This is a genomic window from Kaistia geumhonensis (assembly GCF_030815145.1).
Lineage (GTDB): Bacteria > Pseudomonadota > Alphaproteobacteria > Rhizobiales > Kaistiaceae > Kaistia > Kaistia geumhonensis.
In genome coordinates this window covers 1072042-1128234 of record NZ_JAUSWJ010000001.1, presented here as the reverse complement: position 1 = coordinate 1128234, position 56193 = coordinate 1072042, and the positions used below count along the sequence as shown (strand labels likewise).

General features: G+C 67.4%; 53 protein-coding genes and 1 tRNA gene (2 of these 54 cut by a window edge). 30 read left to right on the top strand and 24 right to left on the bottom strand.

The features are described 5' to 3' along the window. A protein-coding gene (uvrA, locus tag QO015_RS05320) for an excinuclease ABC subunit UvrA (RefSeq protein WP_266281017.1) crosses the window boundary here: on the bottom strand, positions 1 to 1735 show its 5' portion. Its footprint begins 1193 nt before the window's first position; 1735 of the gene's 2928 nt are visible here — the first part of the coding sequence; the start codon lies at positions 1733 to 1735; its stop codon lies beyond the left edge, outside the window. Between the two features lie 319 nt (positions 1736 to 2054). Between uvrA and QO015_RS05315 the strand changes: the two genes are divergently transcribed. The 5 genes from QO015_RS05315 to QO015_RS05295 are packed head-to-tail and all read left to right on the top strand — an operon-like array spanning position 2055 to position 6338. Continuing rightward, the gene (locus QO015_RS05315) at positions 2055 to 2561 is read left to right on the top strand and encodes a single-stranded DNA-binding protein (RefSeq protein ID WP_266281018.1); all 507 of its coding nucleotides are present in this window, start codon (positions 2055 to 2057) and stop codon (positions 2559 to 2561) included. 26 nt (positions 2562 to 2587) lie between these two features. Next, a complete protein-coding gene (locus QO015_RS05310) occupies positions 2588 to 3124 on the top strand; it encodes a mismatch-specific DNA-glycosylase (RefSeq protein WP_266281019.1) in 537 nt (178 codons plus the stop codon). A 36-nt stretch (positions 3125 to 3160) separates the two neighbouring features. Then, positions 3161 to 5143: a tetratricopeptide repeat protein gene (locus QO015_RS05305; RefSeq protein ID WP_266281020.1), complete on the top strand. Its 1983-nt coding sequence runs from the start codon at positions 3161 to 3163 to the stop codon at positions 5141 to 5143. Continuing rightward, positions 5140 to 5901: an MOSC domain-containing protein gene (locus QO015_RS05300; RefSeq protein WP_266281021.1), complete on the top strand. Its 762-nt coding sequence runs from the start codon at positions 5140 to 5142 to the stop codon at positions 5899 to 5901. Before QO015_RS05305 ends, QO015_RS05300 begins: the two co-directional genes overlap by 4 nt. A 14-nt stretch (positions 5902 to 5915) precedes the next feature. Next, entirely contained in the window at positions 5916 to 6338 is a 423-nt protein-coding gene (locus QO015_RS05295; protein WP_266281022.1) for a DUF2306 domain-containing protein, read from the top strand. Here the strand turns inward: QO015_RS05295 and QO015_RS05290 are convergent. The 3 genes from QO015_RS05290 to QO015_RS05280 all read right to left on the bottom strand — a co-directional run bounded on the left by QO015_RS05290 (position 6335) and on the right by QO015_RS05280 (position 9967). Beyond that, on the bottom strand, positions 6335 to 6991 hold the full coding sequence (locus QO015_RS05290) for a MarC family protein (protein ID WP_266281023.1): 657 nt from the start codon (positions 6989 to 6991) through the stop codon (positions 6335 to 6337). The genes QO015_RS05295 and QO015_RS05290 overlap by 4 nt on opposite strands. A gap of 65 nt (positions 6992 to 7056) precedes the next feature. Further along, complete coding sequence (locus tag QO015_RS05285; RefSeq protein WP_266281024.1) at positions 7057 to 8568, bottom strand: hypothetical protein; 1512 nt, start codon at positions 8566 to 8568, stop codon at positions 7057 to 7059. Then, on the bottom strand, positions 8543 to 9967 hold the full coding sequence (locus QO015_RS05280; protein ID WP_266281025.1) for an MBOAT family O-acyltransferase: 1425 nt from the start codon (positions 9965 to 9967) through the stop codon (positions 8543 to 8545). Before QO015_RS05280 ends, QO015_RS05285 begins: the two co-directional genes overlap by 26 nt. A gap of 361 nt (positions 9968 to 10328) precedes the next feature. Between QO015_RS05280 and gyrA the strand changes: the two genes are divergently transcribed. Then, the gene (gene gyrA, locus QO015_RS05275) at positions 10329 to 13004 is read left to right on the top strand and encodes a DNA gyrase subunit A (RefSeq protein WP_370877450.1); all 2676 of its coding nucleotides are present in this window, start codon (positions 10329 to 10331) and stop codon (positions 13002 to 13004) included. 114 nt (positions 13005 to 13118) lie between these two features. On the opposite strand, the gene QO015_RS05270 is transcribed toward gyrA, so the two are convergent. Continuing rightward, on the bottom strand, positions 13119 to 13346 hold the full coding sequence (locus QO015_RS05270) for a hypothetical protein (protein ID WP_266281026.1): 228 nt from the start codon (positions 13344 to 13346) through the stop codon (positions 13119 to 13121). 208 nt (positions 13347 to 13554) lie between these two features. Here QO015_RS05270 and coaD point away from each other — a divergent pair, with 208 nt between their 5' ends. From coaD to QO015_RS05240, 6 genes are all read left to right on the top strand, one after another. Further along, positions 13555 to 14046 carry a pantetheine-phosphate adenylyltransferase gene (gene coaD, locus QO015_RS05265; RefSeq protein WP_266282451.1) on the top strand — a complete coding sequence of 164 codons (492 nt, stop codon included), beginning with the start codon at positions 13555 to 13557 and terminating at the stop codon, positions 14044 to 14046. A gap of 70 nt (positions 14047 to 14116) precedes the next feature. Further along, the gene (locus QO015_RS05260; protein WP_266282452.1) at positions 14117 to 14641 is read left to right on the top strand and encodes a peptidylprolyl isomerase; all 525 of its coding nucleotides are present in this window, start codon (positions 14117 to 14119) and stop codon (positions 14639 to 14641) included. 103 nt (positions 14642 to 14744) lie between these two features. After that, the gene (locus QO015_RS05255) at positions 14745 to 15218 is read left to right on the top strand and encodes a peptidylprolyl isomerase (RefSeq protein WP_370877397.1); all 474 of its coding nucleotides are present in this window, start codon (positions 14745 to 14747) and stop codon (positions 15216 to 15218) included. Between the two features lie 135 nt (positions 15219 to 15353). After that, a complete protein-coding gene (gene queA, locus QO015_RS05250; RefSeq protein ID WP_266281027.1) occupies positions 15354 to 16436 on the top strand; it encodes a tRNA preQ1(34) S-adenosylmethionine ribosyltransferase-isomerase QueA in 1083 nt (360 codons plus the stop codon). Further along, complete coding sequence (gene tgt, locus QO015_RS05245) at positions 16433 to 17563, top strand: tRNA guanosine(34) transglycosylase Tgt (protein ID WP_266281028.1); 1131 nt, start codon at positions 16433 to 16435, stop codon at positions 17561 to 17563. The genes queA and tgt overlap by 4 nt, the downstream gene beginning before the upstream one ends. Positions 17564 to 17685: 122 nt before the next feature. Further along, positions 17686 to 20295: a cation-translocating P-type ATPase gene (locus QO015_RS05240; protein ID WP_266281029.1), complete on the top strand. Its 2610-nt coding sequence runs from the start codon at positions 17686 to 17688 to the stop codon at positions 20293 to 20295. On the opposite strand, the gene QO015_RS05235 is transcribed toward QO015_RS05240, so the two are convergent. Continuing rightward, the gene (locus tag QO015_RS05235) at positions 20292 to 20729 is read right to left on the bottom strand and encodes a DUF4864 domain-containing protein (RefSeq protein ID WP_266281030.1); all 438 of its coding nucleotides are present in this window, start codon (positions 20727 to 20729) and stop codon (positions 20292 to 20294) included. The two genes, QO015_RS05240 and QO015_RS05235, sit on opposite strands and share 4 nt — an antisense overlap. A 153-nt stretch (positions 20730 to 20882) precedes the next feature. On the opposite strand from QO015_RS05235, the gene QO015_RS05230 reads away from it, so the two are divergent. Further along, positions 20883 to 21119 (top strand): Lrp/AsnC ligand binding domain-containing protein, encoded by a 237-nt coding sequence (locus QO015_RS05230; protein ID WP_266281031.1) that lies wholly within the window; start codon positions 20883 to 20885, stop codon positions 21117 to 21119. A gap of 41 nt (positions 21120 to 21160) precedes the next feature. Here the strand turns inward: QO015_RS05230 and cobD are convergent, their stop codons facing one another. Then, positions 21161 to 22177 (bottom strand): threonine-phosphate decarboxylase CobD, encoded by a 1017-nt coding sequence (gene cobD / locus QO015_RS05225; protein WP_266281032.1) that lies wholly within the window; start codon positions 22175 to 22177, stop codon positions 21161 to 21163. A gap of 6 nt (positions 22178 to 22183) precedes the next feature. After that, positions 22184 to 22257 (bottom strand) — tRNA-Cys (locus tag QO015_RS05220). A gap of 193 nt (positions 22258 to 22450) precedes the next feature. Here QO015_RS05220 and QO015_RS05215 point away from each other — a divergent pair. From QO015_RS05215 to QO015_RS05200, 4 genes are all read left to right on the top strand, one after another. Further along, a complete protein-coding gene (locus QO015_RS05215) occupies positions 22451 to 23122 on the top strand; it encodes a protein-L-isoaspartate O-methyltransferase family protein (RefSeq protein ID WP_370877449.1) in 672 nt (223 codons plus the stop codon). Positions 23123 to 23329: 207 nt separating this feature from the next. Beyond that, positions 23330 to 24694 carry a TolC family outer membrane protein gene (locus QO015_RS05210; protein WP_266281034.1) on the top strand — a complete coding sequence of 455 codons (1365 nt, stop codon included), beginning with the start codon at positions 23330 to 23332 and terminating at the stop codon, positions 24692 to 24694. A 198-nt stretch (positions 24695 to 24892) separates the two neighbouring features. After that, a complete protein-coding gene (locus tag QO015_RS05205) occupies positions 24893 to 25612 on the top strand; it encodes a PopZ family protein (protein WP_266281035.1) in 720 nt (239 codons plus the stop codon). A 106-nt stretch (positions 25613 to 25718) separates the two neighbouring features. Beyond that, on the top strand, positions 25719 to 28550 hold the full coding sequence (locus QO015_RS05200; protein ID WP_266281036.1) for a valine--tRNA ligase: 2832 nt from the start codon (positions 25719 to 25721) through the stop codon (positions 28548 to 28550). A 200-nt stretch (positions 28551 to 28750) separates the two neighbouring features. Here QO015_RS05200 and QO015_RS05195 read toward each other — a convergent pair whose 3' ends face one another. The 4 genes from QO015_RS05195 to QO015_RS05180 all read right to left on the bottom strand — a co-directional run bounded on the left by QO015_RS05195 (position 28751) and on the right by QO015_RS05180 (position 34276). Beyond that, positions 28751 to 29560 (bottom strand): ATP-binding cassette domain-containing protein, encoded by an 810-nt coding sequence (locus QO015_RS05195; RefSeq protein WP_266281037.1) that lies wholly within the window; start codon positions 29558 to 29560, stop codon positions 28751 to 28753. Between the two features lie 14 nt (positions 29561 to 29574). Then, the gene (locus QO015_RS05190; protein ID WP_266281038.1) at positions 29575 to 31860 is read right to left on the bottom strand and encodes an ABC transporter permease; all 2286 of its coding nucleotides are present in this window, start codon (positions 31858 to 31860) and stop codon (positions 29575 to 29577) included. 177 nt (positions 31861 to 32037) lie between these two features. Next, a complete protein-coding gene (locus QO015_RS05185; RefSeq protein ID WP_266281039.1) occupies positions 32038 to 33120 on the bottom strand; it encodes a substrate-binding domain-containing protein in 1083 nt (360 codons plus the stop codon). A 232-nt stretch (positions 33121 to 33352) separates the two neighbouring features. Continuing rightward, a complete protein-coding gene (locus QO015_RS05180) occupies positions 33353 to 34276 on the bottom strand; it encodes a dihydrodipicolinate synthase family protein (RefSeq protein WP_266281040.1) in 924 nt (307 codons plus the stop codon). A 124-nt stretch (positions 34277 to 34400) separates the two neighbouring features. Here QO015_RS05180 and QO015_RS05175 point away from each other — a divergent pair, with 124 nt between their 5' ends. Further along, on the top strand, positions 34401 to 35282 hold the full coding sequence (locus tag QO015_RS05175; protein ID WP_266281041.1) for an SMP-30/gluconolactonase/LRE family protein: 882 nt from the start codon (positions 34401 to 34403) through the stop codon (positions 35280 to 35282). A 74-nt stretch (positions 35283 to 35356) separates the two neighbouring features. On the opposite strand, the gene QO015_RS05170 is transcribed toward QO015_RS05175, so the two are convergent. After that, complete coding sequence (locus QO015_RS05170) at positions 35357 to 36205, bottom strand: fumarylacetoacetate hydrolase family protein (protein ID WP_266281042.1); 849 nt, start codon at positions 36203 to 36205, stop codon at positions 35357 to 35359. 203 nt (positions 36206 to 36408) lie between these two features. Between QO015_RS05170 and QO015_RS05165 the strand changes: the two genes are divergently transcribed. The 3 genes from QO015_RS05165 (at position 36409) to QO015_RS05155 (ending at position 39026) form a co-directional block, all read left to right on the top strand. Beyond that, positions 36409 to 37014: a LysE family translocator gene (locus QO015_RS05165; RefSeq protein ID WP_266281043.1), complete on the top strand. Its 606-nt coding sequence runs from the start codon at positions 36409 to 36411 to the stop codon at positions 37012 to 37014. 99 nt (positions 37015 to 37113) lie between these two features. Continuing rightward, complete coding sequence (locus QO015_RS05160; RefSeq protein ID WP_266281044.1) at positions 37114 to 37923, top strand: UDP-2,3-diacylglucosamine diphosphatase; 810 nt, start codon at positions 37114 to 37116, stop codon at positions 37921 to 37923. Beyond that, entirely contained in the window at positions 37920 to 39026 is a 1107-nt protein-coding gene (locus QO015_RS05155) for a glycosyltransferase family 4 protein (RefSeq protein WP_266281046.1), read from the top strand. Before QO015_RS05160 ends, QO015_RS05155 begins: the two co-directional genes overlap by 4 nt. On the opposite strand, the gene QO015_RS05150 is transcribed toward QO015_RS05155, so the two are convergent. Then, positions 38957 to 39796, bottom strand: coding sequence for an AraC family transcriptional regulator (locus QO015_RS05150; protein ID WP_266281047.1), 840 nt, complete (start codon positions 39794 to 39796; stop codon positions 38957 to 38959). The two genes, QO015_RS05155 and QO015_RS05150, sit on opposite strands and share 70 nt — an antisense overlap. A gap of 98 nt (positions 39797 to 39894) precedes the next feature. Between QO015_RS05150 and QO015_RS05145 the strand changes: the two genes are divergently transcribed. Further along, positions 39895 to 40866 (top strand): threonine ammonia-lyase, encoded by a 972-nt coding sequence (locus tag QO015_RS05145; protein WP_266281048.1) that lies wholly within the window; start codon positions 39895 to 39897, stop codon positions 40864 to 40866. A gap of 133 nt (positions 40867 to 40999) precedes the next feature. Next, a complete protein-coding gene (locus QO015_RS05140) occupies positions 41000 to 42166 on the top strand; it encodes an MFS transporter (protein WP_266281049.1) in 1167 nt (388 codons plus the stop codon). Here the strand turns inward: QO015_RS05140 and dgcA are convergent. Further along, positions 42118 to 43098 (bottom strand): N-acetyl-D-Glu racemase DgcA, encoded by a 981-nt coding sequence (dgcA, locus tag QO015_RS05135; protein ID WP_266282454.1) that lies wholly within the window; start codon positions 43096 to 43098, stop codon positions 42118 to 42120. The genes QO015_RS05140 and dgcA overlap by 49 nt on opposite strands. A 9-nt stretch (positions 43099 to 43107) precedes the next feature. After that, positions 43108 to 44124, bottom strand: coding sequence for an N-acetyltransferase DgcN (dgcN, locus tag QO015_RS05130; RefSeq protein WP_266281050.1), 1017 nt, complete (start codon positions 44122 to 44124; stop codon positions 43108 to 43110). A gap of 141 nt (positions 44125 to 44265) precedes the next feature. On the opposite strand from dgcN, the gene QO015_RS05125 reads away from it, so the two are divergent. From QO015_RS05125 to QO015_RS05110, 4 genes are read left to right on the top strand one after another with little or no spacing between them, the layout of a single operon-like run. Then, complete coding sequence (locus tag QO015_RS05125) at positions 44266 to 45408, top strand: MlaE family lipid ABC transporter permease subunit (protein ID WP_370877396.1); 1143 nt, start codon at positions 44266 to 44268, stop codon at positions 45406 to 45408. 2 nt (positions 45409 to 45410) lie between these two features. Next, on the top strand, positions 45411 to 46205 hold the full coding sequence (locus QO015_RS05120; RefSeq protein ID WP_266281052.1) for an ABC transporter ATP-binding protein: 795 nt from the start codon (positions 45411 to 45413) through the stop codon (positions 46203 to 46205). Between the two features lie 3 nt (positions 46206 to 46208). Then, a complete protein-coding gene (locus tag QO015_RS05115; protein ID WP_266281053.1) occupies positions 46209 to 47579 on the top strand; it encodes an MlaD family protein in 1371 nt (456 codons plus the stop codon). Positions 47580 to 47623: 44 nt separating this feature from the next. Next, positions 47624 to 48229: an ABC-type transport auxiliary lipoprotein family protein gene (locus tag QO015_RS05110; protein ID WP_266281054.1), complete on the top strand. Its 606-nt coding sequence runs from the start codon at positions 47624 to 47626 to the stop codon at positions 48227 to 48229. Between the two features lie 35 nt (positions 48230 to 48264). Here QO015_RS05110 and QO015_RS05105 read toward each other — a convergent pair whose 3' ends face one another. The 5 genes from QO015_RS05105 to QO015_RS05085 all read right to left on the bottom strand — a co-directional run bounded on the left by QO015_RS05105 (position 48265) and on the right by QO015_RS05085 (position 52336). Then, on the bottom strand, positions 48265 to 48474 hold the full coding sequence (locus QO015_RS05105) for a DUF4287 domain-containing protein (protein ID WP_266281055.1): 210 nt from the start codon (positions 48472 to 48474) through the stop codon (positions 48265 to 48267). Between the two features lie 79 nt (positions 48475 to 48553). After that, positions 48554 to 49585 (bottom strand): GGDEF domain-containing protein, encoded by a 1032-nt coding sequence (locus tag QO015_RS05100; protein ID WP_266281056.1) that lies wholly within the window; start codon positions 49583 to 49585, stop codon positions 48554 to 48556. A gap of 168 nt (positions 49586 to 49753) precedes the next feature. After that, positions 49754 to 51271, bottom strand: a complete 1518-nt coding sequence (locus QO015_RS05095) for a DEAD/DEAH box helicase (protein WP_503128752.1) — start codon at positions 51269 to 51271, stop codon at positions 49754 to 49756. A 184-nt stretch (positions 51272 to 51455) separates the two neighbouring features. Beyond that, entirely contained in the window at positions 51456 to 51911 is a 456-nt protein-coding gene (locus QO015_RS05090) for a hypothetical protein (protein WP_266281057.1), read from the bottom strand. A gap of 95 nt (positions 51912 to 52006) precedes the next feature. Further along, positions 52007 to 52336, bottom strand: a complete 330-nt coding sequence (locus QO015_RS05085; protein ID WP_266281058.1) for an ArsR/SmtB family transcription factor — start codon at positions 52334 to 52336, stop codon at positions 52007 to 52009. Between the two features lie 52 nt (positions 52337 to 52388). Here QO015_RS05085 and QO015_RS05080 point away from each other — a divergent pair, with 52 nt between their 5' ends. Continuing rightward, on the top strand, positions 52389 to 52859 hold the full coding sequence (locus tag QO015_RS05080) for an SRPBCC family protein (protein ID WP_266281059.1): 471 nt from the start codon (positions 52389 to 52391) through the stop codon (positions 52857 to 52859). Positions 52860 to 52862: 3 nt separating this feature from the next. Here QO015_RS05080 and QO015_RS05075 read toward each other — a convergent pair whose 3' ends face one another. Next, on the bottom strand, positions 52863 to 53297 hold the full coding sequence (locus QO015_RS05075; RefSeq protein WP_266281060.1) for a YqaA family protein: 435 nt from the start codon (positions 53295 to 53297) through the stop codon (positions 52863 to 52865). Positions 53298 to 53389: 92 nt separating this feature from the next. Here QO015_RS05075 and QO015_RS05070 point away from each other — a divergent pair, with 92 nt between their 5' ends. Next, on the top strand, positions 53390 to 54706 hold the full coding sequence (locus tag QO015_RS05070) for a DUF2254 domain-containing protein (RefSeq protein WP_266281061.1): 1317 nt from the start codon (positions 53390 to 53392) through the stop codon (positions 54704 to 54706). Continuing rightward, positions 54703 to 55404: a DNA-3-methyladenine glycosylase I gene (locus tag QO015_RS05065; protein ID WP_266281062.1), complete on the top strand. Its 702-nt coding sequence runs from the start codon at positions 54703 to 54705 to the stop codon at positions 55402 to 55404. Before QO015_RS05070 ends, QO015_RS05065 begins: the two co-directional genes overlap by 4 nt. Before the next feature lie 10 nt (positions 55405 to 55414). On the opposite strand, the gene QO015_RS05060 is transcribed toward QO015_RS05065, so the two are convergent. Together QO015_RS05060 and parE are read right to left on the bottom strand one after the other, a co-directional pair. Next, on the bottom strand, positions 55415 to 55789 hold the full coding sequence (locus tag QO015_RS05060; RefSeq protein WP_266281063.1) for a VOC family protein: 375 nt from the start codon (positions 55787 to 55789) through the stop codon (positions 55415 to 55417). Between the two features lie 29 nt (positions 55790 to 55818). Then, on the bottom strand, positions 55819 to 56193 hold the 3' portion of the coding sequence (parE, locus tag QO015_RS05055; RefSeq protein ID WP_266281064.1) for a DNA topoisomerase IV subunit B. The gene runs 1683 nt beyond the window's last position; the window shows 375 of its 2058 coding nt (coding positions 1684-2058); its start codon lies beyond the right edge, outside the window; it ends in the stop codon at positions 55819 to 55821.

The window sequence follows — 56193 nt, the reverse complement described above, 5'->3', positions numbered from 1 at the left end:
CGACCACATAGTCGGCCGTCATGATGGCGTCCTCGTCATGCTCGACGACGAGGACGGTGTTGCCGATGTCGCGCAGGTGCCGCAGCGTCTCCAGCAGCCGCTCGTTGTCGCGCTGGTGCAGGCCGATCGAGGGTTCGTCCAGCACGTAGAGGACGCCCGTCAGGCCCGAGCCGATCTGCGAAGCGAGACGGATGCGCTGGCTCTCGCCGCCCGACAGCGTGCCCGAATTGCGCGACATCATCAGATAGTCGAGGCCAACATCGATGAGGAATGAGAGGCGCTCGCGGATTTCCTTGAGGATGCGGACCGCGATCTCGTTCTGCTTGTCGTTGAGCTCTGCCGGCAGCGCCTCGAACCAGGCGGCCGCCTTGCGGATCGACAGCTCGGAGACCTCGGCGATGTTGCGCCCGGCGATCTTCACCGCCAGCGCCTCCGGCTTCAGCCGAGCGCCGCCGCAGGCCTTGCATGGCGTCGATCCCTGGTAACGCTCGATCTCCTCGCGCGCCCAGTTCGATTCGGTCTCGCGCCAGCGCCGCTCCAGATTGGTGACGACGCCCTCGAAGCTCTTCCTGGTGCGATAGGCGCGGGTGCCGTCATTGTAGACGAACTCGATCTCCGTCTTGCCGGTGCCGTGCAGGATGGCGTTTTTCGCAGCCTCGGGAATTTCGTCCCAGGGGTCGGTCATCGCGAAGCCATAGTGCCGCGCGATCGCCTCCAGCGTCTGCTGGTAATAGGGCGAGGACGACTTAGCCCAGGGGGCAACCGCGCCCTGCTTCAGCGACACCGAGCCGTCCGGCACCACCAGATCGGGATCGATCTTCTTCTCAGAGCCGAGCCCGTCGCATTCCGGGCAGGCGCCGAAGGGATTGTTGAACGAGAACAGCCGCGGCTCGATTTCGGCGATGGTGAAGCCGGAGACCGGACAGGCGAACTTCTCCGAAAAGGTGATGCGGCGCGCTTCGCCCTTTTCGTCGGTTTCGTCGGCGAACTCGGCCAGCGCGATGCCGTCGGCAAGTTCCAGTGCCGTCTGGAAGCTGTCGGCGAGCCGCGCCGCGATGTCGCCGCGCACGACGATGCGGTCGACGACGACGTCGATGTCGTGCTTGAGCTTCTTGTCGAGGCTCGGCGCCTCCGCGATCTCGAAGAAGACGCCGTCGAGCTTGACGCGCTGGAAACCCTTCTTCTGGAGCTCTGCCAGTTCCTTTTTGTACTCGCCCTTGCGGCCGCGGATCATCGGCGCCAGCAGGTAGAGGCGCGTCCCTTCGGGCAGCGCCAGCACGCGGTCGACCATCTGGCTGACCGTCTGGCTCTCGATGGGCAGTCCGGTCGCCGGCGAATAGGCGATGCCGACCCGCGCGAAGAGCAGGCGCATATAGTCGTAAATCTCGGTGACGGTGCCGACCGTCGAGCGCGGATTCTTCGACGTCGTCTTCTGCTCGATCGAGATCGCCGGCGACAGGCCGTCGATCTGGTCGACGTCCGGCTTCTGCATCATCTCGAGGAACTGCCGGGCATAAGCCGAGAGGCTCTCGACATAGCGGCGCTGGCCCTCGGCATAGATCGTGTCGAAGGCGAGCGAGGACTTGCCGGAGCCGGAGAGCCCGGTCAACACCACCAGCTTGTCGCGCGGCAGGTCGACATCGACATTCTTGAGATTGTGCTCGCGGGCGCCGCGAACCGAGATGAACTTGCCGGTGCTTCCGCCCGACGAAGCCTTGTCAGCGTGTGATGCCATATCCTGTCGGTCCATCGGGGAAGGCGGCGAAAGCCGAACTGCAAATCTAGGCGTTGTGCGGCGCGAGACAAGACGGCACCGGCGCGCAGGCCCGCCGGTGCGCGCCGCGACTCGCCTCTAGCGGAGCGGAGCCGATCTTGCCAGCGCCAACGCGATTGTCTAGAACAAATAAGGAACGGGAGTCTTGTCCGACGCAGAGGCGCGCTGTGGACAAGCAGCGAAGGCGGGCGAAAGCGGCGGCGATTTTGTCTAGGCTGCGGCAGGAATGGCGGCGCCCGCGCTTCGGTGCGGGCGGCTGCCCAAGAGGAAAGGAAAGCGCATGGCCGGTAGCGTCAACAAGGTGATCCTGGTCGGCAATCTCGGGCGCGACCCGGAAGTGCGCCGCTCGCAATCGGGCGACCCGATCGTCAATCTCAACATCGCCACCTCCGAGACCTGGCGCGACCGTCAAAGCGGTGAGCGCAAGGAGCGGACCGAGTGGCACCGCGTGGTGATCTTCAACGAGAACCTCGCCAAGATCGCCGAGCAGTATCTGAAGAAGGGCTCGAAGGTCTATGTCGAGGGCCAATTGCAGACCCGCAAGTGGCAGGACCAGTCGGGCGCCGAGCGCTATTCGACCGAGGTGGTGCTGCAGCGCTTCCGCGGCGAGCTGACGCTGCTCGACGGCCGGTCGGGTCCGTCCGAAGGCGGCGGTGACTACGAGAGCGGTGGCAGCGATTTCGGCCGTTCCAGCCCGCTCGAAGCCCCGCGCGGCGGTGGCGCCGCCCGCCAGCCGGCCGCGACCAGCTCCTACGCGGCCGATCTCGACGACGACATCCCGTTCTAGGATCGGGTCGAAGGGGAGGCGGGCCCATGCCCGTCCTGCCGGACGTTCTGGCGCCGGGTCTCGACATCGTTTTCTGCGGGACGGGCGCCGGAGCGTGGTCGGCGCGGGTCGGCGCCTATTACGCCAAGCCGGGCAACAAGTTCTGGCCGACGCTTCATGCCGTCGGCCTGACGCCGCATGTGCTGGCGCCGCTCGCCTATCGCGAGGTGCTTCGCTACGGCATCGGGCTCACCGACGTGGCCAAGGAGCATATAGGTCAGGACGACGCGATCGATCTTTCGCGCGTCGACGCCGCGGCGCTGCACGAGAAGATCGCCCGCTGCGCGCCGCGCCGCATCGCCTTCACGTCGAAACGCGCCGCGAGCCTCGCGCTCGGCCGGCCGACAGCGCGCATTCCCTATGGCGAGACCGGCGATCGGATCGGTCCGGCCATCGTGCATGTCATGACCTCGCCGTCGGGTGCCGCCGGGTCCTACTGGTCGCTTGGCCCATGGCAGGATCTGGCTGCGGCGCGAGCTGCCGATCGGTCGCCGCGTGTTGAAGTCGCGCCATTCGACCGGTAGATCAGGGCGGGACCGAGACGACTGGCGGGAGGCGGCATGAACCAGGCGCACAGCGCGCTGCAGGCGACGTTCGGAAGGGCGGTCGCCGCCTATCAGGCCGGGCGTCTGCAGGAGGCGGAGCAGCAGTGCCGGCTGGTCGTCGCGGCCATGCCCAAGCTGTTCGACGCCCGCTTCCTGATGGGACTCGTGCAGGCAGGGCAGGGCGCCCATCGCCCGGCGATCGAGAGCTTCGACCGGGCGCTCGCGATCCGGCCGGGCATTCCCGACGTCCTCGCTGCGAAGGCGGGGTCGCAGCATGCACTCGGTCGGTTGGCCGACGCGCTGAAGACTTATGAAACCGCGCTGACGGCTGCCCCTGCCAGCGCCGAGCTCGCCTATAACCGGGCGACCGTTCTCGAGGCGCTCGGACGCCATGATGATGCGATGGCAGGGTATGGGGATGCCCTCGCGAAGCGAGCGGACTTCGTGGAGGCGCTCAACAACCGCGGTGTGCTGCTGCAGGCGTTGGGCCAGACAGACGCCGCCCTCGCGGATTATGATCGGGCGCTCTTGGCGCGTCCGGCGCATGTGCCGGTGCTGCACAACCGGGCCCGCCTGCTGCGGGATCTCGGCCGCACCGATGAAGCGCTGAGAACCATCGAGCGCGCGCTCGCCGCCGCGCCGGGCCGGCCCGACCTGCTCAACAGCCGCGGCCTGATCCTGCTGGCCGGCGGCCGGGTCGACGAGGCGCTGGCCAGCTTCGAGCGCGGTCTCGCGACGGCGCCGTCCGACGGGGCGCTCCTGTCCAACAAGGCGAAGGCGCTGCTGCGGCTCGGACGGGCTGCCGAGGCGCTTGCGGCGATCGAGACCGCTCCGGCGGCACGGCGGGCCGAACCAGATTTCGCGGCGCTCGAAGGCAGCGCGCTCTACGAATTGCAGCGCTATGAGGACGCGGTCGCCGCCTGCGACCGAGGCCTCGGCGGCCGGCGGGACCATGCCGGGCTGCTGACCGACCGAGCCAATGCGCTGCGTGAATGCGGGCGTTTCGACGAGGCCCTCGCGGACTACGACCGGGCGCTGGCGATCGAGCCCGGTCGCCCCGCCGCCGTCTATGGCCGCGCGACGCTGATGCTCTTCCGCGGCCGCCACGCCGAAGGCTGGCCGGGCTTCGAGGAGCGGCGGATCACGCCGGTCTGGCGGCCGCGCGAGGCGGGGACGCCGGAGTGGGAGGGAGGACCGCTCGCGGGCCGGCGCCTGCTGCTGCACGCCGAGCAGGGGCTCGGTGACACGATCCAGTTCGTGCGCTTCGCCGCTCTCCTCGCAGAACGGGGAGAGGACGTGGTCGTCGAGGTGCCGGAAAGCCTGCACGGGCTCGTCGCCGGCATGGGCGACTTGAAGGTGGTCGCCCGGCAGGAGGTGCCGCCGCCGCATGACGTGCACGCCTCTCTTATGAGCCTGCCGCATCTGCTCGGTCTCGGCGAAGATCTCCTTGCCGGCCGCGTGCCTTATTTCGCGGCCGATCCGGCGCGCGTCGCCTCATGGCGCGCCCGCCTGCCGAATGGGCCTTTCCGCATCGGCATTGCCTGGCAGGGCAATCCGAACGCTGCCGTGGACCGCCTGCGCTCGGTGCCGCTCGCCGCCTTCGCGCCGCTCGCCGCGCTGCCGGGCGTGGAACTCGTCAGCCTGCAGAAAGGCGCGGGCACGGAGCAGCTTTCGTCTCTCCCCGAGGGCATGAAGGTCACGATCCTGCCGGAAGACTTTGCCTCCGGGCCCGATTCCTTCATGGATACGGCGGCAGTCCTGGCCAATCTCGATCTCGTCGTCTCGATCGATTCTGCGGTCGCGCATCTCGCCGGTGCACTGGGCCGACCGCTGATCGTCGCGCTGAAACAGGTGCCGGAATGGCGCTGGGGGCCGAGCGCCGAAGCGTCGCCCTGGTATCCTTCGGCGCGGCTGATGCGTCAGGCGAAGCGTGGTGACTGGGACGAGCTCTTCGGCCGCATCGCCGCTGCCGTTGCTGCCCTCAAGGATGGGAGATGACGTCGATGAACGCCACCGTCGACAGCCTCTATCGATACCCCGTGAAGGGGTTCTCGCCTGGGCCGCTGGCGGGAGCGCGCCTGGCCCGCCACGCGACGATCCCCGGGGACCGCGTCTATGCGATCGAGAACGGCCCCTCCGGCTTCGACCCGTCCGCTCCGGCCTACCAGCCAAAGACCAAGTTCCTCTGCCTGATGAAGAATGCGCGGCTGGCAAAGCTGCGCACAACACTCGATCCCGAGACGCATGACTGGCACGTCGAGGGTGATCGGGCGGCGACCTTTCGCCTGTCGACCGAGGAAGGACGACGGGCGGCGGAAGCGTATCTCACCGACTTCATGGGCGAGGAGGTGCGCGGTCCCCTCAAGGTGTTGGCCGCGCCGGGGCACAGCTTCTCCGATGTCGGCAAGCCGCTCGTGTCGATCATCAATCTCGCCACGGTCGCGGCGCTCGGGCTCGCACTCGGCCGCAGCGTCGATCCGCTGCGCTTTCGCGCCAATGTCTACGTGACCGGCCTGCCCCCTTTCGTGGAACTGGATTGGGTCGGGCGGCGCGCGGCGCTCGGCACGGCGGAGATCGCCATCGTCAAGCGCACCCGCCGCTGCGTCGCCACCAATGTCGATCCGGCGACCGCCGAGCGGGACATGGAGATCCCGGCGAACCTGCTTCGGCTCTACGATCACATGGATTGTGGCGTTTACGCCGAGGTCCGCGCGGGCGGAATTCTGAACGTGGGCGATCCGCTGATCCTGTCCTGAGGGGAGAGTCTCGCATGTCGCTGGCTCCCCTTCTCGAGGCCTCTTCCGTCATCCAGATTCATGCGTTCGCGGCGCTGGCGGCGCTCGCCATCGGCATCGTGCAGTTTGCCGCGCCAAAGGGGACGCTGCCGCATCGCTCTGTCGGCTGGCTTTGGGTCCTGCTGATGGTCGTCGTGGCCGGCTCGTCCTTCTGGATCCACGAGATCCGCACCTTCGGGCCGTTCAGCCTGGTTCATCTCCTGTCGATCCTGACGCTGATCGTGCTGCCGAACCTCGTCATGATGGCGCGCCGCCATGAGGTCGGCATGCACCGCCATCTCGCGCGCAACCTCTTCATCGGCGCGCTGGTGATTGCCGGCCTCTTCACGCTGCTGCCCGGCCGCATTATGCATGAGGTTGTTTTCGGCAGGACGACGGCCGCAGCCGGTCCCGGCTAGAGGGTCGCCGGGAAGGCGGTCCGCGCGATCGCAACGATGCCGTCGGCAACGAACTGCACCGAGAGGGCGGCAAGCAGGACGCCGAGCAAGCGCGTCAGCACGATGCGGCCCGTATCGCCCAGCGCGCGATCGAGCGGTCCGGCCGCCATGAAGACGAGCAGGCAGCAGAGGATCAGCAGCGCCACGATCGCGAGCAGGCCGATCAGGCTCAGCGTATCCGGCGCGCCGGACGCGATCAGGATCGTCGCCGAGATCGCGCCCGGTCCCGAGATCAGGGGAATCGCGAGCGGGAAGATCGCGAGATGGCGCACGTCGTCCTGGTCGAAGGCCGTTTCCTCCAGCGCCCGGTCGGCGCTCGCCTGCTTGCGCTTGTCGCGCCGCTCGAAGACCATCTCGAAGGCGATGCGGAAGAGAAGCAGCCCGCCGGCGATGCGGAAGGCGGGGATCGAGATACCGAGGAAGGTGATGAGCTTTTCGCCGACCAGCGCGAAGGCGAGCAGCACCAGCATGGCGGTGATCGTGGCGCGGATCGCGGTCTGGCGGCGCTGCAGGTCGGTCATGCCGCGCGTCAGCGCGACGAAGATCGGCGCGAGGCCGATCGGGTCGATGGTGACGGCGAGCGTCACGAGCGCGTTCAGCAGATAATCGCCCAAGATCGGCCCCCCGCAGACGGCGCGCCGAGCGCCGCGCTTCGGAGCTTGGCACGGCTCCGGCGGCGCTACCAGTCCGCCGCGCCGGGCGTCCAGAATCCGTAGGTGCAGCCGCCCGCGACGGGCCGGGTCGGATCGATCATCTGCGGCCAGCCTTCGGAGACCGCGAAGCAGTCATGCGGGTCCTCCGCCACCAGCTTGTAGTCGGTGCCGTCGGTCCGGTACCAGGGCAGGAACAGCCCGGCACCCTTCTCGACGACCGGAATGTCCGGGTCGATGGCCGGCAGTTCGTCTGGGTAGCGGCCGCTGGCGGCATGCGCCGCAACCACGGCGTCGTTGAGCGTCTGAAGCAGGCGGATATTGCGCTCATAGCCGAAGACCAGCGGGTCGGGCGGGCGCTTCAGTCCCGCGATGCGCCCCTTGGCGCGCGCGGCGAGGGTGGCGGCATCGGCGCTCTTCCAGTCGAACGCCCGGCTTTCGATCTCTGGCAGGCAGGCTGCGAAGCCGGCCGAGTAGACCGAGGCACCCTTCCAGTTCACGTGATAGGACGTGTCGTAGCGGTACTGGACCGGCACGATGGCGCCGATCGGGTCGCAGTGGATCGGCGAGCCGGCCTCGTCGGCGGCACGCGCGAGATCGATGATCCGCTGCCAGTATTCGGGCGTGAAGAGCGTGCCGGAATCGTCCTCCACAATCACGGGCCAGGTCAGGATGAGGCTGGCCCCCTTGGCCTCGACCACCTTGCGGGCGTCGGCGAGGGCGCCGGCGGCGTAGGGCGTGACGATGGGCTGCGCCGGCGTCGTGGCGGCGCGCATAGCCGCTTCGGCATCTTTCGGCGTCTGGAGCATGAGCTCCTTGTCGCCATGCGCGTTCATCGTCGAATAGTCGTAGGGCGCGTGGTCGTCGCCCGCGCCGCCGGACGCCCGGGCGGCCTTCCAGTCGTCGAGCAGCGTCGCGAGCGGGCGCGCAGGGCTCGGACGCGTTCCGATGATCTCGCCGATGCGGTTGCCGACCCCGTCGAGGACGTTGAAGGGATGCGCCGCCGCAGCCAGGCGGGCGAGGCGGGTCAAGGGGATCGCGTCCGCATAGGGGTAGAGGAAGGCGAGGAAGGTTTCCGCCGAGAGGTCGGTCACCGCGGTTCGGCTGTAGTGCTCGAACTCCAGCGGCATCACCACGCGGTCGTTGGCGTCGACGAAGCCGTCGAGTTGCGCCAGCAGGAGGTCGATGTCGAGGCCGGCATGCATGCCGAAATTGAGCACCGTCTCGCCGGTGGCGCGGCTGACGGCGCCGCCGTCGAGGCCGAACATCGTCCCCGAGCCTGCGGCGACCAGCGTCTTGCGCGCCTCGGGCGGCAGCGGCTTCACGATGTCGGCGTAGAAGTGCCGGCGGAGCGTGAGGATGTCGTAGAGCCACCATTGCGCGCGGCTCCAGGCCCCGAGCTGGAACGTCACCAGCCCGGCATAGAGCAGCGGGCCCATGATCGCGCCGAGCGCCATCATGGCGAGCGAGCGTCGGGCGCCCTTCGTGAGCGCGGCGCGCAGGCGGGCCCTGCCGCTAGAAGCGGAAATAGATGAATTCATTCGTCGAGGTCTGGCCCGTGAATGCGAGCAAGGCAAGGCCGAAGATGAGGCCGCACCAGAGCGCGGCCCTCATGGCGGCGCGCCGGTTCGGCAGGATGGTGACGCCCGCGATGAGCGCGGCCGGCGGCGCGAGGAATGCGACGAGGCCGGCGACGACCACGAGCGCGATCATGCGGTTGAGGTTGGCGACCGTCAGGAAGGGCCGGTAGCTGTCGGTGAAGATCCCGGCAGGGTCGACCATAGCCTCAAGATGGACGATCGCGTCGCCGAGCGTCGCCGAGCGGAACAGGATCCAGGCGAAGGTCACGAACAGGAAGGTGAGCGGCCAGGCGACCGCGCGCGGCAGGCGCGGCATGCCCATTCGTGCATAGAACCGGTTCGCCGCGAGGCCGAGTCCATGGACCAGCCCCCAGACGACGAAGCCCCAGCCGGCGCCGTGCCAGATGCCACCGATCAGCATCGTGGCGACGAGATTGGCATAGGTGCGCACGCTGCCGTGGCGGTTGCCGCCGAGCGGGATGTAGATGTAGTCGCGCAGCCAGTTGGACAGCGTGATGTGCCAGCGGCGCCAGAATTCCTGGATGGAGCGCGACTTGTAGGGCGAGGCGAAGTTGAGCGGCAAGCGGATGTTGAACAGCATGCCGAGGCCGATCGCCATGTCGCTGTAGCCGGAAAAGTCGAAATAGATCTGGAAGGAATAGCCGAGCGCCGAGAGCCAGGCTGTCCAGAATCCGAGTGCCTCCGGTTCGGCGAAGAACGGCTTCACATACTGGCCGAGCGGATCGGCGATCAGCACTTTCTTGGCGAGACCGACCGAGAACAGCGCAAGGCCGAAGCAGATATTGCGCACCCGGGGCGTGAAGACCCGCTTCAGGTCGACCTGCCGGCTGATCGGAAGATAGGACGTGATCGGGCCGGCAATGAGGTGCGGGAAGAAGAACAGGAAGAAGACGTAGTTGCCGAGGTTGGGCCGCCGGATGCGGCCGCGGTGCACGTCGATCAGGAAGGCGATCTGCTGGAAGGTGAAGAAGGAGATCGCCAGCGGCAGGTGGCGGAATTCACCGTGTGAGACTTCACGGCCGAAGGCGGTGTTCACCGTGTCGGTCAGGAAGTCGAAATATTTGAAATAGCCGAGGATGGCGACGTCGAAGACGATACCGACGATGAGATAGAGCTTGGCATGTCGGCCGCGCTCGATCGCCATGGCCAGCGCGAAATTGGCGGCGAGCGAGACCGCGAGCACCACGACGTCGAGAAAGCCCGAGATCGTGTAGAACACGACCGACGCGAAAATCAGGAAGATCTTGGCCGCGAGATCCGACTGCCGCGCCAGCGCCCATGTCACCAGCGTGACGACGGGCAGGAACAGGAAGATGAACTCGGGCGAGGAAAAGAGCATCGACGGCGTGAGGCGAGGAGGAGCAGCGGGACCACGATTGGGGCGTGAAGCGCATCGTCGCCGCCGTCGCCCGTCGAACGCGGCTATCTCGCATGCCGGGCGAGAGGGCGCAAGCGCCACGGCCGGGACGCCCTTTCGCCCTCCCGGGTCCTGCGAGTCGCCTAACAAGGCGGCAGAAGGCGCGGAAATCCGTCAAGTCCGAGAGCATTCCTTGAACCGCCGCAATGCGGTCCCTATGATCGCGCGCAACGAAACCTGATTCCGGAAACATCTGTTGTCCGATACCAACGAGCCGCCGCGCCAGGACGAGCCCGGCGACGGCCGGCCTTCCGAATTCGAAGGCATCTCCATCTCCGACGAGATGAAGCGCAGCTTCCTCGATTACGCCATGAGCGTGATCGTCAGCCGTGCGCTTCCCGACGCCCGGGACGGCCTCAAGCCGGTGCATCGCCGCATCCTGCATTCGATGAACGAGCAGGGCTATGACTGGAACAAGCCGTTCCGCAAGTCGGCCCGTGTCGTCGGCGACGTGATCGGTAAGTACCATCCGCATGGCGACCAGTCGGTGTATTTCGCGCTGGTCCGCATGGCGCAGGATTTTTCCATGCGCGTCATGCTGGCCGACGGCCAGGGCAATTTCGGCTCGGTCGACGGCGACAGCCCCGCGGCCATGCGATACACCGAGGTCCGTCTCGCCAAGGCGGCCCATTCCCTGCTCGAGGATATCGACAAGGACACGGTCGACTATCAGGACAACTATGACGGCTCCGAGCGCGAGCCTGTCGTCCTGCCGGCGCGCTTCCCGAACCTGCTCGTCAACGGTGCCGGCGGCATCGCCGTCGGCATGGCGACGAACATCCCGACCCACAATCTCGGCGAGGTGATCGACGCCTGCATCGCCTATATCGCCGATCCGGCCATCTCGATCGCCGATCTCATGGAGATCGTGCCCGGTCCCGATTTCCCGACTGGCGGCCTGATCCTCGGCCGCGCCGGCATCCGCGCCGCCTATCAGGACGGGCGCGGCTCGATCCTGATGCGCGGCCGTGTCGCCGTCGAGACGATCCGCAAGGAGCGCGAGGCGCTCATCATCACCGAGATCCCGTATCAGGTGAACAAGGCGGTGATGATCGAGAAGATCGCCGAACTGGTGCGCGACAAGCGCATCGAGGGCATCTCCGACATCCGCGACGAGAGCGACCGCCAGGGCATGCGCGTCGTGATCGAACTGAAGCGCGACGCGGTGGCCGATGTGGTGCTGAACCAGATCTATCGCTTCTCGCCGCTTCAGACCTCGTTCGGCGTCAACATGGTGGCCCTCTCGGGCGGCCGCCCGATGCTGATGAACCTGAAGGACCTCATCCAGGCCTTCGTCGCCTTCCGCGAGGAAGTGGTGACGCGCCGGACGCGGTTCCTGCTCAACAAGGCGCGCGATCGCGCCCATGTGCTCGTCGGTCTCGCTATCGCCGTCGCCAATATCGACGAGATCATCCAGCTCATCCGCACCGCGCCCGATCCCACGACGGCGCGCGAGCGGCTGATGGAGCGTCACTGGCCGGCGCTCGATGTTGCGCCGCTGATCGCGCTGATCGATGATCCGCGCCATCGCCTCGCCGCCGACGGCACCTATCAGCTGTCAGATGCGCAGGCGCGCGCGATCCTTGATCTGCGCCTGCAGCGCCTCACCGCGCTCGGCCGCGACGAGATCGCCGACGAACTGAACAAGATCGGCATCGAGATCGCCGACTATCTCGACATCCTGCGCTCGCGCGCCCGGATCATGGGCATCATCCGCGACGAGCTGACGGCGGTGCGCGACGAGTTCGCGACCCCGCGCAAGACCGAGATCCTCGAAGGCGGCGCCGATTTCGAGGACGAGGACCTGATACAGCGCGAGGACATGGTCGTCACCGTCAGCCACGAGGGCTACATCAAGCGCGTGCCGCTCGCGACCTATCGCGCGCAGAACCGCGGCGGCAAGGGCCGGTCCGGCATGGCGACCAAGGACGAGGATTTCGTCACGCGCCTGTTTGTCGCCTCCACGCATACCCCGGTGGTGTTCTTCTCCTCCCGCGGCATCGCCTACAAGATGAAGGTCTGGCGGTTGCCGCTCGCGGCGCCTCAGGCGCGCGGCAAGTTCCTCAACAATCTCCTGCCGCTGCAGGACGGGGAGCGTATCACCTCGATCCTGCCGCTGCCGGAAGACGAGGCGAGCTGGGAGACGCTCGACGTGATGTTCGCCACCACGCGTGGCACCGTGCGCCGCAACAAGCTGAGCGACTTCGTCCAGGTCAACCGTAACGGCAAGATCGCGATGAAGTTCGACGAGGATGGCGACGCGATCGTCGACGTCCAGCTCTGCTCGGAACAGGACGACGTGCTGCTGACGACGGCCGCGGGCCAGTGCATCCGCTTCGAAGTCACCGATGTCCGCGTCTTCAAAGGTCGAGACTCGACCGGCGTCCGCGGCATCGCGCTCGGCGATGGCGACCGGGTCATCTCGATGGCTATCCTGCGCCATTTCGATGCGAGCGCCGAGGAGCGCGCCGAATATCTCAAGAAGAGCCGCGCGGTCAGGGGAGAGCCCGAGACCGAGGATGTCGTTTCGGACGACGTCGAGTCGGAGACGGCCGACATGGCGGGCGACCCGACGGCCGACTCCGAGTCGCGCTACGTCGCCATGAGCGCAGCCGAGCAGTTCGTCCTGACGATCTCCGAGAACGGCTACGGCAAGCGGACGTCGTCCTTCGAATACCGCGTCACCAATCGCGGCGGTAAGGGCATCGTCGCGATGGCCGTCAACGAGCGCAACGGCCAGCTCGTGGCGTCCTTCCCCGTCGAGGACAGCGACCAGATCATGCTCGTGACCGATGGCGGTCAGATGATCCGCATGCCGGTCGGCGGCGACAAGCCGATCCGCATCGTCTCGCGCGGTTCGCAGGGCGTGATCGTCTTCGACACCGCCGAGGGCGAGAAGGTCGTTTCGGTCGACCGTCTTGGAGAGACCGGCGACGAGGTCGAGCCGCGCGCCGAATAAGCGTTGCCGACAGACAGAAAAGAAAACGCCGGCGCGAGCCGGCGTTTCAGTTTATGGGGGAGGTCGTTTCTTGATCGGTCGGGGTTTACCGAGGTCAGGAAAAGGGGCCCGGGCTCAGTTGGCGGCCGGCGAGGGAACTCGGGTCAATATCGACACACCTTCGCCACGCTGCTCGATCGTGATCTCCGGGCTGCCGCCGAGATCGGCCATGACCGCGAGGCGATCGGCCTTCTTGGCAGCGGGGGCGCGCATGTCGTTCAGAACACCTGCGCCGGCCACGCCTACGGCGATGGTGGCCACCGCCGAAGTCGCAAGGATCAGACTATGAAACCATGTCGTCATTGCCGCTCTCCGTATCGCGGACGATCTGAACTTGGACACATCACGCCATCGGGGCTATGAACCGCATCACTACGCGCTGTTCATCTGCCCTTCACTTGGGCTGTCAACGTCGCGAAATCGAGGCGGTTCCGCGGAATTTCAGGGGCGGGGCCGGTCACAGCTTCGCGATCACGTGATTTACCGAACGGAGATCATGCCGATGCCGCCCATCCGGACCGGCTTTTTCCCGGGATCCTTCGACCCGATTACCAACGGTCACGCCGACATCCTCGCGGCGGCACTCGCCTTCTGTGACAAGGTCGTGGTTGGGATCGGCACGCACCCCGGCAAGGTGCCGCTCTTTGCCTTCGACGAACGGGTGGCGTTGATCGATATGCTTACCGCGGCGATCGAGGGCGGGGCAGGACGCGTGTCCACCGTCGCCTTTGACGGGCTGACCATCGATGCCGCGCGGAAAGCGGGCGCCGGCATCCTGATCCGGGGACTGCGCGACGGCACCGATCTCGACTACGAGATGCAGCTCGCAGGCATGAACGGCGCCATGGCGCCCGATATCCGGACTATCTTCGTGCCGGCATCGACGGCGACGCGGCCGATCACCGCCACGCTCGTCCGCCAGATCGCCAGGCTCGGCGGCGACGTCACTCCATTCGTGCCGGATTTCGTCGCCCGAAAGCTGACACAAAAATTCGCTTCCTGACCGCACCCCGCCGTTCATCCTGCCATATGGCGAACAACCGGAGATTTCCGTGACTCGATTCTTCAGCATGATGGCGGCGATGCTCGCCGTCTTCCTCGCCGTCGCCCCGGCGATGGCCGCCTCCGAGAAGCTCGATCCTGAGAACACCATCTATCTCGATCTCAAGGATGGACGCGTCGTCATCAAGCTGCGCCCCGATCTCGCGCCCAAGCATGTCGAGCAGATCAAGAAGCTGACCCGCGAAGGCTTCTATGACGGCATTGTCTTCCACCGCGTGATCGACGGCTTCATGGCGCAGACCGGCGATCCGACCGGCACCGGCATGGGCGGCTCCAAGCTGCCCGATATCCCGGCGGAGTTCTCGAACGCTCATTTCGGCCGTGGCACGGTCGGCATGGCGCGGTCGCAGGACCCGAACAGCGCCAATTCGCAGTTCTTCATCATGTTTGCCGATGGCGGCTTTCTCGACGGCCAGTACACGGTCTGGGGCGAGGTGGTCAGCGGCATGGAATATGTCGACGAGATCAAGAAGGGCGAGCCGCCGGCCAATCCGGACAAGATCGTGAAGATGCAGGTCGCGGCCGACGCCAAGTAGCGCGGTCGACGCCGCAATCGGGCCGCCGCTGCCGATTGGGCTCGCGGCGGCCGCCGATTGGTGGCAGAAGCCTTCCCGAAATTCCCCGAACGGAGATTGAAACGTGGCCGATATCAAGGACCCGGAAAACACGCTGATCCTGGAGACGACCAAGGGCACGGCGGTGATCGAGCTTCGGCCCGACCTCGCCCCCAACCATGTCGCTCGCATCAAGGAACTGGCACGCGAGAAGTTCTATGACGGCATCGTCTTTCACCGCGTAATCGACGGCTTCATGGCGCAGACTGGCGATCCGACCGGCACCGGCATGGGCGGCTCGGGCAAGAAGCTCAAGGCCGAGTTCAACCGCGAACCGCATCTGCGCGGTACGCTTTCGATGGCCCGCGCCCAGAACCCCGACTCGGGCGACAGCCAGTTCTTCATCTGCTTCGCCGACGCCCGATTCCTCGACGGCCAGTACACCGTCTGGGGCAAGGTGATCGAGGGCATGGAAAACATCGACAAGATCAAGCGCGGCGAGCCGGTCAAGGATCCCGACCAGATCGTCACGCTCCGCGTCGCAGCCGACGTGGCGTAGCAAGGAAGTCCCTCACCCCGGCCCTCTTCGGAGAAGGCCGGGGCGAGGGCTTGGCGGCGCTTGCCGCCGCGATCAGAAGCAAGAGACCGGGCGCCGTCTGGCGCCCTTTCCCATTCGAGACCTTCGCGAGTACCGATGCGCGTCGACCTTTTCGATTTCGACCTGCCGGACGAGCGCATCGCGCTCCGGCCGGCGCGCCCGCGAGATGCCGCCCGGCTGCTCGTCGTGAAGCCCGGTGCCGCGCCGGAAGACCGCATCGTCCGCGAGCTGCCCGACCTCCTGCGCCCGGGCGATGCGCTCGTCTTCAACGATACGCGGGTCATCCCGGCGCAGTTGTTCGGCGAGCGGGTGCGCGATGGCGTCTCGGCCCGCATCGGCGCGACGCTGCATATGCGCGAGGCGGGCGATCGCTGGCGCGCCTTCCTGCGCCCGGCGAAGAAGATCGCGGCGGGCGACCGCATCCTGTTCGGCGAAACGGCGGATCGCGCCTGTCTCGTGTCGGGCCTCGCCGCGACGGTCGCGGAGAAGGGGGAGGCGGGCGAGGTCGTGCTCGCCTTCGACCTCACCGGCCCCGATCTCGACGCCGCCATCGCGACTCTCGGCCATATCCCTCTGCCTCCCTATATCGCCTCGAAACGGGCCGAGGACGCCGAGGATCGCGCTGACTACCAGACCATCTATGCCCGCGAGGAAGGCGCCGTCGCCGCGCCGACGGCCGGCCTCCACTTCACGCCCGAATTGTTCGAGCGCCTCGATGCACGCGGCGTCGAGCGGCATTTCGTGACGCTGCATGTCGGCGCCGGCACCTTTATGCCGGTCAAGGCGGACGATACCGCCGATCACCGGATGCATGCAGAGCGTGGCGAGGTCTCGGAGGCGACCGCCGCCGCGCTCAACGCCGTGCGCGCCCGCGGAGGCCGCGTCGTCGCCGTCGGCACCACATCCCTTCGCCTCCTGGAGAGCGCTGCCGGCGAGGATCACATGATCCGTTCGTTCAACGGACCAACCAGCATCTTCATCACGCCGGGCTACCGGTTCCGCGCCGTCGACCTTCTGATGACCAATTTCCACCTGCCGCGCTCGACGCTTTTCATGCTGGTTTCCGCCTTTTCGGGCCTCGAGACCATGCGCGAGGCCTATGGCCACGCAATCCGCTGCGGCTACCGCTTCTACTCTTACGGCGACGCGTCGCTGCTCCATCCTGCCGAGGCCGAATGACCGACCGTTTCTCGTTCACGCTGCTGAAGACCGACGGCGGGGCGCGCCGCGGCCGCATCGACATGCCGCGCGGCACGATCCGCACGCCCGCCTTCATGCCGGTCGGCACGGCTGGCACGGTCAAGGCGATGTATCCCGGCCAGGTCCGCGAGCTCGGTGCCGACATCATCCTCGGCAACACCTATCACCTGATGTTGCGGCCGGGCGCCGAGCGGGTGGCGAAGCTCGGCGGGCTGCATGTCTTCGCGAACTGGCCGCATCCGATCCTGACCGATTCCGGCGGTTTCCAGGTCATGTCGCTGGCCCAGCTCCGAAAGCTCGACGAGAACGGCGTCACCTTCCAGAGCCACATCGATGGCCGACGCTACGAGATGACGCCGGAGCGCTCGGTGGAGATCCAGGGCCTGCTCGACAGTGACATCCAGATGCAGCTCGACGAATGCGTCGCACTGCCGGCCGAGGAAAAGGAGATCGAGCGCGCCATGCAGCTTTCGTTGCGCTGGGCCGAGCGCTCGAAGGCGGCCTTCGGCGACCAGCCGGGCAAGGCGATCTTCGGAATCGTTCAGGGTGGCGACAACGAGCGGCTTCGCGGGGAATCCGCCTCCGCGCTCGCCGCGATGGACTTCAAGGGCTACTCGATCGGTGGCCTCGCGGTCGGGGAGCCGCAGGCGGTGATGCTACGCATTTTGGAGATGACGACCCCGATCCTGCCCAGGGAGAAACCGCGCTACCTGATGGGCGTCGGCACGCCGGAGGACATTATCGAATCGGTCGCCCGCGGCGTCGACATGTTCGATTGCGTGATGCCGACCCGTGCCGGCCGGCACGGCCTTGCCTTCACCCGTTTCGGCAAGGTGAACCTCAAGAACGCCCGCCATGCCGAGGATCATCGTCCGCTCGACGAAAGCTCGGACTGTCCGGCGAGCCGCGACTATTCGCGCGCCTATCTGCACCATCTCTTCAAGTCGGGCGAAACGCTCGCCGCCATGCTGCTCACCTGGAACAATCTCGCCTATTACCAGAGCCTGATGGCCGGCATCCGGGCCGCGATCGACGAAGATCGGTTCGAAAAGTTCCGTCAGACGACCAAGGCGGGTTGGGCTCGCGGCGACATCGCGCCACTCTGAGCGCGCGACCGGTTCCGCGCCTGCCAGCCCGCGCCCATCCGGCCGCGACTTGATCTTGGCCAAGCGTCACATTGCCGATCGCGCTAGGATACCGCAATCCTGGCAAGAGCGAGATTGCGGCGATGGCGGCAGCGAACCAGTACGGCGGCGCCGGGCACGGCTCCGCATCCGGTGATGCCGCCTGCGCTAGCCGCACCGTCAATGCAGTCCTGGCGGAGTTCGATACGGCGCTCGAGGGCCTGACAGAGGGCGAGGCGGCGGCGCGCCTTGCCCGCAGCGGTCCCAACCGACTGCCGGAGCCGCGCAGCAAGTCGCTTTTCGAGGTTGTCGCCGGGCAGTTCCGCAGTCCTTTCATCTACCTGCTGCTGATCGCAGCCGCGATTTCCTTTGCGCTTGGCCATGGCTCCGATGCCTGGTTCATCTTCATCGTTCTCGCGAGCAACGCCGCGATCGGCTCCTTTCAGGAGTGGCGGGCGGAGTCTCGTGCGCGGGCGCTCAAGTCGCTGATCCCGGTGACGGCATCGGTCCGGCGAGGCGGGGTGCTGACCCGTCTCGACGCGCGGCTGCTGGTGCCGGGAGATATCGTCGAGATCGAAGGCGGAGCCCGCATTCCCGCCGATCTCCGGTTGGCCGAGGCAACCGGCCTGTCGGTGGACGAAAGCCTGCTGACGGGCGAATCGCTTGCGGTCGAGAAGATGGCGGAACCGCCGGCAGCCGCCGACGCGCCGCTTGGCGAGCGGGTGACGATGCTGCATGCCGGGACGGTGGCGGAGCGCGGGCGCGGCGTCGGCATCGTGGTCGCCACCGGAAGGCTGACGGTGATCGGCCAGCTCGCCGCCAGTCTCGATACCGAGGACGTGCCTCCGCCGCTGATGGTGCGCATGGAGCGCTTCACGCGCGATGTCGCGCTCGTGACGCTGGTGCTGATCGCAATCATCGGTGCCATCGAGGCGATGCGCGGCTCGCCGCCGGACCAGATCGTGCTGCTCGCCGTCGCGCTCGCCGTCTCGGCCATCCCCGAAGGGCTTCCGGTCGCCATGACCGTCGCGCTCTCGATCGCGATGCAGCGCATGGGGCGCCGCCAGGTCATCGTGCGCCACATGATGGCGGTCGAAGGCCTCGGGTCCTGCACGCTGATCGCGACCGACAAGACAGGGACGTTGACCGAGAACCGGCTGACGGTCGAGCGCATCTGGATCCCAGGCCTCGGGGAGGTAGCGGCCGGCGATGCGGCATCGGCGCCGGTGCTCGAGGCTGGAGCCTTGGCGAGCGAGGTCGCCGCGCTCGAAGGCGATCGTCTCAGCGGCGACGCCGTCGACCTCGCCTTCCACGTCGCCGCCGCCCGCCATCCGCGCCGAGGAACGGCACCCCGGCCCGACCCGCTCGGCCGCGTTCCCTACGAGGCGGAACGTCGATATGCGGCCGCCTTCCACGGCGACGGCGACACGATCATCGCCTATGCCAAGGGCGCGCCCGAGACGATCGCGATGCTCTCTGACGATGATGGCGGCGCAGCGCTCGCCGCCGCGCGCGACCTGTCGGCACGAGGGTTCCGCGTCATCGCCGTCGCCGCGGGCCAGGTCGCGGCCACCGGCGAGGCGGCGCTGGCGGGCCTTTCGCTGATCGGGCTCGCCGGGCTCATCGACCCTCTGAGGGCGGGCGCCGCCGAGGCGGTCGCGGCGGCGGGGGACGCGGGCATCCGCGTCGTGATGGTGACGGGCGACCATCCGCTGACCGCGCTCGCCATCGCGCGGCAGGTCGGCATCGCCGACGATCCGGAGAGCGTGGTGAGCGGGGCGCAACTCGCCAGCCTCGGGACGCCGGCGGCCTTCGATGCCGCGACCGCGGGGGCTCGCGTCTTCGCCCGCATCGAGCCGCTGCAGAAGCTCGCCATCGTCGAGAGCCTGAAACGGCAAGGCCATGTCGTCGCCGTGACCGGCGACGGGGTCAACGATGCCGGGGCGCTGCATGCCGCCGATATCGGCGTGGCCATGGGGCGCGGCGGCACCGATATCGCGCGCGAAGCGGCCGGCCTCATCCTCGCCGACGATAATTTCTCCTCGATCGTCGCCGGCATCGAGGAAGGACGCATTGCCTACGACAATGTCCGAAAGGTGATCCTGCTGGTCGTCTCGACCGGAGCCGCGGAAATCCTCCTGATGCTCCTGGCGACGCTTTCCGGCCTGCCGCCGCCCCTGACGGCGGTGCAGCTTCTGTGGCTCAACCTGGTCACGAACGGTTTGCAGGACGTGGCGCTCGCCTTCGAAAAGGGCGAGGCGGGAGTTCTTCGCCGCCGTCCGCGCCCGGCCGGTGCGCCGATCCTCGACACCGCGATGATCCGCGCGGTTCTCGTGAGCGGCGCCGCGATCGGCCTGATCGCCTTTGCCTTCTATGCGGGTGCCCTCGCGGCGGGGTTCTCACAGCCGGTGGCGCAGGGCGCGACGCTCTGGCTTCTCGTCTGGTGCGAGAACGCCCATTGTTTCAACTGCAGGTCGGAGACACGTTCGGTCTTCGGCATTCCGCTCTCGAACAACCCGCTTCTCGTCGCGTCCGTGGCCGGAGCCCAGGCGCTTCAGATGCTCGCCCCGGCCATCCCGCCCCTCCGCGATCTTCTTTCGCTGGACGGCATCAGCCTCGTCGAGGGCATAGCGCTCTCGGTTGGCGGGATCGCGGTACTCGCCGTGATGGAAATCTACAAGCGTCTCGCAGCCGCCGGCGCCAAGCCGGCCTAGATCGTCGGCGCCTCGTCCTTCAGGAGCTGGCAGCCAGAGATCTTCCATGTTCCGTCAGGCTGTTTCTCGAAGCTGTAGAGTGCGATCCAGCCCGAGCCATCGGCGGCCGTCAGATACACCTTCTCCATCGGTCCGAGCGGACCCTCGACCACTTCGCCGAAAACAACGCTCTGCGAGCGATAGACCGGCGGATAGGCCTGGCGGACCATGGTCATGAAGATGTCAGGAGTGGGGAACATCCGACGGATGCCGGGCGCTGCGTGGCTGTACGCGGCGGCGCCGTCGTCACGCCGGAAGGCGTCGAGCTGCTGCTGCACCAGCGCCTTGAAGTCGGCTCGGTCGGCGCTCGACGGCTCCGCTTGTACAGGAGAGAGCGCGCTGGCGCTGACGGCGGCGGCGATCGCGGCGGCGGAGATGAGGCAACGGACGCGCATCGGAACCTCCCTGGACGATAGCGCCAGAGAAGCAACTAGCCACACGGCGCGATCCGGCAAGGGAGGGGGCCACCGATTTTCGCGGCTTTCGCACCGGGCCGGTGCCTGCTATCCGGTTGCGTTCCGTCGCATCAGGACCGCAGGGAGCCTCCGATGAAAGCGCTGTTCGTCCAGATCAAATGTGAACTCGGCCGGGCCTACGAGGTCGCCACCGCGATCGCCGACAGCGAGATCGCTTCCGAGATCTACTCGACGGCCGGCGAGTTTGACCTCCTTGTGAAGTGTTACCTCGAAGACGCGGTCGATCCAGGCCATTTCGTCACCGAATCGATCCAGCGCTTTCCGGGCATCCGGGACACCCGAACCATCATGACGTTCCGGGCTTTCTGATTCTCTGCCAAGGCTTTGGGCGCTTCGGCTGAATCGGTCTCTCAACGGCCGAGCGCGGCATCAAGGCGGTCGAGGTCGGCGTCGCGGGGAATGCCGAAGCGGATGAAACCCGGCCGCTCGGCGAAGACCCGCGTCCAGACGCCGCGCCGCGCCAGCCTTTCATGAAGGGCGCCGGCGTCCGCCACCCCGATGAGGCGAAAGAGATCCGTGCCGCCGGCGATCGCGAGCGAGTGCCGCGCCAACACCAGGTCGAGCCGGCGACGCCGCTCTGCGAGGCGAAGCCGCGTCGCATCCCGCCAGCCGGTATCCGAGAGCGCCGCGCGGCCAACCGCGAGCGCCGGACCGGAGACCGGCCAATCGCCCATCAGCGCCGCGAGCCGCTCCACGATCGCCCCGCTGCCGAGCACGAAGCCGAGCCGGAGCCCGGCGAGGCCGTAAAACTTGCCGAAGGACCTGAGGACGACGAGACGCGGGTCGCCCAGTGCCGGGACGATGCTGATCTCGGGCGTCAGGTCGGCAAAGGCCTCGTCGACGACCAGAAGCCCCTTTGCGGGCAGCGCGGCGAGGACGCGAAGGATGTCAGCGGGCGCCGTGACGCGCCCGTCGGGATTGTTGGGATTGGCGAGTACCACGACGTCGCTGCCCGCCGCGTCGTTCAGGGCCGATATGGCCCGGACCGCATGCCCGGCACCGCGCCACGCCTCGGCATGGCCGGAGTAGGTCGGCGAGAGGACGGCGACCGTCCCGCAGGGCGCCAGGCTCGGCAGAAGCCGCAGCGCGACGTCGCTTCCGGGCACCGCGACGAGGAGAGCCTGCGCCGGCGCGCCATAGGTGGATCGCGCGGCCTTCATAAGGCTCGCGAGATCGGCGGGATCGGGAAGCCGGGCGTACGCCTCGACGGTCGGTGCGGGGGCGGGCCAGGGCTCCGGATTGATTCCGGTGGAAAGATCGAGCCAGCCGCCGGCTGGAAACCCGTATCGCGCCGTCGCAGCGGCGAGCGCTCCGCCATGCCGGGGTTCGGCGTGTCGGTCATCGCTGGGCAGCGTATCGCGCGTCATGAAGAGTGGAGGCCTCGCCCGGAATCGAACCGGGATGCAAGGATTTGCAGTCCTCTGCGTAACCATTCCGCCACGAGGCCCTCGGGTTGCGGATGTAGAGGCAAGGCCCTTCCATAGGCAAGCACTTTCTCGCCGTCATCCACCATGTCCGCTGCCGCCCGCGCTGCACATGGCGCGGCGGCTTGTCTCGCCGAATCTCTCCGCGCTTGTCTCGACAACCCTCTCTTTGTATGGATCAGGAACGACATCCAAACAGCAGGACGAGGGTTTCCGATCATGGTCGACTACGCCAAGGCGCGCGCCACGATGGTCGATTGCCAGGTGCGCACGGTCGACGTCACCGAATATCCCGTCCTCGACGCCTTCGCGGCGGTCCCGCGCGAGGAATTCGTGCCGGACGCTCTGAAGCCGCTCGCCTATATCGACGAGGATCTGCTTGTCTCCGCCCCGGGGAGCGCGCCTCGCTACCTGATGGAGCCGGGCCCGCTCGCTCGCCTCGTGCAACTCGCGCAGATCATGCCCACCGACCGGGTGCTCGATCTCGGGCCGGCCTCGGGCTACTCGACAGCCATCCTCGCCACGCTGGCGGCTCATGTCACCGGCGTCGATCCCGATGCCGCGCTCGCGGAGACGGCTAGGGCCACGCTGGCGCGGCTCGGCCATGACAATGTGACGATCGTCGCCGGACCGCTGGCCGCCGGCCATGCCGCCGGTGCGCCCTATGACGTGATCCTGTTCGAGGGGGCGATCGAGCTTCTGCCCGACGTCATTTCCGACCAACTCGCCGATGGCGGGCGAATCGTTGCGGTAGTGGGGGCCAACGGTCTCGCCGGCAAGGCGACCATATTCACCCGTTCGGGTCGTACCGTCAGCGGTCGGCCGGCTTTCAACACCCATGTGCGCCCGTTGCCGGAATTTGCGCGTCCCAAGGCCTTCGTTTTCTGAATCCCTGCATTATCAACCGCTTGGTAACCAGCCGGCCAATTTGTGCCGATCGGTAGCTGTGTCATTCGCGCCGCAGCATACAGTTTATCAACGCATCTCTGGGCTGTGCCATTTGACCGTCATCGGGGCCAGCGTAAATTATCGGCGTCTTGTCCGCTGGTGGACGTCCGGTAGGGGGGCGTCGCCTCGCAACGTCGAGGTTTGATAGTGCCGTTTTCCAGGGTCTCTCTGACATCCGTCGCTCTGGTCGCCCTCCTGGCTGCCATACCGGCAGCCGCTCGAGCGGATACGCTCGCAGCCGCTCTTGCTTCCACCTACAACACCAACCCGACGCTGAATGCCCAGCGCGCCGCTCTTCGTGCGACCGATGAAGGCGTTCCTCAGGCGCTCGCCGGCTATCGTCCGGTCGTCACCGGCACTGCCGGCATCGGCTTCGCGAACGTCAATACGACAGGCAGCAGCGTCGCGCTGACGCCCCGCTCCGTAGGCCTGACGATCGAGCAGCCGCTCTTTCGCGGCTTCCAGACCCAGAACAACGTCAAGCAGGCCGAATCGTCGGTCCTCGCCGGGCGCGAGGTGCTGCGGTCGACCGAGCAGGACGTGTTCCTCGACGCCGTCGGCGCTTACACCAACGTCATTCAGGCTCAGGCGATCCTGCAGCTGCGCGAGCAGAACATCGTCTTCCTGCAGGAGCAGGTGCGCGCCGCGACCGACCGCCTGAAGGTAGGCGAGGGTACGAGGACGGATCTGGCGCAGACCGAGGCGAGCCTCAGCCAGGGCCAGACCGACTACCAGGTTGCGGTTTCCAACCTGAACGCCAACAAGGCGACCTATCTTCAGGTCATCGGCATGCCGCCGCGGAACCTCGCGACCCCGGTGATCAACAATGCGATGCTGCCGAAATCGCTGAATGCGGCGATGTCGATCGGCCTCAAGAACCACCCGGCGATCCTCACCGCGTCGTACAATGTCGACACGGCGGCCTTCAACGTGAAGTCGATCGAAGGCCAGCTGCTGCCAACCGTCTCGCTGCAGGGCAGCGTGTCGCATGCGGACGAGCAGTCCCAGCAGAATGTCTGGAGCAACTCGGCCTCCGTCACCGCCAACCTGGTCGTGCCGATCTATGAGGGCGGCGTCGTCTATTCGCAGGCACGTCAGGCGAAGGAAACGCTAGGCCAGCGCCGCATCCAGCTCGATGGGACCCGTGACCAGGTCCGTTCGGCGGTCAGCACCAGCTGGGGCCAACTCGAGGCGGCGCGCGCCGCGGTCGTGTCGGCCGAGGCCGGCGTCAAGGCTGCACAGCTTGCGCTCGACGGCGTCATCGAGGAGCAGAAGGTCGGTCAGCGCACGACGCTCGACGTCCTCTTGCAGCAGCAGACGCTGATCCAGGCCCGCGAGTCACTCGTCCTTGCCCAGCGCAGCGTGATCGTCGCCGCCTATTCGATCATGTCGTCGGTCGGCTCGCTCTCCGCCGACAAGCTCGGCCTCAAGGTCGCGACCTACAAGCCGCAGCAGCACTACAACGCCGTTCGCGACAAGTGGTTCGGCCTGCGCACGCCGGACGGCCGCTGACCCGGACGGGAGCCCCGACGGGTCGAGATCGACGCCGGCCTCCTGGCCGGCGTTTTTTCGTGCGCTCCGGCCGTGTCTGCTTCGTGCATAACGCTGCCCCCGCCGTTTCGGGACCCGGCGGAATTCGCTAGCGTCGTCAGCGAAATCGCATGAGAATCAAGCGATTCGGATGGTAGGCGTCGGGGGCATCGGGTGGCCATGGCCAAGGTCAATCAGGTTCAGGAGCCGTCGATGGAGGAGATCCTCGCCTCCATCCGCCGCATCATCTCGGATGATGGCGACGACGCGCTGCTGCCTCCGGCCGGCAAGCCCGGTCCGAGTGTCTCTACCCAGGCGATCGATGCGCTGTTCGGGGCGCGGGCGCCGATCGAGGACGATCCGATCCCCTCTTTCCTCCGACAGGATCCGCCACGGCCGGAACCGGTGCACGCGCCGGAATCTGCCAGGCCCGAGCCTGCTCGCGGCTCGGAGCCCGCTCCGCGTCCCCGGCTCGAGATGCCGCCGCGGCCGGATGCTCCTCCTCGACCCGATGCGCCGTCTCGGCCCGCGCCGCGTCTCGAGCCTCTTCGCACCGAGACCCAGCCGCGCCCGATGGTTCCTCCGGCAGGACGCGCCGGTTCGTCTCCGGCAGAGCGCGATGCCGCCGCCGAGTTTGCGCCTGCGCCTCGGCACGCCGGCGATCAGGTCGAGGATGTGCCCGCGGGCCGTCAGCTCCTTTCGCCGACCGCCGACGCTGCCGTCGCGGCGTCTTTCGGCGATCTGGCCCATACTCTGCTCTCCGGACAGGCGCGCACGCTCGAGGATCTGGTCAAGGACATGCTGCGACCGATGCTCAAGTCGTGGCTCGACACCAACCTGCCGCCGCTGGTCGAAAGGTTGGTTCGCGACGAGATCGAACGCGTCTCGCGCGGCCGCTGAGCTGTCATCGCGGCGAGCGCGGGCCACCATCGCGGCCCGGTTCGGTTGACTCGTGGGCGCTCCTCCGATTACCAGCAACCGAACGACCCCTCATCCGGACACGGTCATGCTGGACAAGAACTACGACGCGGCCGCCGTCGAGCCGCGCATCTATGACGCGTGGCAGCAGGCTGGCGCCTTCAAGGCCGGCGCCGGCGCGAAGGAAGGCGCCGAGCCTTTCTCCATCGTCATTCCGCCGCCCAATGTCACCGGCTCGCTCCATATGGGGCACGCCCTCAACAACACGCTGCAGGACGTGCTGGTGCGCTTCGAGCGCATGCGCGGACGCGATGTGCACTGGCAGGTCGGGCTCGACCATGCCGGCATTGCCACGCAGATGGTCGTCGAGCGGCAGATGATGGAGCGGCAGGAGCCGGGCCGCCGCGCCATCGGCCGCGAAAAGTTCCTGGAGAAGGTCTGGACCTGGAAGGGCGAATCCGGCGGTACGATCATCGGCCAGCTGAAGCGCCTCGGCGCATCGGCGGACTGGTCGCGCGAGCGCTTCACCATGGACGAGGGGCTGTCGCGCGCCGTCGTCAAGGTCTTCGTCGAGCTGCACCGCGCCGGGCTGATCTACAAGGACAAGCGGCTCGTCAACTGGGACCCGGCCCTGATCACCGCGATCTCGGACCTCGAAGTGGTCCAGATCGAGACGAAGGGCCATCTCTGGCATTTCCGCTATCCGATCGAGGGGCGTGCGTTCGATCCCGCCGACGAAGCCAGCTATATCGTCGTCGCGACGACGCGGCCGGAAACGATGCTCGGCGACACCGCCGTTGCGGTTCACCCCGACGACGAGCGCTGGCAGGCGCTGATCGGTAAGCATGTGATCCTGCCGCTCGTCGGGCGCCGCATCCCGATCGTCGCCGATACCTATTCGGATCCGGAGAAGGGCTCGGGCGCGGTCAAGATCACGCCCGCGCACGACTTCAACGACTTCGAGGTCGGCAAGCGGCACAGCCTGCCGATGATCTCGGTGCTCGACCGCGAGGCGAATATCGCGCTCGCCGGCAATGCGGAGTTCCTCGAGGGGCTGCCGAAGGGCGAGGCGCTGGCCGCGCTGATCGATGCACTGGAAGGCCATGACCGCTTCACGGCGCGCCGCTCGGTCGTCGCGATGATGGAGGAGGGCGGCTATCTCGCCAAGGTCGAGGACCACATGCACATGGTCCCGCATGGCGATCGCGGCAACGTGCCGATCGAGCCGTTCCTGACCGACCAGTGGTATGTCGACGCAAAGACGCTCGCCGCGCCGGCCATCGCCTCGGTGCGCGAGGGCCGCACCAACTTCGTCCCGAAGAACTGGGAAAAGACCTATTACGAGTGGATGGAGAACATCCAGCCCTGGTGCATCTCGCGCCAGCTCTGGTGGGGCCATCAGATCCCGGCCTGGTACGGCCCCGACGGCGCCACCTTCGTGGCGGCCAACGAGGACGAGGCTCGCGACGAAGCCTATCGCTACTACAAGTTCGCGACCGACGACGCCGGCCCGATCGCGCCAAATCTCGAGCGGATTGTCATCGGTACGGCCGCTGTTCCCGGAGAACTCGACGACGCGGCGACGGCGCTGGAGCTGACGCTCGTTCGCGACGAGGACGTGCTCGATACCTGGTTCTCGTCAGCGCTGTGGCCGTTCTCGACGCTCGGCTGGCCGGACGAGACGGCGGAACTCGCCCGCTACTACCCGACCAGCGTGCTCATTACGGGCTTCGACATCATCTTCTTCTGGGTCGCCCGGATGATGATGATGGGTCTGCACTTCATGAAGGACGAGAACGGCACGCCGGTCGAGCCCTTCAAGGACGTCTACATCCACGCCCTCGTCCGCGACGAGCGCGGCGCCAAGATGTCGAAGTCGAAGGGCAACGTCATCGATCCGCTCGGCCTCATCGACCAGTACGGCGCCGATGCGCTTCGCTTCACGCTGGCGGCGATGGCCGCGCAGGGCCGCGACATCAAGCTGGCGACGAGCCGTGTCGAGGGCTATCGCAACTTCGCGACAAAGCTCTGGAACGCCGCCCGCTTCGCAGAGATGAACGGCGCCGTCCACGGCGGTGACTTCGATCCGTCGGCCGCGCAGGAGAAGTTGAACCGCTGGATCGCCACCGAGACGACGCGCACCGCGCGCGCCGTCACCGAGGCGCTCGAAGCCTATCGCTTCAACGACGCCGCCAACGCGCTCTACCGCTTCGTCTGGAACACCTACTGTGACTGGTATCTGGAACTGGTGAAGCCGGTCCTGAACGAGGGTTCGGACGCGGCGAAGGCGGAGACGCGCGCGGCGATCGGCTGGACCTTTGACCGGATCGTCACGCTTCTCCACCCCTTCATGCCCTTCATCACCGAGGAACTCTGGGGTCGGACCGGCAGCCGCAACGAAATGCTGGTGCTGACCGACTGGCCGCGCCTTTCTTTCGAGGACGAGGCCGCGGCTAGCGAAATCAATTGGCTGGTCGACCTGATCACCGCGGTGCGCTCGGTCCGCTCTGAGATCAACGTGCCGCCGGGTGCGATGGTCCCGCTCGCCGTGGTCGGCGCCGCACCTGCGACGGTCGAGAGGCTGGCGACGCATGACGCGCTGATCAAGCGCCTCGCCCGCGCCGCCGAGGTCGCCGTCGCCGACGCCGCGCCGAAGGGAGCCGTGCAGACCGTGGTCGGCGAGGCGACGATCGCGCTGCCGCTCGCGGGCGTCATCGATCTCGATGCCGAGCGCGCCCGCCTGACGAAGGAGCGCGACAAGGCCGAGAAGGAGATCGCCAAGATCAACGCCAAGCTTGGCAACGAGCAGTTCGTCAGCAAGGCGCCGGAAGAGGTGATCGAGGAACAGCGCGAGCGCCTCGCCGAGGCTGAGGCCCTGGTCGCCAAGTTCGCGGCGGCTCTGGAACGGCTGAAGGGCTGACGGGAGGCGACGTTTGCGTCCGCCGTCATTTATGGAGCCGGACTGTCCTCGCCCAACCCTCTCCAACGGGAGAGGGGTTAGGCCGGCAATTGGTCGGGCTTCCCGGAGGAATTTTCCGGTACGCGTGAAATGAGCGGAGGCAACTCGCGACGCTCCCTTCTCCCTTGGGCAAGGGCCGGGATGAGGGCCTTGCTCGCCGTCTAGGCTGCCTTGGCTGCGAGCGCCTGGTCGGCTGTCAACGCGGTTTCCGGCGTGCCGGAGACGATGAGCTCCAGCACCTCGGCCTCGTCGGTGTGGCGGATATAGCGGTCGCCGACGGCCTGGCCGCGCTTCATCACCATAATCCGGTCGCCGACATCGAAGATGTCGGTCAGCCGGTGCGAGATTATGATCTGCGCGACGCCGTGGCGCTTCAGCTCGGCCATCGTCTCCAGCAGCCGTTCCGTCGCCATGACCGAGAGATTGGCGGTCGGCTCGTCGAGTACGACCACGCGCGGGTTGAACGAGATGGCGCGTGCGATGGCAACCGATTGCTGGCGCCCGCCCGACAGGCTCTCGACCTTCTGGAACACCGAGTTCACATCGACCTTGAGGCGCTTCAGCACCTCCTCGGCCTCGGCATACATGCGCTTCCGATCGACGAAGAGGCCGCGGCGCGGCCAGCGCCCGAGGAAGATGTTCTGCGCGATGTCCATGTTTCCGCAGAGCGCGAAGTCCTGATAGATCATCTCGATGCCGTCAACGCGGCTTTCATGGGGGCTCTTGAAATGCGTCGGCCGCCCGTCGACCAGCACATCGCCGGAATCGCGCTGATAGGCGCCGGTCATCACCTTCATCAGCGTCGACTTGCCGGCCGAGTTGTCGCCGACGAGGCCGAGGATTTCGCCCGGCGCCAGGCGGAGATTGACGTCGCGCAGCGCCTGGACGGGGCCGAAAGCCTTCGAGATGTTGCGCATCTCGATGAGCAGCGGTGTGGCGGGACCGGAGGACATGGCGGGGCTCTTGGTCATGGGGAACTCCCTCGTCAGGAGGCTGTGCGGGGCGCGGCGCTTCGGCGCCCGCCGAGGCGGCGGCGGATCGCCGCGCCGATATTGCCTTGCCGGATCCAGACATCGCCGACCACGGCGACCATGAGGATCAGGCCGATGAAGACGTTGACCCAGTGCTGCGGCATCACGAAGGACTGGCCGTTGCCGAGGATCAGCTGCAGCGAAAGCAGGGCGCGGATCAGCGCGATCACTGCCGCGCCTGCCAGCGCCCCGATCACCGTGCCGTAGCCGCCGAAGATCGAGCCGCCGCCGATGATCACCGCCGCGATCGCGTCGAGTTCGCGAAGCTGGCCGGCCGACGGATTGAACGAGCGCAGGAAGGCGACATAGATGACGCCGGCGCAGGCGGCACAGAGGGCCGAGAAGACGAGGCTGATCGCCCGCACGCGGCCGGTGTCGATGCCGGCATATTCCGCGGCGCGGCGGTTGCCGCCGGTCGCATAGATCATCTGGCCGAACGGAGTCTTGCCCAGAACGAGGCCGGCGATGACCGCGACCGCGATCATGAAGATCGTCTGCACGCTGAGTGCCGCCGCGAGGTCGTAGGCAAGGCTCCCTCGCGCCGGGGCCACGCCGAAATAGGTCAGCGCGTCGATCAGCTTGCGGCCGAGCAGGTTGAAGCCCTCGGGGAAGGAGGAAAGCTGGCGGCCGGCGGTCAACCAGGCGCCGATGCCGCGTGCCATGTAGAACATGCCGAGCGTCGCGACGAAGGCCGGCAGGCCGAAGCCGACCGTGAGCAGCGCGTTGACGACGCCGGCCGCCGCGCCCGCCACGAGGGCCAGGAAGACCGCAGTCGCCGGGTCGAAGCCGAGCTGCTTCATGAGGAAGGCGCAGGTGGCGGCCGACAGGGCGAGCACCGAGCCGACCGAGAGGTCGATGTCGCCATTGGCAATGACATAGGTCATGCCGATGGCCAGCAACCCGACCTCGGTGAAGGACAGCATCAGGTTGAAGGAATTGTCGATCGAGCCCCAGAAGTCGGGCCGCAGATAGAGTCCGACGCACCAGAGCGCCACGGCGAGGATGATCGCCGCCGCATCGCGGCGCGCCAGGAAGCGGCCGAACGGCCCGCGAGCCTTCAGCGAGCGGTCATGAGCCGACGAGCCCTTGGTCTGCGCGCCTTCGATGGCAACACCGCCGACTTCGACGACCGGCGGCAGCGGCCGTCCCATCAGCCGCGCGAAGAGGCGCGGAAAGACGTTGCGGCGGATGATCCACGGCTCGATGAGCACCGAGAGCAGAAGGATAAGTCCGAGAAAGGCTGGAACGGCGCCGGGCGGCAGCTGTGCCATGCCCTGCACCTTCATCTCGACGTCGCCAACCTTGACCACGCGCGTCATCGGGATGCCCTCGCGGAGCACCTTGTCGATCAGCGTGACGAGGATGGCGCCGAGCGCGCCGCCGAGCAGGCGACCACGGCCGCCGAGGATCGAGGCGCCGCCGACGATCACGGCCGCGATCACGATGAGTTCGGCGCCCTGGCCATATTGCGAGGTGATGCCCTTGTCCTGCGCGACGCTCATGAGGCCGGCCAGCGTCGCGGAGAGGGCGGAGAGGACATAGCCGCGCATGCGCACCCGGCGCGTCGGGATGCCGGCATAGGTCGCGGCGAGCTCGTTGCCGCCGGTGGCGTAAGTCTCGTAGCCCCAGCTCGTCTTGGCCAGCGCAAACATGCCGACCACGGTGACGAGGATGAAGATCAGGATCTGGTTGTTGAAGCCGAGCGCGTTGGTCTCGCCGATGGAGAAGAACCAGGCGCCGTCGCTCGTTGCCTTCTCGCTGTAGGAGATCGTCTTGCCGCCGGTCAGGCCGAGCACGAGGCCACGGCCGATGAACAGCATGGTGAGCGTGGTGATGAAGGCCGGCACCCGCAGGACGGTGACGAACACGCCGTTGACGAGGCCGACCAGCACGCCCGTGATGACCGCCGCCGTGAGCGATGCGACGATGCCGAGATCGAAATAGGACTTGGAGAAGGCGATCGAAAAGATCGTCGCGACGAGGCCGAAGGTCGATCCGACAGAGAGGTCGAGATCCTTGTTGACGATGACGAAAGTCATCCCGGCGGCCATGACGCCGAAGCGGGCCGTATCGCGCAGGATGGCCGAGAAGGCGTCGGTCTGGCCGAAAAACTTGGGGTTGATCGCAACGCCGGCTGCATAGAGCAGCACCATGAAGGCGAGGAGGCCGATCTCCCAGCCGCCGATCAGCTCGAAGGGCAGGCGTCTGCGGAGGGGAGGGGCGGTGCTGATCGCCGTCATCGCGGGCTCTGGCTCGTGGGAAATGCAGGTGGTTCGCGGCGCCGGCCGGCTCGTCCGGCAGGGCGCCGCCTGTCATGGCCGCGCGGGCGACCGTGACGGGCGACCAGGACGGCAGAGATGTCGTGTGGAGCGGGAATGACCGGCGCGGCTGCTCGCGCAGCGCGCGCCGGTCTTTGCTCAGTTCTCGAAGCGCTTGCCGACCAGGTCGACCGTATCCTTCGTCACGAGCTGGGCGCTCGTGTCGAGATTGGCGGACGAGATGCCACGGTCGATCTGGAGATAGAGCTGCGCGACGGGCCAGAAGCCCTGCAGGAACGGCTGCTGGCCGAGCGAGCCGGAGAGCGCGCCGGTGCGGATCTGTTCCTGCTGCTTCGGTCCGAGGTCGAAGCCGAAGGCGCAGACCTTGCCGTTGAGCTTCAACTGCGCGACGGCGTCGCCGAGGGCGGGCGTCACGAAGCCGTTGGCCGCGAAGCCGCCGACAACGTCGCCGCGCGACTCGATGAGCGAGACGATCGAGTTGACGATGTCGTCCTTGTTGACGTCGATGCCGATGTTCTCGGGTCCGGCGTCGACCTTGAAGTCGTTCAGCCGGCCGGCGTCGTTCAGCGCCTTCACGGTCGCCTCGAAGGCGGCGGTGACGCGGCGGTTCACCTCTTCGTTGCCGAGCGTGGTGGTCGACGGGAAGATGATCGAGCCGCCCTTGGCGCCGGAGTCGAGCACGCATTTGGCGAGCGCCTCGCCGCCGATCGCAGCGGCCGCCGACTGCTGGCCGGTATGGCTGATCTGCGAGCGGTTGGCGAGCTTCGGATCGAAGGAGTTGGTCGTCGCGACGGGAATCCCGTTGGCGAAGGCCTTCTTGACGATGTCGTCATAGGCGCCGGACTGCGGCGTCGTCATGATGATGCCGTCGATGGTCGGGTCGTTGATGACCTGGTTGAGGATTTCGATCTCGCGCGGAATGTCGTCGACCGGCGCTTCCGATCCCAGCTTGATCAGGTTGATGCCGAATGCGTTGGCGGCGACCTGGGCGCCGACATAGGTCGGATCGAAGAAGCCGTTGCCGGCGGTGTGGGTGATGATGGCAAAGGTGAGCTTGCCGTCCTTGGAATGGAAGTCCTTCGTGCCGGCTGCCTCCTTGGAGGCGTCCTCGAACGTGTAGCCGCCGACCGCCTTGTCCAGCGTTCCCGACTGCGCATAGGCATAGGTGCCGACGAGTGAGACCGCCGCGCCGAGCGCGAGCGTCTTCATGAGCCTGGTCATTCTTTTCCTCCCGAAAGATACCCCGGATTTTCTTGGGCGATCCGAGTTGAGGCAGCATATTGAAGGGTTTGCGCAGCCGCAACGCCCAGCTGAGGCGACTTCTGCCGAATTTCGGGACGAAATTGTAGGACGATTTCACTAATCCATGGCGCCGCAGGCTCGATGGCGGCGCAGGATGTCTGTGCAGCCGCAGTATAAAATCGATATAATCTGCTGCGGTGCAGAAGAGATGTCAGCCGAAGGTCGTGTCGCGCAGCCGGCAGGCAGCGCGCTCGATCTCGTCCAGCGTACCCGGATCCTCGATATTGGCGAGGAAGGGCGACAGCGGCCCCGTGTCGGCGATACGCGCGAGACGGACGGCCTCGTGCAGCACGCGGATCGGGGAATACGCGTCGCGCAGATCTTCGAGCGGCAGGAAGTGCTCGCGCAGCAGCGAGGCCGCGTTGATGTCGCCACCCTTCATCGCGTGCAGGATGGCGGTGGAGAGATGCGGCGCAATGCACACGGAGCCGGAGGTGAAGCTCTTCAGCCCGAAACCGCCGAGATGGGCGATGACCGGCCGCTCGCCGATGCCGCTGACGATCCGCTCCGCCGAACCGGCGGCGTCGAGCATCGCCGTGAGCGCCGGATCCTCGGCGGGGTCCGACCGCACGATCGCATATTTCAGCGCCGCGACCGCGCCGTCGTCGAACAGCGCCGCGAGGTCGCGCGGCGCCAGATAGCCGTCGGCGCGGACATAGGCGATGAGGGGACGACCGTATCGGTCGGCAAGGCGGCGGATGCCGGTGGCGACACCGGCCGGTGTCGCAGCCGAGGAGGCCGGCAGCAGCATCGCTGTCGGAAAACCGCGCTCGCGCAGCATGTCGATCTGGTCGGTTGCCTTGCCGAAGTCGGCGCCGACCGAGGGAATCGCCCAGCCATCCTCCGGCGTCACATCCTCGATGAGATCGAGGAAGGGGCCGAACTCGCGAAAGCTCATATTGTAGAGATTGGCATTGCCGCCAAAGAGGAAGGTCGAGACGCCGCCGGCCGCGAGATGGTCGACGAGCTTCTGCGTCTCCTCGCGGTCGAGCGTGCCGTCGGCGCCGCGCGGCAAGGGCGGGACGCTGATCACCGAGCGGGCGAGATCGATCGGCTCGACGACATCGGTCTTCATGCGTTCGTCCCCGTGTTGGCGTCCTTTGTCGTCCGCCTTGCGCACCGGCGTCAACCATCGGCGCGCATCGACGATCTCGCCGCTTCATGCCATGGTCGCCCCCTGCCTTTCGGAGACGCGACCCATGCACGACCTCGGCCTCGAACCTCTCATCCCGACGCTGCACAGGCTGGCGGAATGCCCTGTCTATGACGACCGCACCGACCGGCTTCTTTTCTGCAACATCCTCGATGGCGAGATCCATGCCGTCGACCTGAAGTCGGGCGAGGAGCATATCTGGCGCTTTCCGGAGATCGTCGCCTCATACGGCCTTTGCGAAAGCGGCCGTTTCGTCGTGGCGCTCAAGGACAGCATCATCCTCTTCGACCCCGCGACCGGCGAGCGGACGACGCTTGCGACCGTCGGGGCCGACCTGCCGACCGTGCGCCTCAATGACGGCAAGGTCGGGCCGGACGGCGCCTTCTGGGTCGGAGGCATCAACAATGCGCCCGACAAGGCGGCGATCGCCGTGCTCTATCGCATCGATGCGTCGGGAAATGTCGAGGTGAAGGTCGACGGCATCAAGGCCTCGAACGGCCTCGCCTGGACGGCCGACGGCCGCACCATGTTCCATACCGACACGCGTGGCGTCTGGATCGACCGCTGGACCTTTGATCCCGATACCGGCGCGATCTCGGATCGCACGCGCATCGCCGAGCCGGACGACGCCATAGGACGGCCGGACGGCGGCGCGACGGACGTCTACGGCTATTACTGGAGCGCTGGAATCTCGGCTGGCAAGCTGAACCGCTGGTCGGCAGAAGGCCAGCTCGTCGAGAGCTTCGAAATCCCGGCCTCGATCAGCATGCCCTGCTTCGGCGGCCCGGATGGGCGCACTCTCTTCGTGACCAGCAATCGCGACGGCCGCACCGCGGAAGAACTGGCGCGCTATCCGCTGACGGGCAGTGTCTTCGTCGGCCGTTCCTTCGTCGCCGGCGTTCCCGCCTGGCGCTTCCGCGGCGCCTGAGCGCCTGCACGAGAATGCCCGCCGCCCCGGGATCTGCCGGAGCGGCGGGCTTTTGCTCGCGCGGTCTGCGCCGGTCAGGCCGACCAGGCGCGGAAGGTCTGCTGCTGCTCGCCGAGGCCGGCGATGCCGAGGCGGACCTGATCTCCGTCCTTCAGGAACTTTGGCGGCTTCATGCCCATGCCGACGCCGGGCGGCGTGCCGGTGGTGATCACGTCGCCGGGATCGAGCTGCAGGAACTGGCTGATATAGGACACCAGATGGGCGACGCCGAAGATCATGGTCTTCGTGTTGCCGGTCTGGACGCGCGTGCCGTTGAGGTCGAGGAACATGTCGAGGTTCTGCACATCGGCGACCTCGTCCGGCGTGACCAGCCACGGGCCGAGCGGTCCGAAGGTGGGCGAGCCCTTGCCCTTCATCCACTGGCCGCCGCGCTCGGTCTGGAAATGACGCTCGGACACGTCGTGGCAGACGGCATAGCCGGCGATGTGGTCGATCGCCTCGGCTTCGCTGATATAGCTCGCCGTCTTGCCGATCACGATCGCGAGTTCGACTTCCCAGTCGGTCTTCTGCGAGTTCTTCGGGATGATGACGGTGTCGTTGGGGCCGACGATGCAGTTCGGCGCCTTGTTGAACAGGATCGGCTCGGAGGGGATCGGCGAGCCCGTCTCATGCGCATGGTCGACATAGTTGAGGCCGACCGCGATGAAGTTCCTGACGCCGTTGACGATCGGGCCGAGGCGCACGCCGGCCTCGACGGCGGGAAGCGTGGCGGGATCGATCGCGGCGATCTTGGCGATCGCACCGTTCTTGAGCGTTTCCGGGGTAATGTCCGAGACGACGCCCGAGAGGTCGCGGATCGTGCCGTCCTTGTCGAGAAGGCCCGGCTTCTCCGCGCTCGCGGCGCCGAAGCGTAGGAGTTTCATCGTTATTCTCCGTGTTGGCGGCGGCGATCATGGGCGAGCGTCTGGGGGGATGCAAGCGGCGTGAAGCGTTCATTCAGCAATGGATTGTTGCCCTGGCGGAACAGATGGGCGCTCATTCCCTTCGTTGACCGCGAGACGGCGCCATGCGAACGAAGACCGGCTCCGGAGGGCGATGAGGCCGGAGTGTTCCGCCGGAGGCCCGCTTGCAGACGCATCTCGATACCTGGCTGGCCATTCTCGGCTTTGCCGCGGTCACGGCGTTCACCCCCGGGCCCAACAACATGATGCTGATGATTTCGGGCGCGAATTTCGGTTTCGTCCGCTCGATCCCGCATTGCCTCGGCATCAGTTTCGGCTTTCCGGTGATGGTGCTCGCGGTGGCGCTCGGGCTGGGAGGCTTCTTGCTCGCCGAGCCCATGCTGCATCGCGTCCTGACCTGGGTGGCCTTCGCCTATCTCTGCTGGCTCGCCGTCAAGCTTGCCCGGGCGGGGCGGGTCGATGCCGCGGGCGTGAAGGTCGGCCGGCCCATGAGTTTCCTTTCGGCCGCGCTTTTCCAGTGGGTCAATCCGAAGGCCTGGATCATGGCGGTGGGGGCGACGGCGCTCTACGTGCTTCCCGGCGATCCGCCGCTGGTCGCCGCCGGACGTCTCGCGGTGGCGTTCTTTCTCACCGCGATCACGTCGACGGTGGTCTGGTGCCTGTTCGGCACGGTGATCGCGCGGGTGTTGTCGAGCGAACGCCATGTGACGATCTTCAACGTGGCCATGGCGGTCCTGCTCGTTGTAAGCATGTTGCCGACCCTCGTTTAGGGCGTTCCGCCGGACGGCCTGGCCGCTGCGTCACAAATCTGTTGTTCGCATCCGCTAAGCGATCTCTAATTCTTCATCGGCCGAGGACGAATCAAGATCATGTCGATCGCGGTTGCTCCCCGTCATCTGCGGACGTTGTTTCTGTCGGATATTCACCTCGGCACGCGTGGCAGCCAGGTCGATCTTCTGCTCGACTTCCTGAAATACCACGACGCCGAGACGATCTTCCTTGTCGGCGACATCGTCGATGGATGGCGTCTCAAGAAGAGCTGGTACTGGCCGCAGTCGCACAACGACGTGGTGCAGAAGCTGCTGCGCAAGGGCCGCAAGGGCGCCCGGCTCGTCTATCTGCCTGGCAACCATGACGAATTCCTCCGCGATTATCTCGGCACGCAGCTCGGCGGCATCGAGGTGGTCGACAGCATCGTCCACGAGACGGCGGACGGGAAACGGCTGCTCGTCATCCATGGCGATCAGTTCGACGTGGTCGTGCGCCACGCGCGCTGGCTCGCCTTCCTGGGGGACGGCGCGTATGTTCTGGCGCTCGGTCTCAATACAATTCTCAATAAAATTCGACGAAAACTCGGGTTTGACTACTGGTCGCTGTCGGCCTGGGCGAAGCTCAAGGTCAAGAACGCGGTCAGCTTCATCGGCGCCTTCGAGAAGGCGCTGGTGAGCGAGGCGAAGCGGGTCGGCGCCGACGGGGTCGTCTGCGGCCACATCCACCATGCCGCGCTGCACGACCAGTTCGGCATCCGCTACATCAACACCGGCGACTGGGTGGAGAGTTGCACCGCCATCGCCGAGCATCACGACGGACGGCTCGAGATCCTGCGCTGGTCGACGATCGCGAAGGATGCGGCGGTCGTCGTGGACAATGACGCGAAGGTCGATCAGGTAGCGGCATGAGCCGGCTCCTCATCGCGAGCGACGCCTGGCACCCGCAGATCAACGGGGTCGTGCGGACGCTGGAACGCCTCGCCCGTCATCTGCCGGAATTCGGCGTCGAGCCGGTCATGCTGACGCCGGACGGCTTCGCCACCGTGCCGTGCCCGACCTATCCGGAGATCCGCCTGACGGTGGCCCTGCCAGGCAGCATCGGCCGACGGCTCGACGCGATCGACCCCGACCATGTCCACATCGCGACGGAAGGGCCGATCGGCTTCGCCGTGCGGCGCTGGTGCCTGCGCAACCGGCGCCTGTTCACGACCAGCTATCATACGCGCTTCCCGGAATATCTCGCCGCGCGGCTGCCGATCCCGGTCGGCTGGAGCTATGCCATGCTGCGCGGTTTCCACAATGCCGGCGCCGGCTGCATGGTCTCGACCCGCTCGATCGAGCTCGAGCTTCAGGAGCGGGGGTTCCGCAACCTGATGCGCTGGTCGCGCGGCGTCGACGCCGATCTCTTCCGGCCGGGCCGCAATCCGGCCGTGCTCGATCTACCTCGCCCGATCTATCTCTATGTCGGCCGCGTCGCGGTCGAGAAGAACATCGGCGCCTTCCTCGCTCTCGACCTCCCCGGCAGCAAGGTGGTGGTCGGCGACGGCCCCGAACTCGAGACGCTGCGCCGCGCCCATCCCGAGGTGGCCTTCCTCGGAACGCGCGTCGGGTCCGAGCTCGCGGACATCTATTCCGCCGCCGACTGCTTCGTCTTCCCCAGCCGCACCGACACGTTCGGCGTGGTGATGCTGGAGGCGATGGCCTCCGGCCTGCCTGTCGCGGCCTATCCGGTCGCCGGCCCGCGCGACGTCGTCGGCAATTCGGGCGCCGGCGTGCTCGACAACGATCTCCGGACAGCGGCGATCGCGGCGCTGTCGATCTCGCGCGAACGCTGCCGCGAGGTGGCGCTGCAGAACTCCTGGCAGTCGGCCACGCGGCAGTTTCTCGACAATGTGACGGCCGTGCATCGCGCGCCGCGGCCGACGCGCTCGACCGGGCGAGTTCAGTCGCGTACCGGCACCCAGACCTCGCATCCGCCGAGGCCGGTCACGGGATCGAAGTCCAGCCCGTAATATTCGACCATCAGGATCGTGCTCGCCGGATGCGCGCGCCGCTCGCGGCCAAGCCAGTCGCCGGCCGCGGCGCAGGTCGCGCCGATGGTCGAGACGTGATCGCGATGCTGGAACACGGCGAAGCGCAGCGGCGGGATACGCACGCCGACGAGCCCTTCGCCAAGCCGGTCGAGCGAGGAGACCGGCACGGCGGCGAGATAGTCGAAGCCGTCGGTGCGTTCATCGTCGGAGCGGATGCAGACGCCATAGGCATCGCCGGGAATCTGGTCCGGCACATGGTCGATATGCGGCCCGAAGCGCTGCCAGAGCAGCGGAATACCCGCGCGTTCCTCATAGGTGAAGAACTGGCGCAAGCCAGCCAGCAGCAGCGTATCGACGCTGCGGATCTCGGGGTCTTCGATGGCGATGGGCGTGTCGGGCATCGGGATGGGCTCCACGAGCGTGAGGGAGGAAAGATCCGCCCTGAGCCGAAGGCTTTCGGGCGTCAGGCCGAACTGGTCCTTGAAGGCGCGGGAGAAGGCTTCATGCGAGCCGTAGCCGGCATCGAGCGCCACCGTCATAATGTTCGGTGCGCCATCCGCCAGCTGCCGTGCCGCCTCGCTGAGGCGGCGGCCCCGCACATGCCCGGAGAATGAGCGGCCGGTCGCCTCCACGAAGATCCGCGAAAGATGGAACCGGGAGAGGCCGATGGCGGCGGCGATGCGATCGAGCGTCGGCTGTTCGCCGATGCAGCGTTCGATATGCCAGAGTGCCCGCTTGACCGTGTCCATCCGTCCCGTCCCCGCCTTCGGTCACGCATCCTAGTCACTTCACCGCGCCCCGCTTGATCGGGATTGCTCACGGTCCCGCGGACTGGTAGCCCGGCGGCATGATCACCATCGACGATATCGAGGCCGCGGCGGGGCGGATCGCCGGCAAGGCCCTCGCGACGCCCTTGCTCTCCTCGCCGGCGCTGGATGCGGCCGTCGGTGGCCGCGTCTATCTCAAGGCGGAGACGCTTCAGCGCACCGGCTCGTTCAAGTTCCGCGGCGCCTACAACGCGCTCGCCGCGATGGACGCAGCGGAGCGGAGCCGCGGTGTCGTCGCGGTCTCCTCGGGCAATCATGCGCAGGGCGTCGCGGCGGCGGCGCGGCTGTTCGGCGTCGCGGCGACGATCGTCATGCCGGAGGATGCGCCGGCCGCGAAGCTGGAGGGCACGCGCCGCCTCGGCGCCGCGGTCGTCACCTATCGCCGCGCCGAGGACGATCGCGAGGCGATCGCCGCCGAGATCATGGAGCGGACCGGGGCGCGGCTCGTTCATCCCTACGACGATCCTGCCGTGATCGCCGGGCAGGGGACGGTCGGTCTCGAGATCGCCGCCGCGCTGGCGGCGCGCGGCGAGGTCGCCGATGCCGTGCTGGTGCCCTGCGGCGGCGGCGGTCTTTCGTCGGGCATCGCACTGGCGCTGAGCGAACGCATGCCGGCCGCGGCTGTCCATCTCGTGGAGCCGGAAGGGTTCGACGACTATGGCCGCTCGCTGGAGGCGGGAACGATCCTGCGCAACGAGCGCCTCTCCGGTTCGGTCTGCGACGCGCTGATGGCGCCGGCGCCCGGCAGGCGGGGCTTCACCATCAACAGCCGCCTCGCCGCCGGCGCGCTGACCGTGAGCGACGCGGAGGCGCTCGCGGCGGTTGCCTTCGCGGTTCGTACGCTGAAGCTCGTGGTCGAACCCGGCGGGGCGGTGGCGCTCGCCGCGCTGCTCTCCGGCCGTTTCGCGGTCGGCGGACGGACTGTGGTCGCCGTGCTCTCCGGCGGCAATATCGACGAGCCGATGCTCGCGAGGGCGCTTTCGGCCCCTTGACGGCGCCGTCGCCATGGCGGCTTGCCCTGCTGCTTGATACGCTTCAACGCCGCGGATCGCCGCCGAGTCGTTCCGCCACAAAGATTGTCAGGTTCCCTGAATGACCGCCGCGCCGCCCCTTTTCAGGGTTCGCATGTCCGCCTTCTATGCGGCCTCCTTCATGGTGAGCGGCGTCACCGTGCCGTTCCTGCCGGTCTGGCTGCGCGAGCGGGGCTTCTCGGCGGTGGAGATCGCCGCCTGCCTCGCCTTTCCGCTCGCCGCGCGGATCGTCGCCTCTCCCGCCGGAAGCTGGCTGGCCGACCGCGCCCCCAACCGCCGCCTGGCGATCATCTTCTTTTCCATTCTCGGGCTGTGCTTCTTCGTGCCCGCGATCTTCGTGTCTCCGATCCCGCTCGTCCTGCTCCTGACGGGGCTCGCGGTCACGGCCTGGCAGCTCAACCAGCCGGCGGCAGACGCCCTGGCGCTGACCGGTGTCCGGCGCTTCGGTGTCGATTATGGGCGCATGCGCGTCTGGGGCTCGATCAGTTTCGTCGTGGTGAGCGTCGCCGCCGGTGTCGTGTTCGGCTGGTTCGGCGCGCCGATCCTCGCCCCGATGATCACTGCCGGTTTCGTCGTCTGCCTCGCCGCCGCCTTCGCCCTGCCGGTGACGCCGCCGGCCGAGCGCGCCGCCGACGATGCCGCGCGTCCGGTCCGACGCTCGGCCCGCGCGATCCTGCTCAGCCCGCAATTCCTCGTCGTCGCCTCGTCGACCGGCCTCATCCAGGCGAGCCATGGCCTGTTCTATTCCTTCGGCACCATCGAGTGGCAGACCCTCGGCTTCTCGGGTTCCCAGATCGGCCTGCTCTGGGCGGCCGGCGTCATCGCCGAGATCGTCATGTTCGCCGTGTCCAGCCGGCTGCTGCGCCTCCATCCGCACACACTGATCCTGATCGGCGCGCTCGCGGCCGTGCTGCGCTGGACGCTGCTGCCCTTCGCGGCCAGCCTCGCCGCCAATCTCGTCCTCCAGTTGCTGCACGCCTTCACCTTCGGCGCCAGTTTCGTCGGCATGCAGCTCGCCATCGCGCGATCCGTGCCGGAGGAGATGACGGCCTCGGCGCAGGGGCTCTGCATGGTGGCGGCGGGCGTGCTGATGGCGCTGACGACGCTGATGGCCGGGCCGCTCTACGAGCATTTCGGCGTCAATGGATTCTGGGCGATGTCAGCTTTCGCGGCGCTGGCGGCGGCCATCCTCCTTTTCGACCGCCTCGTGCTTCAGCCCCAGAGCGCGGGCGAGGGCGGGCTGACGCGGCTGCCGCGATAGTCGAGGCCCGGCTCGCGGTCACGCGCCAGGAGGAGCGGACCGTCGAGATCGACATAGTCGGCGTCCTGCGCAAGCAGCACGGCCGGCGCCATGGCGAGCGAGGTCCCGACCATGCAGCCGACCATGACCGCGAGATTCTGGGCGCGTGCCGCGCGGACGACGCCAAGCGCCCCGGTCAGGCCGCCCGTCTTTTCGAGCTTGATGTTGACCGCGTCATAGCGGTCGGCGAGCAGCGCGCAGTCCGCCGCCTCGTGCAGGCTCTCGTCGGCGCAGATCGGAACCGTGCGATCGACATAGCGCAGGATGTCGTCGGCGCCGACCGGCAGTGGCTGTTCGATCAGTTCGACGCCGGCGGCGGCGCAGGCCCGCATTAGCCGGTCGAACTGCTCGACGGGCCAGCCCTCGTTGGCGTCGGCGATGAGCCGCGACTTCGGAGCGCCGCGCCGCACTGCGGCGATGCGCGCATCGTCGCCCTCGCCGCCGAGCTTCACCTTGAGCAGCGGACGTCCGGCGGCGGCCCGGGCCGCCTCCTCCATGCTCTCCGGCGTGCCGAGACTGAGCGTATAGGCCGTCTCCAGCGCGTGCGGCGAGGCGAGACCGAGCCTCTCGGCGACGGAGATCCCCGAAAGCTTGGCCTCGAGATCCCAAAGGGCGCAATCGATCGCATTGCGCGCCGCCCCGCCGGGCAGCGTGGCGAGCAGCCCCTCCCGGTCGATACCGCCGGCGATCGCGAATCCCTGCGTGCGGATCGTCTCGGCGACGCCTTCGACGGTCTCGCCGTAGCGGGCATAGGGCACGCATTCGCCCCGGCCGACATGCCCGTCCTCCTCGATGGTCGCCACGACCACCGTCGCCTCCGTCCGCGACCCGCGCGAGATGACGAAGCTGCCGGCGATCGGCCAGCGCTCGATGGCGACGGAGAGCTTGCGCAGCGCCATCGCTCAGCCCGCCTTGCCGAAGACGCGGCCGATCTCGGCGACGATCGGCGCGACGCCGGTGCGGATCGGGTCGACGGCGGGAAGCGACAGGCGCCCGGCGGTCTCGGCCAGCAGAGCCGTCGCGGCGGCGTCGTCGAGCGCCGCGGTGTTGATCGCGATGCCGACGCAGCGAATGTCGGGATTGGTGAGGCTGCCGCAGCGAACGGTGAGGTCGATCACATCCTCGATCGAGGGCAGGGGATGCTGCACGCCGCGCATCCGCGTGCGCGTCGGCTCGTGGCAGACCACGAAGGCATCCGGCTGCGCGCCATGCAGCAGGCCGAGCGAGACGCCGGCGAAGGAGGGATGGAACAGCGAGCCCTGACCCTCGACGAGGTCCCAGTGATCGGCGTCGGCGGCCGGCGACAGCCATTCGACGGCGCCGGAGATGAAGTCGGCCACCACCGCGTCGATGGCGACGCCGCGCCCGGAAATGAACACGCCGGTCTGGCCCGTCGCGCGGAAATCGGCGCTGAAGCCGGCCTCGCGCATCGCCGCTTCGAGCGCGAGGGCGGTGTATTTCTTGCCGACCGAACAGTCCGTGCCGACCGTGAGCAGACGCTTGCCGGATCGCTTCGTGCCCTTGCCGGTCGGGAATCGCTCGCTCGAATGGCGCACGTCGAAGAGCGTCGCGCCGTTGCGCTCGGCCGCCTCGCGGATCGCCGGGATGTCGCCGAGCTTCGTGTGCAGGCCGCTCGCCACGTCGAGACCGGCTTCGAGCGCCTCGACGATCGAGGCGATCCAGTGATCCGGCAGCACGCCGCCGGCATTCACCGCGCCGACGATCATGGTGCGCACCCCGGCTGCCTTCGCCTCGGCGATGCCGAGGTCCGGGACGCCGGCATCGGCCTTGCAGCCGGGAAGGCGCAACTGGCCGATGCACCACTCCGGGCGCCAGTCGACGATGCCGAGCGCCGTCTTCGCCGCGAGGGCGTCGGGAACGTCACCCAAAAACAACAGGTAAGGTGTGACGATCTGCATGGCGAAGGTTCCTTTCAGTGGACGCTTGCCGTCCTTCCTCTCCCCATGCCACTAGGTGGGATGGGTCGGGAAGCTTGGTGAGCGGACAGCATCACAATGGCTGCCCGCAGGTCACGGCCGCAAGAGGGTTCGACACCGGTAATGGTCGTGGCGGCTGAAGCAGCGGCGAAACTCGAAACAAACGGTTCGGACGGCCAGCTGCGACTCGTTCCGCGCGGCGAGTGGACTCTCGCCAGCGCCAGCGTCCTCGAGGGCGAAATCGAGAAGGCGGTCGCAGCGGCCGATCGCGCCGTCGTCATCGATCTTTCCGACGTCGACCATATCGACACCGCCGGCGGCTGGCTGATCACGCGGCTGGAGCGCGAGGTCGGCGCCAAGGGCGTCGAGGTCAGCTTCGAGGGCGGCTCCGACAATGTCATGCGCCTTCTGGCGGCGCTCAAGGACGCGGAGCGCGAGCTGCCGCCGCGCAAGAAGCGGCAGAGCGTCGTCGTCGAGCTGCTCGAGGGCATCGGCCGCGGCATGTATGGCGCCGTCTCGGACGCCGAAGCGGGCCTCAACATTCTCGGCGGCGTCGCCGTCGGCTTCTTGAAGGCGCTGGTCAACCCGAGCCGCTTCCGAATCACGTCGGTCGTGTTCCACATCGACCGCGCCGGGCTGCGCGCCGTTCCGATCATCTCGCTGATGTCGCTCCTGATCGGCGCCATCATCGCGCAGCAGAGCGCCTTCCAGCTGCGCCCCTTCGGCGCCGAGGTCTATGTCGTCGATCTCGTCGGCGTCCTCGTGTTGCGCGAGCTCGGCGTGCTCCTGACGGCGATCATGATCGCCGGCCGCTCCGGCAGCGCCTTCACGGCCGAGATCGGCTCGATGAAGATGCGCGAGGAAATCGACGCGCTCGACGTCATCGGCCTCGACGTCAACGAGGTGCTCGTCCTGCCGCGCATCCTGGCGCTGGTGATCGCGCTGCCGCTTCTGACGGTGGTCGCCGATTTCTCGGCCCTCGTCGGCGGCGGCCTTGTCAGCTGGTTTTATGTCGGCCTGCCGCCCTCCGCCTTCATCATGCGGCTGCGCGACGCGGTCTATGTCAGCACCTTCTGGGTCGGCATCATCAAGGCGCCGTTCATGGCGCTGATCATCGGCATCATCGCGGCGACCGAAGGCTTCCGCGTCCAGGGCAGCGCCGAGTCGCTCGGCGCGCGGACGACATCCTCCGTCGTGAAGGCGATCTTCATGGTCATCGTCGTCGACGGCGTGTTCGCCATCTATTTCAGCGCCGTGAGCTACTGATCATGGCGGTCCGCAAGACGTCCGTGCCCGTGAAGAGCGAGACCGTGATCCGCGGTCGCGGCATCACGGTCGGCTTCGGCGAGCGCATGATCCTCGAGAATCTCGACATCGACGTCTATCGCGGCGAGATCCTCGGCATCGTCGGCGCTTCCGGCACGGGCAAGTCGGTGCTGCTGCGCACGATCCTCGGCCTGCAGGCCAAGACGGCCGGCAGTGTCGAGATCCTCGGCCAGCCCTATGACGACGCCGAGCCCGCGATCCGCGCGCAGATCGACCAGCGGCTCGGGGTGCTTTTCCAGCAGGGCGCGCTCTTCTCGTCGCTCAACGTGCTGCAGAATGTCGAGTTTCCGATGCGCGAGCATCTGAAGCTCTCGCCGCGGCTGATGGAGGAACTGGCCCGGCTGAAGATCGACCTCGTCGGCCTCGCGCCGGAAGCGGCCGATCGCCTGCCCTCGGAGCTTTCCGGCGGCATGATCAAGCGCGCCAGCCTCGCGCGGGCGCTGGCGCTCGATCCGGACATCGTGTTCCTCGACGAGCCGACTTCCGGCCTCGATCCGATCGGCGCGGCGGAATTCGATGCGCTGATCGCGACGCTGCGCGATACGCTCGGTCTCACCGTGTTCATGGTGACGCACGATCTCGACAGTCTCTATACGGTGTGCGACCGGATCGCCGTGCTGGGCGACCGGCATGTGCTGATCGAGGGCACCATCAAGGACATGCTCGCTTTCGATCATCCATGGGTTCAGAAATACTTCCGCGGCGCCCGAGCGCGCCGCCTCGAGGAGCAGGCGTAAGGCATGGAAACCCGCGCGAACTACGCGACCATCGGCGTGTTCACCCTGGCGGTGATCGTCGCCTGCTTCGCCTTCGTCTACTGGCTCGCCCGCTATGACGAGAGCGGCACGCGCAAGCCGCTGCGCATCCTCATTCCCGGCTCGGTCACCGGTCTCGCCAATGGCAGCCAGGTGCTGTTCAACGGCATCAGAATCGGCGACGTGACCACGCTGCGCATCAACCCGCAGGACCCGAACCAGGTCGAGGCCATGGTCTCGGTCGACCCCAACCAGCCGATCAAGTCCGACACCAAGGCCACCGTCGGCGTGCAGGGCCTGACCGGCATCGCGTCGATCGAGCTGCGCGGCGGCTCGGCCAATCTGCCGAGCATCTTCGACGAGACCGAAATTCCGACCCTCGTCGCTTCGGGCTCCGGTCTTTCCGAGATCCTGACCAGCGCGCAGGACCTTCTCAACAAGGCGAATGTGACCGTCGAGCGGCTTAACGTCATCCTCGACGACGCCCAGCCCTCGGTGAAGACGACGCTCGCCAATGTCGAGAAGTTCACCGGCGCGCTGGCGCAGAACTCCGATGGAATCAACGACTTCCTGGCCAATGTTTCGGCGCTGTCGAAGCAGGTCGGTGCGCTGTCGGGCGACCTGCAGGGCCTCGTCGGCAAGGCCGACAGGATCCTCGCCGCCGTCGATCCGAGCAAGATCGCCGACGCGATCAACCAGATCGACAAGGTGGTCGAGAAGCTGGCGCAATCGGCCGACGCCTTCCCGCAGATCGTCTCCAACGTGAAGGACGTCTCGGAGCAGCTCGGCCAGACGCTCGCCTCGGCGCGGCAGATCATCGACGCCGTTCAGGTCGAGGCCGTGAAGAGCACGATCCAGGACGTCGCGACCGTCGCCCGCCGTATCCAGGGCGCGACCGTCGACGTCGACAAGATCGTTGCCGATGCCAGCGCCGCCGTGGCCGACGCCCGCGACTTCGTCGCCTTCGCCCGCAAGCAGCAGCCTGAGGTCGAGCAGATCGTCGGCAGCACCAACCAGCTGATGGGCCGGCTCAACGACGCCTCGGCGAAGCTCGACTCGATCCTCGGCGGCGCCGACGCGATCGTGAACGATCCAGACAGCAAGAACTTCTTCAAGGAGGCGGCGGCCGCGGCGGTGTCCATCCGCAAGGTCGCCGACGCCTTCGCCGGCCGCGCCGACGCGATCTCGGCCAACATCGCCGACTTCACGGGCTCGGGCCTGCGCAATATCGACCAGCTGGTGAACCAGTTGCAGCGCACGACGACGCAGTTCAACCGCACGCTGAATTCCGTTCAGAGCAATCCGCAGGGCTTCGTCTTCGGGAACCCGACCGTCAAGGAATACAACCGCAAATGACCGCGGGTTACCGCCAACCGCGAGGGCAGACCAAGATGGCCAAGATGACGCGATCCCTGCCGTTCGGCGCTCTGGCCGCCGTCCTGCTCGCCACACTGCTCGCCGGCTGCGTCAGCGCGCTCGTCACGCGGCCGCCGCCGAACACCTATGACCTGACGGGCCCGCGCGAACTGCCCAAGGTTTCCCGCGCGGGCCGCGCCCAGGTGCTCATCCCGGCGCCGACTGCGCTGCAGATCCTCGCGACACAGCGCATCGTCGTCTCGCGCGGCTCGCTGATGGCCTATTACCCGGACGCGCAATATCCCGACACGCTGCCGAACGTCCTCCAGGCGCGGATCATCGAGACCTTCGAGCTTTCGAAGCAGGCGCATGCCGTCGGCCGGCCCGGAGAGGGCCTGTCGATCGACTATCAGCTGCTGACCGATATCCGCACCTTCAACGTCGTCGTCGACGGCTCGGGCATGGTCGCGGATGTCGAGATCTCGGCGCGTCTCATGAACGACCGCAACGGCCGCGTGGTCGATTTCAAGGTGTTCCGTGCCCGCGTGCCCGTCACGGCCGATACCGCGCCAGCTGCCGTCGCCGGGCTCAACCAGGCACTCGACCAGGTGTTGATCGAACTCACCAGCTGGGCGCTGACCCGGCTCTAGCGCCATCGACTGCGGCGGGCGCCGGCGCCGATCCGTCAGCCTTGGCCCGCCAGGAGATGCGCGACGAGCGCGTTGGCGTGACCATGGCCCATGCCGTGCTCCTGCTTGAGGAACGCGACCAGTTCCATATGCTTCGCCGGCAGGCGGCCGCGCAGCAGCTCCTGCCATTCGGCGATCGGCCGCCCGTATGTCTTCTCGATCGAGGGGAAGTAGGACGCAGGTCCCTTGACGGGCTGGTCAGCCATGGCGGTCGAGACTCCTCCTCGTGACGTCCGCAGCTTCACCCACCGGGGACCGCATCGCAAGGCATTGCGGGAATAGCGCTCATGCGCGTTCGCGCAGCGGCTGCCCGTCGTCGGACATCACGAGGTTGCGGCCGGAGCTCTTCGCCCGATAAAGGCAGCGGTCTGCCCGCTCGATGAGACTGGAGGCCGTATCGCCGGGAAGGAAACTGGCGATGCCGATCGAGATCGTCACCGGCCTCAACTTTTCCCCGCTGGCGCGACGGCGGAACTCGCGCCCCATCACGGCGGCCCGGATCTCTTCGCCGATCACCATCGCTTCCGCGGCGGCGGTGCCGGGCAGGATCACGGCGAACTCCTCGCCGCCATAGCGGCAAGCCGTGTCCTGCTCGCGCACATTCTGCTTCACCGCCAGCGCGACCAGCCGCAGCACATGGTCGCCGGTCTGGTGGCCGTAGCGGTCGTTGAACGACTTGAAGTGGTCGATGTCGGTGAAGAGCAGCGAGAGGGGAGCGCCGCTCTCACGTGTCCCGGCGATCGCCCGCTCGAAGGCCTCGTCGAAATGGCGTCGGCTGGCGAGCGTGGTCAGCTGGTCGTTCAGCGTCTCATGCCGCACATTGTCGAGGCTGGCCTGCAGCGCGTCGAGCTCGGCGCGCGAGCGGACAAGCTCCTCCTCGATCAGCCGCTTGCGCTCCTCGATCGATCGGGTCGCCGCGACGAGGCGGCGGACGAGATCGATGGTCGCCGTTCGGCTGCCGTTGCGCGTCGCTGCCGCGTGCGCCGCGCTCAGCGCCGCGGCGGCGCTGGTGGTGGCATCGCGTGACGCCGATGGTGCGTTTCCGATCGGGTCGAGTGGCAATTCGTGCCAGGTGAGCCCCAGCGCCTGGTCGCGCAGGAAGGCCCGGCACAACATGGCGAGATCCGCCCGCGACAGCGCTCCCTCTTCGCGCAGGATGCCGTCGACCGCCTCCTTCAGAAGCGGCTCGCTTCCCGAAGCATAGGCATAGAAGAGTGCGTAATTCTGCGGCTCGGGCGCCAGGTCGTGCTGCTCCAGCGCGGCGAGCGCCGCCCGGGCCAGGCTGGCCTTACGCAGAAAGTCACCGCTGTCCTTCATGTCCCCCGACCGTCTGTGCGGGACCTTTCGATCCCTCGGACGGGTACAATCTGGACGCGAATTCCTAACGAGGTGCTAAGGGGGGTTCGCACTCCACGGCCTCGCAGAAGCCGCGGCATGGCATCGTGAACGGCGCGTTAAGGCGCGGCCAGGCCGCGCCGTCTCCGCTCAGGAGGACGGTGCGCGAACCGGCCGCAGAAGGAACTGCGGAACGTGATCGCCGAGGCCGATGACGCGTTCGCCATCGTCACGCTCAGGGCGTCGCTGGCCACGTTCGGGGCGGGGCGGAGCCGGGCTGCGCGGCACGGGCCGGCGGCTTTCCTCGCCCTGGCGAACCGGGCGCGCCGAGAGGTCGGCGGCCTCTTCGGCAACGGCGGGACGTGGCTTGCGGCCGCCGGAGCGGCGACCCTCGGCCTTGCTGTCCTCGGCGCGAACCTGGACCTCGCGATCCTCGGTGTCAGCCGCGGTCTCGGCATGAGAAGCGGTCTCGCCCCTCGGGGCGCTCCTCGCCTCGCTGCGACCTTCTCCCTTGCCTTCGGGCTTGCGACCACCGCGCCCGGAACGGGCAGGGCGCTCCTCGCGCTCGCCGGCCTGGACGGGGTCACCGAGCCAGGTCACGTCGTCGCCGGTCAGCTTGCCGATCGCCGAGAGATATTTCTGGTCGGCGGGCGCGACGAGGGTGATCGCCGTGCCCGAGCGTCCGGCGCGGCCGGTGCGTCCGATGCGGTGGACATAGTCGTCCGCATGGGTCGGGATATCGAAGTTGAAGACATGGCTGACATCGGGGATGTCGAGGCCGCGCGCCGCCACGTCGCTCGCGACGAGCAGCGTGAGGCGGTTGTTCTTGAACGCGTCGAGCGTCGCCATGCGGGCGCGCTGATCCATGTCGCCGTGCAACGCGCCGACGGAGAAGCCATGCTTCTCGAGCGAGCGGGCGAGAACCGCCACGTCGCGCTTGCGATTGCAGAAGATGATCGCGTTCTTGAGATCGGTCGCGCCGCGGATGAGGCCGCGCAGCGCCTCGCGCTTCTCGGCCGATTCCCGGCCGGTCGCGAGGAAGGCCTGCGTCACCGTCTTTGCGGTGGTCGCGGGGCGGGCCACCTCGATGCGCGCCGGATTGGACAGGAACGTATCGGCGAGATGCTGGATCTCCGGCGGCATGGTGGCCGAGAAGAACAGCGTCTGGCGCGTGAAGGGCAGCAGCTTGCTGATGCGCTCGATATCGGGAATGAAGCCCATGTCGAGCATCCGGTCGGCTTCGTCGATGACGAAGATCTCGACGCCGGTCATCAGGAGCTTGCCGCGCTCGCAATGGTCGAGCAGGCGGCCGGGCGTCGCGATCAGGACGTCGACGCCACGGTCGAGCTTCTTTTCCTGGTCGCCGAACGAGACGCCGCCGATGAGCAGCGCCACGTTGAGCTTGTGGTTCTGCCCGTACTTGTTGAAGTTCTCCTCCACCTGCGCCGCGAGTTCGCGGGTCGGCTCGAGGATCAGCGTGCGGGGCATGCGGGCGCGGGCCCGGCCCTGCTCCAGCAGCGTCAGCATGGGCAGGACGAAGCCCGCCGTCTTGCCGGTGCCGGTCTGGGCGATGCCGAGCACGTCGCGGCGCGCCAGCACATGGGGAATCGCCTCGGCCTGGATCGGCGTCGGAGTCGTGTAGCCGCTTGCCTCGACGGCAGACAGCACTTTGGGGCTAAGCCCGAGCGTAGAGAAGGATGCGGTCAAGAAGGATATGGCCCGATGGGCTGCGTGGCCCGGCGACGTGGCGTCGGCGCCAACGGTGAGCGTCGCAGGCAGATACCGGCATCGAGGTCGATTTGTCAAACTTTTAGAAGGAATTCGGGCCTATGCGACGCCGATTCCTGCTTTTTTAGTTACTGGCCGGCCCGAAGCGGTAGCTGCCGTCGTGGTCGAGGAACAGTTCGTAGCTCTGATCGGTGTCGGCCTTGGGGTCGATCACCTCGACGAAGACGCTGAGGCCGTCGGGGTCCGACTCGGTGACGAAATCGGCGATATCGAGCTTCAGCGCCTCCATCTCCGCGATCTCGACCGAGCGGACGAGCGCCTCGGAACCGTCGACGCCGGTGGCGATCCACTGCACGAACAACCGCGCGGTCTGCGGCAACCCGGACCTCGCGATGACGACTCGGAAGACGCCCTTGCGGCCGTCCTGCTCCCAGCCTCCGGCGATCCGCACGTCCTGAACGGAGGCCTCCATGGTCGCGACGGCGTCGGCGACGGCATCCGCCCTGGCGGTGGCGACAGGTTCCACGGCCGCCAGTCCGGCTGCGAGAAGCGCGGTCGTGAGCAGGGCGCGGTTCGGCATGCTGACCTCCGGGGCGTCAGTTCGACCGGCGCGTGGCAGCCGGCGGCCGCGACGCTACTTCCCGACCGCGGGGTCGGCAAGCCGATCCGCATCCCTCATTCGGCGGAGCCAAGGTCCGTCTCCAGACGCATGAGCAGCCCGGCGGCGCGCGCGGCATGCGGCCCGATCCAGCGGTCGTGGATGTGCCGGATAGGCAGCGCGTTGAGATGATTCCAGCGCTCGCGGCCCTTGCGCTGCGGGACCACGAGGTCGGCCGCCTCCAGCACCTTCAGGTGCTGCATCACCGTGCAGCGGTCCAGCTCGGGGAAGCGCCGGCACAGCTCCCCGGTCGTCAGCGGGCCGTCCTTCAGCGCATCCATCAGCGCCCGCCTTGTCGGCGCCGCCAGCGCCTTGAAGACGCGCTCCATCGAATCATCGGTTGACATGTTATCTTTTTATAACATGATCGGTGGCGTCGTCATCGGGAGGAACCTCGCCATGGATCTCGCCTTCACGATTTCCGGCCGCATCGCCCGGCCCGTCTCCGAGGTGTTCGAGGCGGTCGTCGATCCGAAGACGCTCTCCGGCTATTTCACCACCGGCGGCGCCGAGGGCCGGCTCAAGACCGGCGCCACGGTGACATGGGATTTCGCCGACTTTCCCGGAGCCTTCCCGGTCCATGTCGTCGAGGTAGAGAAGGATCGGCGGATCGTGCTGCGCTGGGAGGCGGGCGACCGCGACGCGGCGCCGGGCGGCAAGGCCGGACCCTACGAGACGACCGTCACCATGCTGTTCGAGCCGCTCGCCGACGGGCGCACGCTCGTCACCATCAGCGAGGCGGGCTGGCGGCAGACCGAGGCGGGCCTCCGATCCAGCTTCGGCAACTGTCAGGGCTGGGCGCAGATGCTCGCCTGCATGAAGGCCTATATCGAGCACGGCATCAATCTGCGCGACGGCTTCTATGTCTGACGCTCACCCGACGAGGCCCTTCGCCGCCAGCGCCAGCGCGACATAGCGGCCGAGCTTTCCGATCGTCACGAGGAGGAGGAAGGACGGCAGCGGCTCGCGCAGCATGCCGGCGACGACCGTGAGCGGATCGCCGACCACCGGCAGCCAGGCGAAGAGCAGGCTCCAGCGGCCGAAGCGCCGATACCAGCGCTGCGCCCGGTCGAGCGACGCTTCCGAAGCGGGAAACCAGCGGCGGTCCCGCCAGCGCTCGATGAAGCGGCCGAGCAGCCAGTTCACCACCGAGCCGAGCACATTGCCGGCGGTGGCGACCGCCACCAGCAGCGCCACCGGAACGTCGCCCCTGGCGATCAGCGCTATCAGAACCGCCTCCGACTGCGCCGGCAGGATGGTGGCGGCGACGAGGGCGGCGAGAAAGAGACCGGCGAGTTCAGCGGCCACGCCGGGGTGCCTTTCGCCGAATCCGGACCGGCGCGCTAGATTCTCCCGAGGCGCGACTCGCGCCATGGCCGGACCGGAGCGGGGAGGCGTGCATGTCGCGGTGGGAATGGCTGTTGAGGCAGCTGACGCGGCGCCTGTGGATCCGCGCCTCGTTCATCGGTGCGATCGGCGTCTTCGCAGCGATTCTCGCCGCGGTGGTCGAGCGATACATTCCCTGGACCTTGCCGGGTGACATCGGGGCGGATGCCGTCGAGGGCATTCTCGACATCATCGCCTCCTCGATGCTGGCCGTCACCACCTTCTCGCTCAGCGTCATGACCTCGGCCTATGGCTCCGCGACCAGCAATGTGACGCCGCGCGCGACCAAGCTCCTGATCGAGGATCGCGTCACGCAGAATGTGCTGTCGACCTTCCTCGGCTCGTTCCTCTTCGGCATCGTCGGGATCGTCGTGCTCAAGACCGGCGCCTATGGCGACCGCGGCCGCACCATCCTCTTCCTCGTCACCATCGGAGTCATCGTGCTCATCGTGGTGACGCTGCTGCGCTGGATCGACCATCTGACGCGGCTCGGGCGGGTCGGCGAGACGACCGACCGCGTCGAGCGCGCGGCGCGTTCGGCGCTCGCGATATGGATCGCGCAGCCGACGCTCGGCGGCGCGCCGCTAAGCGATGCCGGGGACATCCCGCATGATGCCGCGCCCGTCACGACGGATCAGATCGGCTATGTCCAGCATATCGACATCGGAGCACTGGCCGACGCCGCCGACGACATCGACGGCGACATCTTTCTGGCGACCTCGGTCGGCGCGTTCCTCTATCCGGAAACGCCGCTCGTCTTCGTCGCCGGCTCGCTCGAAGGCGAGAAGGGCGGCGAGGCGATCGCGGCCATCAGGGGCGCCTTCTCGATCGGCGCCGAGCGCAGCTTCGACCAGGACCCGCGCTTCGGCCTCGCCGTGATGAGCGAGATCGCTTCGCGCGCGCTCTCGCCGGCCACTAACGATCCCGGCACCGCGATCGACGTGATCGGCCGCACGACGCGGCTGCTCGCGCTGTGGGGGGAGGGTAAGGATCGTCCCGAGGAGATCGAGATCCAGTTTCCGCGCGTCCATGTCGCCCCGCTCGATGACGCCGACCTCTTCGAGGACGCCTTCATGCTGGTCGCCCGCGACGGCGCCGGGCTGATCGAGGTGCAGCTGCGCATCCGCAAGGCGCTGTTCGCGCTCGCCGCGATCGGCAGCGAGGCTTTCCGGCGCGCCGCCCTGGCGCAGGCCGAACTGGCACTCGCCCGCGCCGAGCACTCGCTCGCCCTCGAGGCGGATCGCGCGCGGCTCGCCGGCCTCATTGCCGGTCGGCGGCTCGAGACGCATGCAGGACAGGACGCCGAAAGGCGCGGGGAGGAGGTCCGATGATCCCGTTTGCCTTCATTCGCGAGCGCGCGGAAGAGCGCAAGGGCGGCGCGGCGGCGCTCGCCGCGCTTCTCCCGGCCGTTCCCGGCAACGGAGCGCTCGCCGCTCTCCCCGACGATCGCGCGCTGGCGATGATGGCGAAGCGCGTCTTCAGCGCTGGCTTCGTCTGGAGCGTCATCGAGGCCAAGTGGCCGGGCTTCGAGGCGGCTTTTCTCGGCTTCGATCCGGCGGCGCTGATGTTCCAGCCCGACGACTACTGGGACGGACTGGAGCGCGATACGCGCATCGTGCGCAACGGCGCCAAGATCCGCTCGGTGCGGGAGAACGCCGCCTTCGTGCGGGCGATCGCCGCCGAGCATGGCAGCTTCGGCCGCTTCCTCGCCGCCTGGCCGGCGGACGACGAGGTCGGCCTACTCGATCTCCTCGCGAAACGGGGCAGCCGGCTCGGCGGCAATTCAGGCCAGATGCTGCTGCGCTTCCTCGGCTTCGACGCCTTCGTCACCTCGGCCGACGTCGTCGCGTGCCTCCGCGATGCCGGCGTCGATATCGCGGCCGAGCCGAAATCGAAGGGCGACATGGCGAAGATCCAGAAGGCCTTCAACGCCTGGCGGTCCGAGACGGGTCTTCCCTACACCCACCTCTCGCGCATCTGCGCCCTGTCGATCGGCGAGAACAGGTCGGCCATAGAGGAGGGCGACTAGAGACAGCGCGTCATGATGCGGCGGACCGAGCCACAGCAGCCGGCTGCCAGAGTTCGATCGGGTTGCCTTCCGGGTCGTGGATGCGGGCGAAGCGGCCGATGCCGGGCATGTCCCATTCCGGCCGGGTGACGACCTCGATCCCGGCCGCGCGGAGGCTGGCCGCGAGCGCGTCGAGATCGTCGACGCGCAGATTGAGCATCCAGCGGCGATCGGCGGCGAAATAGTCGCTGGCCTCGGCGAAGGGGGCGAAGACCGTCGGGCCGGCCTCGGTATGCCAGACGGGGTTCGGATCGGCGCCGATGCCGAGATGCTCGGCATACCAGGCGAGCAGGGCCTCGGGATCGCGCGCCCGGAAGAAGAAACCGCCGATGCCCGTCACGCCCATGGGTGCGTCCCCGTTCCGGCCGGCCTCGCCTAGATGTCGATCTCGGTCGCGAAGGCGGCGTTGTCCTGGATGAAGCGGAAGCGCTCCTCGGGCTTGTTGCCCATGAGCTGTTCCACGGTGTCGCGCGTCAGCTCGATCTCGCCATCGACGATGCCGACGCGCAGCAGCGTCCGCTTCGAGGGGTGCATCGTCGTTTCCTTGAGCTGCGCCGGCATCATCTCGCCGAGGCCCTTGAACCGGCCGATCTCGACCTTGCCCTTGCCGGTGAACTCGGTCCTGAGCAACTGATCCTTGTGTGCGTCGTCTCTCGCATAGAGCGTCTTGCCGCCCTGGCTGATGCGGTAGAGCGGCGGCACGGCGAGATAGAGATGGCCGTTGGCGATCATCTGCGGCATCTCGCGATA

Excerpts from the sequence above, each read along its gene's own strand:
- QO015_RS05315 (WP_266281018.1), top strand. The coding sequence starts at position 2,055 with ATGGCCGGTAGCGTCAACAAGGTGATCCTGGTCGGCAATCTCGGGCGC.
- QO015_RS05310 (WP_266281019.1), top strand. The coding sequence starts at position 2,588 with ATGCCCGTCCTGCCGGACGTTCTGGCGCCGGGTCTCGACATCGTTTTC.
- QO015_RS05305 (WP_266281020.1), top strand. The coding sequence starts at position 3,161 with ATGAACCAGGCGCACAGCGCGCTGCAGGCGACGTTCGGAAGGGCGGTC.
- QO015_RS05300 (WP_266281021.1), top strand. The coding sequence starts at position 5,140 with ATGACGTCGATGAACGCCACCGTCGACAGCCTCTATCGATACCCCGTG.
- QO015_RS05295 (WP_266281022.1), top strand. The coding sequence starts at position 5,916 with ATGTCGCTGGCTCCCCTTCTCGAGGCCTCTTCCGTCATCCAGATTCAT.
- QO015_RS05285 (WP_266281024.1), bottom strand. The coding sequence starts at position 8,568 with ATGAATTCATCTATTTCCGCTTCTAGCGGCAGGGCCCGCCTGCGCGCC.
- QO015_RS05280 (WP_266281025.1), bottom strand. The coding sequence starts at position 9,967 with ATGCTCTTTTCCTCGCCCGAGTTCATCTTCCTGTTCCTGCCCGTCGTC.
- gyrA (WP_370877450.1), top strand. The coding sequence starts at position 10,329 with ATGAAGCGCAGCTTCCTCGATTACGCCATGAGCGTGATCGTCAGCCGT.
- QO015_RS05270 (WP_266281026.1), bottom strand. The coding sequence starts at position 13,346 with ATGACGACATGGTTTCATAGTCTGATCCTTGCGACTTCGGCGGTGGCC.
- QO015_RS05260 (WP_266282452.1), top strand. The coding sequence starts at position 14,117 with ATGGCGGCGATGCTCGCCGTCTTCCTCGCCGTCGCCCCGGCGATGGCC.
- queA (WP_266281027.1), top strand. The coding sequence starts at position 15,354 with ATGCGCGTCGACCTTTTCGATTTCGACCTGCCGGACGAGCGCATCGCG.
- tgt (WP_266281028.1), top strand. The coding sequence starts at position 16,433 with ATGACCGACCGTTTCTCGTTCACGCTGCTGAAGACCGACGGCGGGGCG.
- QO015_RS05240 (WP_266281029.1), top strand. The coding sequence starts at position 17,686 with ATGGCGGCAGCGAACCAGTACGGCGGCGCCGGGCACGGCTCCGCATCC.
- QO015_RS05235 (WP_266281030.1), bottom strand. The coding sequence starts at position 20,729 with ATGCGCGTCCGTTGCCTCATCTCCGCCGCCGCGATCGCCGCCGCCGTC.
- QO015_RS05230 (WP_266281031.1), top strand. The coding sequence starts at position 20,883 with ATGAAAGCGCTGTTCGTCCAGATCAAATGTGAACTCGGCCGGGCCTAC.
- cobD (WP_266281032.1), bottom strand. The coding sequence starts at position 22,177 with ATGACGCGCGATACGCTGCCCAGCGATGACCGACACGCCGAACCCCGG.
- QO015_RS05205 (WP_266281035.1), top strand. The coding sequence starts at position 24,893 with ATGGCCAAGGTCAATCAGGTTCAGGAGCCGTCGATGGAGGAGATCCTC.
- QO015_RS05200 (WP_266281036.1), top strand. The coding sequence starts at position 25,719 with ATGCTGGACAAGAACTACGACGCGGCCGCCGTCGAGCCGCGCATCTAT.
- QO015_RS05195 (WP_266281037.1), bottom strand. The coding sequence starts at position 29,560 with ATGACCAAGAGCCCCGCCATGTCCTCCGGTCCCGCCACACCGCTGCTC.
- QO015_RS05190 (WP_266281038.1), bottom strand. The coding sequence starts at position 31,860 with ATGACGGCGATCAGCACCGCCCCTCCCCTCCGCAGACGCCTGCCCTTC.
- QO015_RS05185 (WP_266281039.1), bottom strand. The coding sequence starts at position 33,120 with ATGACCAGGCTCATGAAGACGCTCGCGCTCGGCGCGGCGGTCTCACTC.
- QO015_RS05180 (WP_266281040.1), bottom strand. The coding sequence starts at position 34,276 with ATGAAGACCGATGTCGTCGAGCCGATCGATCTCGCCCGCTCGGTGATC.
- QO015_RS05175 (WP_266281041.1), top strand. The coding sequence starts at position 34,401 with ATGCACGACCTCGGCCTCGAACCTCTCATCCCGACGCTGCACAGGCTG.
- QO015_RS05170 (WP_266281042.1), bottom strand. The coding sequence starts at position 36,205 with ATGAAACTCCTACGCTTCGGCGCCGCGAGCGCGGAGAAGCCGGGCCTT.
- QO015_RS05160 (WP_266281044.1), top strand. The coding sequence starts at position 37,114 with ATGTCGATCGCGGTTGCTCCCCGTCATCTGCGGACGTTGTTTCTGTCG.
- QO015_RS05155 (WP_266281046.1), top strand. The coding sequence starts at position 37,920 with ATGAGCCGGCTCCTCATCGCGAGCGACGCCTGGCACCCGCAGATCAAC.
- QO015_RS05150 (WP_266281047.1), bottom strand. The coding sequence starts at position 39,796 with ATGGACACGGTCAAGCGGGCACTCTGGCATATCGAACGCTGCATCGGC.
- QO015_RS05145 (WP_266281048.1), top strand. The coding sequence starts at position 39,895 with ATGATCACCATCGACGATATCGAGGCCGCGGCGGGGCGGATCGCCGGC.
- QO015_RS05140 (WP_266281049.1), top strand. The coding sequence starts at position 41,000 with ATGTCCGCCTTCTATGCGGCCTCCTTCATGGTGAGCGGCGTCACCGTG.
- dgcN (WP_266281050.1), bottom strand. The coding sequence starts at position 44,124 with ATGCAGATCGTCACACCTTACCTGTTGTTTTTGGGTGACGTTCCCGAC.
- QO015_RS05125 (WP_370877396.1), top strand. The coding sequence starts at position 44,266 with ATGGTCGTGGCGGCTGAAGCAGCGGCGAAACTCGAAACAAACGGTTCG.
- QO015_RS05120 (WP_266281052.1), top strand. The coding sequence starts at position 45,411 with ATGGCGGTCCGCAAGACGTCCGTGCCCGTGAAGAGCGAGACCGTGATC.
- QO015_RS05115 (WP_266281053.1), top strand. The coding sequence starts at position 46,209 with ATGGAAACCCGCGCGAACTACGCGACCATCGGCGTGTTCACCCTGGCG.
- QO015_RS05110 (WP_266281054.1), top strand. The coding sequence starts at position 47,624 with ATGACGCGATCCCTGCCGTTCGGCGCTCTGGCCGCCGTCCTGCTCGCC.
- QO015_RS05105 (WP_266281055.1), bottom strand. The coding sequence starts at position 48,474 with ATGGCTGACCAGCCCGTCAAGGGACCTGCGTCCTACTTCCCCTCGATC.
- QO015_RS05100 (WP_266281056.1), bottom strand. The coding sequence starts at position 49,585 with ATGAAGGACAGCGGTGACTTTCTGCGTAAGGCCAGCCTGGCCCGGGCG.
- QO015_RS05090 (WP_266281057.1), bottom strand. The coding sequence starts at position 51,911 with ATGCCGAACCGCGCCCTGCTCACGACCGCGCTTCTCGCAGCCGGACTG.
- QO015_RS05085 (WP_266281058.1), bottom strand. The coding sequence starts at position 52,336 with ATGTCAACCGATGATTCGATGGAGCGCGTCTTCAAGGCGCTGGCGGCG.
- QO015_RS05080 (WP_266281059.1), top strand. The coding sequence starts at position 52,389 with ATGGATCTCGCCTTCACGATTTCCGGCCGCATCGCCCGGCCCGTCTCC.
- QO015_RS05070 (WP_266281061.1), top strand. The coding sequence starts at position 53,390 with ATGTCGCGGTGGGAATGGCTGTTGAGGCAGCTGACGCGGCGCCTGTGG.
- QO015_RS05065 (WP_266281062.1), top strand. The coding sequence starts at position 54,703 with ATGATCCCGTTTGCCTTCATTCGCGAGCGCGCGGAAGAGCGCAAGGGC.
- QO015_RS05060 (WP_266281063.1), bottom strand. The coding sequence starts at position 55,789 with ATGGGCGTGACGGGCATCGGCGGTTTCTTCTTCCGGGCGCGCGATCCC.